The sequence below is a fragment of the Streptomyces sp. bgisy027 genome, assembly GCF_057710365.1.
The window spans coordinates 1-43,444 of record NZ_JBYIVZ010000076.1; the positions used below are offsets into that span (position 1 = coordinate 1).

The following is a 43,444-nucleotide window of genomic DNA, read 5'->3' on the forward strand; positions in this document are numbered from 1 at the left end:
AGGAAAGTATTGGCGGACGGGGGCAGTTGTGACCGAGAGCACAGGGGAGCGGGTGCCGCGGGGTGCCGATCCGGCGAACGCCTGCCCCGTCGCGCCCGTCGTCGACATCGTCTTCAGCCGCTGGACCACTCCGATCCTGTGGGCACTTCACGAGTACGGCCGTCAGCGCTTCGTCGAACTGGAGCGCTGCATCGGCACCATCACGCCGAAGGTGCTGACCCAGCGGCTGCGGCAGCTGGAGCGCGACGGGCTGGTCGTGCGCACGTACCACGCCGAGGTCCCGCCGCGGGTCGAGTACGAGATCAGCGAACTGGGCCGCAGCCTCGCGCCGTTGTTCGCCGCGCTGTCGGAGTGGTCCGTGCACCTGGACGCGGTCGAGCGGGCCCGGGTGGCCTACGACGCGCGGGAGGACCGGCGCGCGTCCGGGGTGGGTGGGTCCTGCTGAATCCTGCCTGGGCTGGGTGGGTGGGTCCTGCTGAATCCTGGCTGGGCTGGGCGGGTGGGTCCTGCTGAACCCCGGCGGCTCGGCGGGCGGGACCCGCTGACCCCGGCTGCGCTCAGCCCTTGTCCTGCTCGCGCATCTCGTCGATGTAGGTCTGTGCCAGCCCCGTCGTCCGTGTGAACCAGTCCGTGAGCACCGCGACCTCGTCGGCGGAGTAGCTCGCGAAGAGCTCGTTGAGGCGGGTGTAGTAGGGGCCGTAGAGGGCCCCGGCCCGGGCGACCGCGGACGGTACGGCGGCCACCCGGACCCGGCGCCGGTCGGCCGGGTCGGGGCGGCGGGTGACGTAGCCGACCCGCTCCAGGCGGTTCCCGGACTGCTGGGGCTGCCGGCTCGCGGGGCGCGGTCGGCGTACGGCCGAGGTGGTTGCCGTGGCCGGCGATCCCGCCGTGGCCGGCGATCCCGTCGTGGCCGGCGATCCCGTCGTGGCCGGCGATCCCGTCGTGGCTGGCGAACCCGCCGTGACCGGCCATCCCGCCGTCGCCGAGGCCGGTCCGGCCGGTCGCTGAAAGGGCGCTGTCAGTGGCACCCCCTAGGCTCGATGAGCGATGGCACAGGCATGGAGATGCAAGGGGCTGCGCTGGTCGGCCGACGGCCCCGAGCTGGCGTGGGACGGCGGTCGGCGCTCGGCGCTGACCTGGGGGAAACGGGTGGCCTTCGGGGTCGCCGAAGGGGGTGTTCGGACATGCGTGGGAGCGCGGGGGCACGCCTGTCCGGTGCGGGCTGCCGTATCGGGGCGCAGCACGGGGGCGCGTTGCGAGGACTGCGCGCGGCTGGACCGGGCGCACTCGGTCGCCGCCGACACGATCGCGGACGACCCGCGGCCCTACCACGTATATCTGGCCTGGTTCGGGCCCGGGATGACCAAGGTCGGCATCACCGCCCTTGAGCGCGGCTCGGCGCGGCTCCTTGAGCAGGGCGCGGTCTGCTTCAGCTGGCTGGGTGCCGGCCCGCTGATGGCGGCACGGCGCACGGAGGAACTGCTGCGGGCGGCACTGCGGGTCCCGGACCGGATTCCGTACGCCGACAAGCGGGCGGTGCGCTCCGGGCTGCCGGCGTCGGTGGCGGAGCGCGTGGCCGAGGTCGGGGACCTGCACGCCCGGGCGGTCGCGCTGGACGCCTGGCCGGAGTCGCTGGTCCGCGAACCCTGCCGACCGGTCGATCACGCCGGGGTGTTCGGGCTCGTGGATCTGCCCGCTGCCGTCGGGGAGGTGACCGAACTCGCCGCGGGCGGTGCGGTGAGCGGACGGCTGGTGGCGGCCGCCGGACCGGACCTGCATGTCGAGGCGGGCGGTGGGGTGGTCGTCGTCGACACTCGGCTGATGACGGGGTGGGACCTGCTGCCGACGGGCGGGGACGGGGAACTGACCGTGCCGGTACGGGAGTTCAAGGATCGGGAGGCGAGCATGCAGGACGGGTTGTTCTGAGGAAGCCCCGGGGAGGAGTGGGGAAAACGCTCGCCGCCAGGGACTTCCCAGGGGTTGCCTGAGAACCTCCTGTGCGTTTCTTAGGAAAATCACAGGTTGCGGAAAGCGTGTTCTAAGAGGGCCCCGACAAGGTGTCCGCCATGACCACGACCTCGCCCCAGGGGCGCACCGAACTGCTGAGGCCGGACGGGAGCCCCGTCCGAGTGCTTGTGGTGGACGACGAGATGTCGATCACCGAACTGCTGTCCATGGCCCTTCGCTACGAGGGCTGGCAGATCCGCAGCGCGGGTGACGGCACGGGTGCCGTCCAGACCGCGCGTGAGTTCCGGCCCGACGCCGTCGTCCTGGACATGATGCTCCCGGACATGGACGGCCTGACCGTCCTCGGGCGGCTGCGCCGCGAACTGCCGGACGTGCCGGTGCTGTTCCTGACGGCCAAGGACGCCGTTGAGGACCGTATCGCCGGGCTCACCGCGGGCGGCGACGACTACGTCACCAAGCCGTTCAGCCTGGAGGAGGTCGTCGCCCGGCTGCGCGGGCTCATCCGGCGTTCCGGCGCCGCCGACCGGCGGTCCGACTCCGTGCTGGTCGTCGGCGACCTGACGCTCGACGAGGACAGCCACGAGGTGTCGCGGGCCGGGGACAACATCCACCTCACCGCCACCGAGTTCGAGCTGCTGCGCTTCCTCATGCGCAATCCGCGGCGCGTCCTCAGCAAGGCCCAGATACTCGACCGGGTCTGGTCGTACGACTTCGGCGGGCAGGCCAACGTCGTCGAGCTGTACATCTCCTATCTGCGCCGGAAGATCGACGCCGGCCGGGAGCCGATGATCCACACCCGGCGCGGAGCCGGCTATCTGATCAAGCCCGCGGTGTCATGAGCGGGCGACGACGACCGCGTACGCAGAAGCGGCAGCGGCGGGCGGGTCAGCCGCGCACCCTGCGGACGCGGCTCGTCGTCGCGTCCGTGGTGCTGATCGCCGTGGTGTGCGCGGTGATCGGCACGGTGACGACGCTTGCGCTGCGCTCGCATCTGTACGACCAGTTGGACGACAAGCTGACCGAGGCCGTCGGCCGGGCGGCCGGCCTCGGCGGACCTCCCGGCGGTGACCCCGCGAAGAACGAGGTGGTCACCAAGGGGCGCGAGCCCTTCAGCCTCGACCAGTTCGTCACGCGCGGCCCGCAGCCGTCCGGCACGGTCGTCGCCAAGGTCGAGAACGGCAGCATCACCGACGCCGCGATCGGCGAGAAGGGCCAGAACACCACCGACTTCAGCGGAATGGTGCCCGGCGACCTCACCGAGTCCCAGATCGAGGCGCTCAACGAGGTCGCCCAGGACGGCAAGAAGCACACCGTCGACCTGGCCTCCCTCGGCGAGTACCGCGTCGAGTACAAGACCGGCGACAACGGCAGCTTCTATGTGGCCATCCCCACCGCGGAACTCAACGGCACCCTCAACACCCTCATCCTCATAGAAGCCAGCGTCACCGCAGCGGCCCTCGTGGCGGCCGGGACCGCCGGTACGGTGATCGTCGGCGTCGCCACCCGCCCCCTGCGCCGCGTGGCCGCCACCGCCACCCGTGTCTCCGAACTCCCCCTGCACACCGGCGAGGTGAACCTCAAGGAGCGGGTGCCCGAGTCGGAGTGCGATCCGCACACCGAGGTCGGGCAGGTCGGTGCCGCGCTCAACCGCATGCTGAACCACGTCCACGGCGCCCTGCACTCCCGCCAGCAGAGCGAGATGCGGGTGCGGCAGTTCGTCGCGGACGCCAGCCATGAACTGCGCACGCCCCTCGCGTCCATCCGCGGGTACGCCGAGCTGACCAGACGCGGCAGGGAGGACGTCGGCCCGGACACCAAGCACGCCCTCGGCCGTATCGAGTCCGAGGCCGGGCGGATGACCCTCCTCGTCGAGGATCTCCTGCTGCTCGCCCGGCTCGACGCGGGCCGCCCCCTCCAGTTCGAGCAGACCGATCTGATCCCGCTCGTCGTGGACACCATCAGCGACGCCCGCGCGGCCGGCATGGACCACAACTGGCGTCTCGACCTGCCCGACGAGCCCGCGCTCGTGTCGGCGGACGCGGCCCGGCTGCAACAGGTCCTCGTCAACCTCCTCGGCAACGCCCGCAACCACACCCCGACCGGCACGACGGTCACAGCGCGTGTTCAACGGCGGGGCCCGTGGCTGTGCGTGGACGTCGAGGACAACGGCCAGGGCATCCCGCCGGATCTGCTGCCGCACGTCTTCGAACGGTTCGCGCGCGGCGACTCCGCGCGCTCCCGCGCCACCGGCTCCACCGGCCTCGGCCTGGCCATCGTGCAGGCCGTGGCCACCGCGCACGGCGGTGCCGTCACCGTCGACAGCGTGCCCGGACGCACCGTCTTCACGGTGCATCTGCCGGCGCTCCCCGTGCCGCCGAGCCCCGAAATGAGCTGGCAACAGCACTCACAGGCACAGCACAGCGTCACCACATGGGTGGAACAGGGCGCCTGACGAAAGTCGGTTCCATGCGAACCGACTCTTCTCCCGGCACCCTGCCGGCGCGGGAGCACCTCCCGGCCGGAGACGCCGGTACGCCTGTCCTGGACGTAGTGATCCCCGTCTTCAACGAGGAGAAGGACCTCCAGCCGTGTGTGCTGAGGCTGCATGATCACCTCAAGCGCACGTTCCCGTACGCGTTCCGCATCACGATCGCGGACAACGCGTCGACGGACACCACCCCCCTGGTGTCGCGGCGGCTGGAGGCGGAGCTCCCGGAGGTCAGGGCGTTCCGGCTGGAGCAGAAGGGCCGCGGCCGGGCGCTGCGGACCGTCTGGTCCGCGTCGGAGGCCCCGATCCTCGCCTACATGGACGTGGACCTGTCCACCGACCTCAACGCCCTGCTGCCGCTGGTGGCGCCGCTGATCTCCGGGCACTCGGACCTGGCGATCGGCTCCCGGCTCAGCCGCAGCTCGCGCGTGGTGCGCGGCGCCAAGCGGGAGTTCATCAGCCGCGGTTACAACCTCATCCTGCGAGGCTCCCTCCAGGCTCGCTTCTCGGACGCCCAGTGCGGCTTCAAGGCGATCCGCCGTGATGTCGCGCAGGTGCTGCTGCCGCTGGTGGAGGACACCGGCTGGTTCTTCGACACCGAGATGCTGGTGCTCGCCGAGCGCGCGGGCCTGCGGATCCACGAGGTGCCGGTCGACTGGGTCGACGACCCGGACTCCACGGTCCACATCGTGAAGACGGCGACGGACGACCTCAAGGGCGTGTGGCGGGTGGGCAGGGCCCTGGCGACCGGCTCGCTGCCGCTGGACCGGCTCGCCCGGCCGTTCGGCGACGACCCCAGGGACCGCGAGATCAAGGACGTACCCAGCGGCCTGGCCCGCCAGCTCGTCGGCTTCTGTGTCGTCGGCGGCCTGTCCACCCTCTTCTACCTGCTGCTCTACAGCGGTTTCCGCGTCTTCGCCGGCTCGCAGACCGCCAACGCGCTCGCGCTGCTGGTCTCCGCGGTCGCCAACACGGCGGCCAACCGGCGCCTCACCTTCGGAGTGCGCGGCCGCGGCGGCGCCGTCCGGCACCAGGCGCAGGGCCTGGTCGTCTTCGGCATCGGACTCGCCCTGACCAGCGGTTCGCTGGCCGCCCTGAACGCGGCCAGCAGCGACCCGGCGCACTCCACCGAACTCGCGGTCCTGATCGCCGCCAACCTCGCGGCGACGGTCCTGCGGTTCCTGCTCTTCCGGGCGTGGGTGTTCCCGGACCGGCGCGACGACGTCGACTCGACGGTCGTGGCCTCGCACGTCCCCGCCCACAACCCGTCCTCGCCGACCTGCTCCACGGCGGGACAGGGCTCCTACGGCCCGCTCCCGCAGCGCCCGACGGGCGCACCCCACCCCACGTACGACACCGATCGGTTCCGCGCCGGTGAAGCCGCGGACGGCAATTGGAGGGACGCCACCATGCGGTTGCAGCCGGTGCGCCCGCACGACACCGACACGAGGGACTACCGATGACCGTCCACTACGACCAGACCGGCTACGACACAGGCGCAAGCCCCGACACCTGGGGCCCGCCGCCCGCGCCCCCGTCCGCCGCGCCGGCTCCCGACGGCGGTGAGCCGAGGCAGCCCTTCGTGCGGCGGCTGTGGCGCGGCCGCCCCGAGGACCCGCGCTGGGCACGCCCGGCCTTCCTCGGCCTCCTGCTCGCGACCCTCCTGCTCTACCTCTGCAACCTGAGCGCCTCCGGCTACGCCAACTCCTTCTACTCGGCGGCCGTCCAGGCCGGCAGCGAGTCCTGGAAGGCCTTCTTCTTCGGCTCGCTGGACGCGGCGAACGCCATCACCGTCGACAAGCCCCCGGCCTCGCTGTGGCCGATGGCCCTGTCGGTCCGCCTGTTCGGCCTCCACTCGTGGGCGATCCTGCTCCCCGAGGTCCTCATGGGCGTCGGGACGGTGGCCGTGGTGTACGCGGCCGTGCGCCGCCGGTTCGGCCCCGCGGCCGGTCTGATCTCGGGCGCGGTGCTCGCCCTCACCCCCGTCGCGGCGCTGATGTTCCGGTTCAACAACCCGGACGCGATGCTGGCCCTGCTGATGGCCGTGGCCTGCTACCTCGTCATCCGGGCCCTGGAGGACGGCCGTACGAAGTGGCTGGTGTGGGCCGGAGTGGCGATCGGCTTCGCGTTCCTCGCCAAGACCCTCCAGGCCTTCCTGATCCTGCCGCCGCTCGCGATCGTGTACGCGGTCTGCGCCCCGGTGCCGGTGAGGAAGCGGATCGGCCAGCTCGCCGCGGGCCTCGCCGCGATCGTGGTCTCCGGCGGCTGGTGGGTCGCGATCGTGGAACTGTGGCCCGCTTCCTCCCGCCCGTACATCGGCGGCTCGCAGAACAACTCCTTCCTTGAACTGACCTTCGGCTACAACGGCCTGGGCCGGCTCAACGGCGACGAGACCGGCAGCGTCGGCGGTGGCGGCGGAGGCGGGAACGGCGGCGGCAACTGGGGCGAGACCGGTTGGGACCGCCTCTTCGGCTCCTCCATCGGCGGCCAGATCTCCTGGCTGATCCCGGCCGCGCTGATCCTGCTGATCGCGGGTCTGGTGGCCACCGGCAAGGCACGCCGTACGTCGGTGACGCGCGGTTCGTTCCTGGTCTGGGGCGGCGCGCTGGTCACGACCATGCTGGTCTTCAGCTACATGCAGGGCATCTTCCACGAGTACTACACGGTGGCCCTCGCCCCCTACATCGCCCCGCTGATCGGCATGGGCGCGGTACTGCTCTGGGAGAAGCGCGACAAGGCGTGGGCGTCGCTGACCCTGGCGGCCGCGATGACGGCCACCGCGGTCTGGGGCTACGTCCTGCTCAACCGCTCCTCGGACTACCTGCCCTGGCTGAAGTGGGTCGTACTGGTCGGCGGACTGGCCGCGGCCCTGGGCCTGGTCTTCGCCTCGCAGCTCGGACGTCGACTGACCATGGGCGTCGTCGGGCTGGGCCTCGTGGCCGCGCTGGCCGGCCCGGCCGCGTACACCCTCACCACGGTGAACGAGGGCCACACCGGCTCGATCGTCACCGCCGGTCCCGCGGTCGCGGGCGGCCGGGGCGGTCCCGGCGGCGGAGGCGGCATGGGCGGCGGCCCCGGCGGGGGCGGCATGCCCGGCCAGAACCAGCAGGGGCAGCAAGGCGGGCAGGGGCAGAACCAGCAGGGCGGCAACGGCTTCCCCGGTGGCGGCGGCTTCGGCGGCGGCATGCCGGGTCAGCAGAACGGCAACGGCAGCACCCAGGGCCAGAACCAGCAGGGCGGTATGCCCGGCGGCGGTCAGACGGGTGAGGGCGGCCGCATGGGTGGTGGCGGCGCGGGCGGTCTGCTCAACGGCGCAAGCGTCAGCGACGAGGCCAAGGCGCTGCTGGAGAAGAACGCCGGGGACTACAGCTGGGCGGCCGCGGCCATCGGCGCCCAGAACGCCGCGAGCTACCAGCTCTCCACCGGCGAGCCGGTGATGGCGATCGGCGGCTTCAACGGCACCGACCCGTCCCCGACGCTGGCCGAGTTCAAGAAGTACGTGGAGGACGGCAGGATCCACTACTTCATCGGCAGTGGCAGCGGCGGCGGCATGGGCGGCGGCAGCGGCACCTCCTCGCAGATCAGCTCCTGGGTCCAGGAGAACTTCGAGTCGGTGACCGTGGACGGCAGCACCTTCTACGACCTGACGCAGCCGAAGAGCGACGGCTGACGGTCCCGAACGGCACCGACGGTCTCTGCGGGAAGGGGCGGTGGCGCAGGCCACCGCCCCTTCCCGTATCTCCGTTGTACGCCGTACAGGGATTGTTCTACGGTGTAGAACATGACGACGTCCCCCCAGGAACAGGCCCCGGCCCAGCCGCAGTCCGGGGTCCCGGGCGGTCACCCGCAGCGCTGGCTGATCCTCGGTGTCCTCTGCCTCGCGGTGCTGACCGTGGTGCTCGACAACACCGTCCTGAACGTGGCCATCCCCTCGCTCACCCGCGAACTGGGCGCGGCCACCTCCGACATCCAGTGGATGATCAACGCCTACTCACTGGTGCAGTCGGGTCTGCTGCTCACGGCCGGCAGCGCGGCCGACCGCTACGGCCGCAAGAAGATGCTGGCCGCGGGCCTGGCCCTGTTCGGCGTGGGCTCGCTCGTGGCCGGCCTCGCCGACTCCACGGGTCAGTTGATCGCGGCGCGGGCCGGGATGGGCGTCGGCGGCGCGCTGCTGATGACCACCGTCCTCGCGGTGGCGATCCAGATCTTCACGCCGGAGGAGCAGCCGAAGGCGATCGGCATCTGGGCCGCGGTGAACTCGCTGGGCTTCGCGGCCGGACCGCTGCTCGGCGGCTTCATGCTGAACCACTTCTGGTGGGGCGCGATCTTCCTGATCAACATTCCGGTCGCGGTGCTCGCCCTGATCGCCGTGCTGGTGCTCGTCCCCGAGTCGAAGAACCCCCAGGGCGACCGCCCCGACCTGCTGGGCGCGGTGCTCTCCACGATCGGCATGGCCGCCCTGGTGTACGCGATCATCTCCGGGCCGGAGCACGGCTGGAGGTCGGGCCGGGTCCTGCTGACGGCGGGGACGGCCGTCGTCGTGCTGGCCGCCTTCGCGTACTGGGAGAGCCGGATCCCCTACCCCATGATCGACATGCACTTCTTCCGGAACCGGCGGTTCACGGGCGCGGTCTCGGGCGGTGTGCTGATCACGTTCGGCATGGGCGGGTCGCTCTTCCTGCTCACCCAGCACATGCAGTTCGTGCTCGGCTACGAGCCGCTGGAGGCCGGGCTGCGGACGGCGCCGCTCGCCCTGATGATCGTGGCGCTGAACTTCACCGGGGTGGCGGCGAAGTGGGCGGCCCGGCTGGGCACCCCGCTCGCCATCGGCCTCGGCATGGCGGTGATGGCGGCGGGCCTGGCCGCCATCGCCACGATGGCCTCCGGCGGCTACGCCGGGACGCTGCTGGGGCTGGTGCTGATCGGCGGGGGCGCGGCCGTGGCGAGTCCGGCGATGTCCCACGCGATCATGAGTGCGATTCCGCCGGAGAAGGCCGGGGTCGGCGGTGGGATCAACGGCACGGTGGCGGAGTTCGGCACCGGCCTGGGGGTCGCCGTACTGGGGGCGCTGCTCAACTCGCGGTTCGCGGCGCTGATTCCGGTGGCGGCGACGTCCTTGCCGGCGGCGCTCGCGGCTGCCGGGTCGGCCGAGGAGAAGGCGGAGATCACGGACGCGTTCTCCGCAGGGCTGGAGACCAGTCTGCTGGTGGGGGGATTGGCTGTGCTGTTGGGGGGATTGGTCGCGGGTGCTTTGCTGCGGCGGGCCGAAAGGGGAGATTCCGCCTGAGGGCTCGGGGCATACCGTTGTCGGGCGACTGCGGGCCCGATCGGGCTGGTCGCGCAGTTCCCCGCGCCCTTTCGGGGCGCCGCCGATTGCATGTCTAGGAAGGTGCGCGATGGCCAGGGCAGCCCGGGAGTCCGCTCGGACCAGTGTGTGGCTGGAGGGCAAGGAGCGTCGCGGCGGTCGCGGTGGGCAGCCCTCCGGGCTCGACCGGGACCGGATCACCGAGGCGACGGTACGGCTGCTCGACGCCGAGGGGCTGGCGAAGTTCTCCATGCGGCGGCTGGCGGCCGAGCTGAACGTGACCGCGATGTCCGTCTACTGGTACGTCGACACCAAGGACGACCTCCTCGAACTCGCCCTCGACGCCGCCTTCGGCGAACTCGACCTGCCCGATGCCGAGACCGACGAGGACTGGCGGGACCAACTGCGCGCGCTGGCCCGCGCCTACCGCGGTCTGCTGGTGCGCCACCCGTGGCTGTCGCCGCTGATCGGCACCTACGTCAACATCGGCCCGAACAGCCTCGCCTTCTCCCGCCTGGTGCAGCGCATCGTCCGCAGGACCGGCCTGCCCGCGCACGGCCTGGTCGCCGCCATCTCCGCGGTCTTCCAGTTCGTGTACGGGTTCGGCACCATCGAGGGCCACTTCATCGCCCGCAGCACGGCGTTCGGCATGACCCCGGACGACTACTTCCACCACGCCATGAGCAACGTGTCCCAGTCCCCGGAGGCCGCCGACATCGTCCAGGAGTCCGCGGAACTCATGGAGGCCCGGGGCGGCGACACGGTCGAGGAAATGTGGGAACGGGACTTCGAGTTCGCCCTGGACCTGCTGGTGGCGGGCATCGAGGCGATGGTGGCGCGCAGCGCACCCCCCGGAGGGCGCGCAGCGCGTTCAGGGGCGCGGGGAACTGCGCGACCAGCCACCACGGACCAGCGGCCACAAGACGACCCACGCCCCCCGAGCCCCTAGGCGTCGCCCTCAACCAGCCGCGCGGGAAACCCACCCGTGGCCACCGGCCCCCACTTCTGAGGCGTCACCCGAATGATCGACTTCCCCTGCTTCACCATCGCCGCCCGGTACTCGTCCCAGTCCGGATGCTCCCCGGCGATGTTCCGGTAGTACTCGACGAGCGGCTCGACCGACTCCGGCGTGTCGATGACCTCCGCGGTCCCGTCGACCTGCACCCACGGCCCGTTCCAGTCGTCGCTGATGACAAGGACGCTGACCCGCTCGTCCCGCTTCGCGTTGCGCGTCTTGGCCCGCTCGGGATAGGTGGACATCACGATCCGCCCCGAGTCGTCGACCCCGCAGGTCAACGGCGAGGCCTGCGGGCTGCCGTCGGCCCGCCGGGTCAGCAGGACGGCGCGATGCCGGGGCCGTACGAAGTCGAGCAGCTCTTCGCGCGAGACGCGGGTGTTGGTCGCGATGTTCGGTGCCATGGGACGCAGCCTAGGGGCCGACGGGCCCGTTCAGCCTGACCCTGCCGTGGTTACGCTTGCGGCGGTGTCTCCCCCTGCACCGCCTGGATGTCCAGCTCCACCTTCAGCGTCGTACCGACGGCGGCGACGCCCGCCTGCACGACCTGGTTGTAGTTCATGGCGAAGTCGTCCCGGTGCAGTTCCGTCGTGGCGCGGAACGCGGCCCGCGTCCCGCCCCACGGGTCGGCGCCCGTGCCGAGGTAGGCCAGGTCCAGGTCGACCGGCCGTACGACACCGTGCATGGTCAGTTCGCCGTGCACGGTCCAGCGGTCGGTGCCCGCGGCGGCCGCAAGACCCGTCGACCGGTAGGTGATCTCGGGATACCTCTCGACGTCCAGGAAGTCCGGCGACTTCAGGTGCCCGTCGCGCATGCCGTTGCCCGTGTCGATCGAGTCGGCCCGGATCACCGCCTGAACGCGGGACTTGGCGATGTCGTCAGGCGCGATCTCGACGGCGCCGGAGAACCGCGTGAACCGGCCGTGCACGCTGGAGATGCCCAGGTGCCGGGCGACGGCGGCCACGCTGGAGTGCGCCGGGTCGACGGTCCACGGTCCCGGCGGCGGCAGCTCCGTGCCGCCCTGGCGGGCCAGGGTCACCGTGCCGACCTCGGCGCGGCCGCTCGCGGTGACGATCGCGCTCGCGGCGGCGGGCGCGTAGCCGACCGCGGTGACGATGACGGTGTACGCCCCCGGGGCCAGCGGGTTCGCGTCCCGTACGGCCCCTTCCGCGTCCGCCTCCAGGCGCAGCACCTGCGTCCCGGTCATGTCCGTCACCGTGACGACCGCGTGCGACACGGCCCACCCGTCCCGGGTACGGATCCTCGCGGTCAGTCCCATCTCACGTACTCCTCAGAAGGTCTCAAAAGGAACCGGCCCGCGGCGGCGACGCACCTCCGCTCGGAGCGCGCCGCCCGCCACGGGCCGGAGTCCGACTACTCGCCTGGGTGGGCGAGTTCGATGTCGTGGTCGTCGGTGCCGGGGCCGGTCACCGTCAGGGCGGTCGCCACCGGCGGGTAGCCCGTCGCGATCACCGTGTACTCGCCGCCGTCCAGGTCGGTGAAGGCGTACGCCCCGTCCGTCCCGGTGGTGGCGGTGCCCACGACGTTGCCTGCCGCGTCGACCAGGGTCACGCGGGCGTCGGCCAGCGGTCCGTGCGGTGCCCGTACGACGCCCTGGACCTGCGCGCCGGCCTCCAGGTCGACCTCGATCCGGGTGACCCCGGTGCCGCCGACCTCGACGGGCAGGGCGCGCGGCCGGTAGCCGGCGGCGTTCACCGCGACGGTCACGGGACCCGGCACCAGCTCGGCGAAGCCGAACTCGCCCTGCTCACCGGTGGCGGCGGTGGCCAGCAGGTCCCCGCGCACATCGGTCACGATCACCATCGCGTCCTTCACCGGCAGCGCGCTCTGCGAGGTGCGCACGACGCCGCTCAGGCCGCTGGTGCCGCTGAGCAGGATGTCGTAGGCCACCGGCTCGCCGCCGCTGACGACGATCGTGGAGGCCTGCGGCTGGAAGCCGTCGGCGGAGGCGATCAGGACGTACGATCCCGCGCCCGGCGCGTCGATGGCGTACGAACCGTCGGCCTGCGCGACCGAGCGGCCCAGCTGCCGGCCGGACAGCGAGATCAGCGTGACGGCCGCCTGCGGCACCGGCGCGCTCTCGGCGCCCCGCACGAAGCCGCGGACCGGGACACCGCCGGACGACGCACCGCCGGTCTCCCCGGCAGGGGCCACCGTGGCCACCGCGGCGAGCCGCCGGGTGCCCTCGGGGCCGGTCGCCGTCTCGGAAGCGGCCACGGAAGCGGCCACGGCCCAGCTCGGCACCCGCTCCTCCGCCGGGGCGGCCGGTGCCTCGGTCGGCTCCGGGCTGTCGGCCTCGGCGGCCTGCGCCATGGCGCCCTTGGTCTTCAACGGGACCTCCTTGATGAACAGGGCGAACAGGAGGGCGAGGAAGGCGACCGGCGCGGCGTACAGGAAGACGTCGGCGACGCCGTGGCCGTACGCGCTCTCGATGACCGTGCGCACCGGGCCGGGCAGCGCGTCGAGGTCGGGGATCTCACCGTGGCCGGAGGAGCCCTGCACGCCGAGCTTGCTGAGGCCCTCCTCGGCGTAGTGGGTGATCCGGTGGCTGAGGACCGCGCCCAGCGCGGAGACGCCCATGGCGCCGCCGAGGGAGCGGAAGAAGTTCACGACCGAGCTCGCCGCACCCAGGTCGGTCGGAGCGACCTGGTTCTGGGTGGCGAGGACCAGGTTCTGCATCATCATGCCGACGCCGAGACCCAGCAGGGCCATGAAGATCGCGACGTGCCAGTACTCGGTGTCGTGGCGGATCGTGCCGAGCAGCCCGAGGCCCGCCGTGACCAGCACACCGCCGGCCAGCAGCCAGGCCTTCCAGCGGCCGGTGCGGGTGATGACCTGGCCGGAGACGGTCGAGGAGACGAACAGGCCGACGATCATCGGGATGGTCAGCACGCCCGACATGGTCGGCGACTCGCCCCGCGCCAGCTGGAAGTACTGGCTGAAGAAGATCGTTCCCGAGAACATCGCGATGCCGACGAACAGGGAGGCCAGCGAGGCCAGCGTGATGGTGCGGTTGCGGAACAGGCGCAGCGGGACGATCGGCTCGCTCGCCTTCGTCTCCACCAGGATGAAGATCAGCAGCAGCGCGAGCGCGCCACCGGTCATCGCGCCGGTCTGCCAGGACAGCCAGTCGTACTTGTCACCGGCGAAGGTCACCCAGACCAGCAGCAGGCAGACCGCGGCCGTGATGAAGAAGGCGCCGGCCCAGTCGACCTTGACCTTCCGCTTGACGACGGGGAGGTGCAGGGTGCGCTGGAGCACGATCAGGGCGATGACCGCGAAGGGCACGCCCACGTAGAAGCACCAGCGCCAGCCGAGCCAGTCGGTGTCGGTGATGACGCCGCCGATCAGCGGACCACCGACCATCGCGGTGGCGAAGGTGGCGCCGAGGTAGCCGTTGTAGCGGCCGCGCTCACGCGGCGAGATCATCGCCGCCAGGATGATCTGGGCCAGCGAGGACAGACCGCCCATGCCGATGCCCTGCACCGCGCGGAACGCGATCAGCATCCCGGCGTTCTGCGAGAGACCGGCCAGCGCGGATCCGGCCACGAAGACGACCAGGGCCAGCTGTATGAGGAGCTTCTTGGAGAAGAGGTCGGCGAGCTTGCCCCACAGGGGTGTGGACGCGGTCATCGCCAGCAGCGACGCGGTGACCACCCAGGTGTAGGCGCTCTGGCCGCCGCCGAGGTCCTTGATGATGTCGGGCAGAGCGTTGGAGACGATCGTCGACGACAGGATCGCGACGAACATGCCGAGCAGCAGCCCGGTCAGCGCCTCCATGATCTGCCGGTGCGACATCGGAGCGCCGGCCGGCCCTCCTGAGTGCTTGGCGTGCGCCCGCACACCGGCTGGTGTGGTCGTTGCCATGGGGTTCCTTTTCCTACTGGGTGATCGCGGGTGTACGGGTGGGGAGTTCGGGTTGGTCGGGCACCGGCGGCCGGTGCACGGACCGGCAGTCGTCGAAGCTCGCCCGCAGCCGGGTCATCAGCCGGGTCAGCAGGGTGATCTCCTCGTCGCTCCAGTCGCCGAGCCGCTCGGCGAGCAGCTGCGTGGTCAGCCGGGACATCTCCTGGACGCGGTCCTCGCCCGCCGGGGTGAGGTGCAGAATGCGGCTGCGTTTGTCCGCCGGGTCGGGGGAGCGCTCGATCCAGCCGCGCTCGGCCACATGGGCGACATGGCGGCTGGTGACCGACATGTCCACGGCCAGCAGCTCGGCGAGCTTGCTCATGCGCATGTCCCCGTGGCGGCTCAGCAACGTCAGTACGGCGGCGGAGCCGGACGGGCAGTCGGACGGCAGGATCCGTCCCATCTCCCTCTTCACGGCGCCGAAGGCGCTGAACTGACGGACCAGCTCCTCGTACTGCGCCTGCTCGGCCATCACACCTCCGTTGGTTGTTGCTTAGGGCAACCATAGAAGCGTTTGGTTGCTACAGGCAAATAAATGAGGGCAGGTGCGGTACAAAAACTTGGCAAAGGCAAGTATTGCGACCGTAAATGTGCAGGTGGGGCGGGTTCTGTGGCCCCCTGTGCAGAGGCCGGGCCCCCACTTGGGCCGCACGGGCGGATTCGCTAGGGTCTCAGGCCATGGCTAACACCCAGGGCCCCCAGGGCAACCACGACCCCGCAGGCAGCACCCAGATGTTCCGCGCGTTCGTCGACGAGGGCCCCCAGGGCGGTCGGCGGCAGCAGGCTTCCTCGGGTCCGCGCATCGGCATGATCATCGGCGTCGTCGCCGCGGTCGTGATCGTGGCGGCGGTGGCCTGGCTGGCGCTCAAGTAGTCGTCGCCGGCACCGGTTCAATTCCACTGGACGGAGACGTCCCGCGTCTCGATGTGCATGCCGAGCGGCACGCGCCAGGCGTCGACGCACACCGTCCAGGTCTTCTCCTTGCGCTCCCCGGCCCCGATCGGCGCCGGGAGCTCCTGGGACGACTCGATCGTCGCCCAGTCGATGCCGAGCGCGCCGATGATGTGGGTGCCGAAGGTCACGGTGCCCGAACGCACGGCCGTGCCGCCCGAGTTGCGCAGATCGAGGGTCAACTTCTCGCACCACCGCCGGTCCGTGGGCTTGCGCACCGGGTCGCCCACGGACAGCTCCGCGGGCGAGGGAGGCGCCGAGGGCGCCGGGCCGTCGCCCGAGCTGCCGGACGTACCGTCGCCTGAGCCGCCGCCCGAGCCGCCGGACGTGGTGGCCGAGCCCCCGCCCGAGCCGCCGGACGTGGTGGCCGAGCCCCCGCCCGAGCCCCCGCCCGAGCCCCCGGACGAACCGCCGCCCGTGGTGTCCGAGTCGGCCGGTGTGTCCGCGGGGTCCTGAGTGCCGCTCGGGGGCCGGGCGGGACTGTCCGTCCCTGCCTGTCCGGTCCCCGCGGCCCATGTCGGCCCCTGACTCCCCTCCGAGTCAGGGGAGTTGTCGGAGCCGGCCCCAGCGCCGCCGCTCCCGCCCGTGCCGCCGTCCGCGGCGCCGCCGCTCTCCGGTCCGTCGAGCGGCACCAGCGTCACCTCGCCCGTCGGCGCGGCGGCCTTGCCGGAGACGCGGGGTGGGCCTCCGGCCGCTCCCGTGGCGACGTAGCCGTCGTCGCCCCCGCCGCCTCCGCACGCGGCCGGCGTCACGCCCAGGCAGACGACGGCCGCCGACGCGCCGATCAGGGCGCACCGACGGCCATGTGTCGAGGTCGTCCAAATCCGCCGAAGCATCGGGCCATGGTGGCTGACGCTCCGTCAAATATGAAGGGGTCAGTCGGAGATGAGCCCCTCGCGCAGCTGGGCCAGGGTCCGGGTCAGCAGCCGGGAGACGTGCATCTGGGAGATGCCGACCTCCTCGCCGATCTGTGACTGGGTCATGTTGGCGAAGAAGCGCAGCATGATGATCCGCCGCTCACGGGGCGGCAGCTTGGCCAGCAGCGGCTTGAGGGACTCGCGGTACTCGACGCCCTCCAGGGCGCTGTCCTCGTAGCCGAGCCGGTCCGCGAGCGAGCCCTCGCCGCCGTCGTCCTCCGGGGCCGGTGAGTCCAGCGAGGAGGCCGTGTAGGCGTTGCCGACCGCGAGGCCGTCGACGACGTCCTCCTCGGACACGCCCAGGACGGTGGCCAGTTCGGTGACCGTCGGGGAGCGGTCCAGTTTCTGGGAGAGCTCGTCGCTGGCCTTGGTGAGAGCCAGGCGCAGCTCCTGGAGCCGCCTGGGCACCCGCACCGACCAGGACGTGTCGCGGAAGAACCGCTTGATCTCGCCGACCACGGTCGGCATCGCGAACGTCGGGAACTCCACGCCCCGTTCGCAGTCGAAGCGGTCGATCGCCTTGATCAGGCCGATGGTTCCGACCTGGACGATGTCCTCCATCGGCTCGTTGCGCGAGCGGAAGCGGGCCGCCGCGTAGCGCACGAGTGGGAGGTTCAGCTCGATCAGCGTGTCCCGGACGTACGCACGTTCGGGGCTGTTCTCGTCCAGTGCGGCGAGCCGCAGGAACAGGGAGCGGGACAGGGTGCGGGTGTCGATGTCCGCCGTGGCCGGAACGGCCGGCAGATCAGCAGCCGGAGCGGCTGGGAGATCGGCGGCCGGAAGGGCCTCCAAGGCCGGTACATCGTCGAGCGCGGCGTCGGGCGCGGACTCGCTCTTCGTGAGCGTGAGCACCTTCGAGCTGCCCTGGTCTGCGGACATGCCACCCCCTTTGGGTCGCGGGACGGTCGTGGCGAACGCTCCGAACGAGGAACGCCAGCCTTCACCTGAATACCGGAGCCGAAGCCACGGCAAACGCGCTTCCCGAAGAATGTCACATGTCGGCAACACGCTGTAGTGACATGTCGACATGTGAGACTTGAATCCGCCCTGGATAAAGGGGGTCTGACGGTATTTCGGGCCAGAACTGTCGGGATCCGCCCTGGTGAGCGATTCAGCCGCGACGGTGACCGATCGATCCTCTATACGGTTACGCGTCGATCCGGTTCGCCGAACGCAGCCGCTGGAAGCTACGCGCGAGTAGCCTCGACACGTGCATCTGGGACACCCCGAGTTCCGCACTGATTTGCGACTGGGTGAGGTTGCTGTAGTACCGCAGAAGAAGGATTCTCTGCTCGCGCTCGGGGAGTTGCACCAGCAGATGCCGTACGAGGTCCCGGTGCTCCACGCCGTCCAGGGCCGGGTCCTCGTAGCCGAGCCGGTCCAGCAGTCCGGGCAGCCCGTCGCCCTCCTGGGCGGCCTCCAGCGAGGTGGCGTGGTACGACCGTCCGGCCTCGATGCAGGACAGCACCTCGTCCTCGGTGATGCGCAGCCGCTCGGCGATCTCGGCGGTCGTGGGGGTGCGCCCGAAGCTCGTGGTGAGGTCCTCGGTCGCGCTGTTGACCTGGACCCACAGCTCGTGCAGCCGGCGCGGCACGTGCACCGTGCGGACGTTGTCCCGGAAGTACCGCTTGATCTCGCCGACCACGGTCGGCATCGCGAACGTCGGGAACTGCACGCCGCGGTCGGGGTCGAAGCGGTCGATGGCGTTGATGAGTCCGATGGTGCCGACCTGGATCACGTCCTCCATCGGCTCGTTGCGGGAGCGGAAACGGGCGGCCGCGTAGCGCACGAGCGGGAGGTTCGCCTCGATGAGCGCCCCGCGCACGCGGTTGTGCTCCGGCGTGCCCGGCGTCAGCTCCTTGAGTTCCCCGAAGAGGACCTGGGTGAGTGCCCGGGTGTCCGCACCCCTGCTGCGGGGCGGCGGGGACGCGGCGGTGTCCTCCTGGGTCGGGGCTTGAGGCGCAGTACTGGCCGGCACGGTCAACTCCACCTCGTGATCCATCAACTCATCCGTCAAAAGCGGTCATAGCATCACAAGACAGTTCATTGTGTTCAAGTACCGCATAATCCCGTGTTGAGAATGGAAGGCTGCGCAGGACACGCGAAAACCCCCCGCCGTTCCGGCGGAGGGCTTCGCGTGGATCGAGGGGCGGCGCGGTTCGGGAGGCGGGCGGCGCGGCTTGGGAGGCGGGTGGTGCGGCTCGGGAGGGGGGTGGCGCGGTTCGGGAGGGGGGTGGCGCGGCTCAGAATTCGTAGTCGGTGATCACCCAGGTGGCGAACTCCCTCCACAGGGCGACGCCCGCCTGGTGCTCGGGGTGCTCGGCGTAGACGCGCAGTGCGGCCGTGTCCTCGAAGGCGGAGTTGATGGCGAAGTCGTAGGCGATGGGGCGGTCGCTGAAGTTCCAGCCCAGCTCCCAGTGGCGCAGCTCGGGGATCTTGCCCTTCAGCGAGCGGAAGGCCTCGACGCCCGCCACGACCCGCGGGTCGTCGCGCTCGACGCCCTCGTTCAGCTTGAACAGGACGAGGTGGCGGATCATGAGTCTCCTCCGTTGGCGATCCAGGTCATGAAGTCGCCGATGGCCTTCGCGGCGTCCGAAATGCCTTCGAACCCTACCTGGACGTAGTCGGCAGCCTGTTCCGGGTCCGTGATGATCACGTAGAGCGCGAAGACCGCGAGCACATAGACGGCGATCTTCTTCGAATTCACCGCCATCGCGGCCTCCCCTGTGGCTGGTGTGCCTGCCATGCCTGCCGTGTCGATTGAGTCGAAAGAGCCGAAAGAGCCTCGGGTTACCGGCGGTGAGTGTAGCCTTCGCCCCTCCCGGGAGATCAACAGCACGGGTCCCGGTCCGGCTGGGTGCTGCTGGACCGGCTACTCGCGGGGCGTGAGGGCGGTCGCGCCCACCCGGGCCTCGAAGCACTCGCGTTCGCCGTCGGGCGACGCGGGCCGGAAACAGGCCCGGACGGTGCTGCCGGGACCGACCTCGGTCATCTCGGTGTAGACGAAGGTCGCCGCGTCGTCCTTGTTCCTGATGCGCACGCTGTGGGTCGGGCCGCCCGCCGTGACGTCCAGCCGGTCTCCGATCTCCGTTCCCCAGGTCCGGGCCCAGCTCGCGCCGCACTTCTTGCTGTGCCGCAGCTCGACGTGGGCGCCGGTGGCCGTGCGGTGCGAGGCGAGGGTGTCGGGGCCGATCCCGCAGATCAGGCGCATCGGGTCCCGCCCCTCGCAGGCTGCCCCGTGGCACTGGGGTGCGATGGAGAACGGGATGGACGCCGGCGGTGGCTCCTCGTCCCGGGCCGCCGAGTCCGGCAGCAGGAGGAACAGCAGGGCCGCGGCACCACCGACGATCACGGTGTACGCCGAGGCCAGCATCACCAGCAGCCTGCTCCCGCCGAGCCGCCGCCGGGTTCCGGCGGGCGGCGGTGCCTGGTGAGGCGGCGGCGGAGCGGAGTCGTCCGTGGGAGGGGCGGGTGCGGCGCCCACCGCCCGTCCGCTCCAGTGCGACTCGGCGATCTCCCACAGGGCCAGCAGTCGCCCGTCCGGTTCCTTCGCCAGCCGGCACAGTTCCCGTACGGCCTGGCGAGGAGGCAGGCTCTTGCCGTTGAGGTACCGCTCCCACGAGGACTTGCTGTACGCCGTTCGCTCCGCCAGCGCTGCCAGGCTCAGCCCCGCACCGGCCCGCAGCTCCCGCAGCGCCGCGACCAGCCGGGTGTGTTCCGGGGTCACTTCGGATCCGCCTCCCGCAGGGCCTGCCAGGTGGGCGGGTCGATGACGCCGTTCACGATCAGCCCGTTCTGCTTCTGCATGCGCTCGACCGCGCGCCGCGTCTTCGGGCCGAAGACGCCGTCGATCTCCCCCGGTGCGGTACCCGCCCGGTGCAGCAGGCACTGCGCCTCGGCCACTTCGAGCCCCACCTGGGTGTTGGACAGGAGGATGTCCGTGGTCCGGCTCAGTCCCGCGTACCAGCGGCCCTCACGCCGCTCCAGCCGACAGGTGTAGACGACCGGCACCAGGGACTCCGACACGGTGGCCGGGGCCGTCGCGACAGCGTCCGAGCGGTCGCGCGCGAGCTGGGCACGGGCCTCGGTGAGCCGCACGGCCAGCAGGAGCGCCGCGGAGACGGACAGCACCGTGACCACGGCCCCCGCCGTGACCGCGAGGCGCAGGTGACGCCGGTACGGCTGCTCCTGCGTGGGTGTGTGGGCCGGCGTCGCGGTGAGGTCCTCGGGAGCGTCGGTGGTGGCCGTCCGTCCCTCAGCCCAGCGCTGGGCGGCGATCTCGTGCAGCGCCAGCAGCCGGGTCGGATCGTCCTCGCCGACGCGGGCCATCGCCTCGACGGCCTCCCGGGGCGGCAGAGACCTGCCGTTCAGATAGCGCTGCCACGACTTCGCGCTGTACCCGGTCCTCGCGGCCAGTTGCCGCGTGCTCAGTTCGCTGCGGTCCTTCAGCCTGCGCAGGCGCACGATCAACTGGTGGACGTGTGGATGCAGTTCTGCGGGCAGTTCCTTCCAGCGCGACACGCTTCCCCCACTCGCGTCGGGGGCCGCGGTCCCGGCCCCCGTGTCCCGGGTTCATTCTGCATCAGCTGTCACGTGAAGCCCGCCCCGCCGTCATCCCGCCCCGGTGCGGAATCGGCCACACCGCTTATGTCCCAGTCCCGCCGCAGGGACTCGACGGGTGGCATCTCAGCAGGTCAGCGCACGGGACGTCCCGGGACGAGGTCACTTCCGCGCCACCTGTGGCCCAACATCACGCCGAACCCGCAGTCTCGTTGCGGAGCCGGCCGCCGCGGCCGGCTCCGCTCATGCCACCTCACCAGGAGTGCTTCCATGAAGCTGAACAGAAAGACGGCGGCGGCCCTGCTCACCGTCGGACTCGCCGCGACCTCGACCACCCTGACGGCCCCGTCCGCCTCCGCGAGCAGCATGCACGGCTGCTCGTACCCGCAAGTGTGTCTGTACGACGGCTCCTACCAGAACGGCACCAAGTTCAGCTGGTACCAGGACACCTCCTACCAGGCCATCATCGGCGGAGGGAACCGGGTGGACGCGGTGGTCAACACCCGTAACGACGACTCCGTCTGGCTGATCGACCAGGGCGCCTCCCCGGACGCCTACCTCTGCATCCCGCGGAACACGGCCGTCAACCTCGGCAACTACGCCCACCCCAACGGCACCACCTGGGCGAACGACGCCGACGCCATCAAGATCTGGGGCGACCCCGACGACGGCAGGTGCAGCGGCACCTATCAGGTACAGCAGGGTCGCATCAAGGACGGCTGGCGTCCCTGACCCAGACACGACGAGGCGTCGCTCCCACGGGCGCCGTCTCTGGGTGAGTGGCTATACGGCCTTGCCGCCCAGAAGTCCGACGATGGCCCCGAAGCCCAGGTTGGCGATGGTCGCGCAGGTGTCCATCGCCGACTTGGCGGCATCCGTGGGCTTGGGGATGAAGATCGCGATGTAGAGGTTCGCTGCCAGGGCTCCGACCGTTATGACGACCACGGCTATGAAGACCATCTTGAAGTGGGAGGTGACGGTCGTGACCGCAGCGGTGTCCACCTGGGCGGCATCGGCTCCGAGGCCTTCCGCGGGTCCGGCGATCCCTTCAGTCACGGGACGCTCCCCCCAGCGGCCTGTCCGGCTCACCCTTGGTCGCCGCGTCGTCCTGGGCCGCACGTAAGTGCTGGATGAGCGCCTGGATCGCTTCCGGACTGAGCTGGGAGCCGCTCAGCTCGGCCCTTTTGCCGTCGACCTCCACGATCACGGACGTCTCGCGCGGCCTGCGGAAGATCGACGCCAGGAGTCCGCGCAGGTGATCACTGAGGATCGCGGCCAAGCCGCCGGCCGCCACCCCCACGAGCGTCGCGATCAGTTCTGGATCCATGGTCCCCCCGCCGCCTGCCTGCGCTCAGATTGTGCCCTGCCGGAGGCCTGCCTGCCGGCCGATCGACGGATTCCGGGCGGCGTGGGGCTGCGGCTGGGCCGCGGACCGAGACGCAGACGCAGACGCACGAAGGGTCCGGCTCGATGAGCCGGACCCTTCGTCCATCAGCGGTAGCGGAGGGATTTGAACCCTCGGTGACTTGCGCCACACTCGCTTTCGAGGCGAGCTCCTTCGGCCGCTCGGACACGCTACCGAGGGAGACCTTACAGCACGCCGGGCCCTGCTCCGAAATCGGTATTCGTACGCCGGACCCGGCTCAGCGGCCGCGGAAGAAGTCCGTGAGCCGGCGGGCGCACTCCTCGGCGAGCACGCCCTCGATCACCTCGGGCCGGTGGTTGAGTCTGCGGTCGCGCACGACGTCCCAGAGCGAGCCGGCCGCGCCCGCCTTCTCGTCCCGGGCGCCGTAGACGACCCGGTCCACCCGGGACTGCACGATCGCGCCGGCGCACATCGTGCAGGGCTCCAGCGTGACCACGAGCGTGCAGCCGGTCAGCCGCCACTCGCCGAGTTCCGCGGCGGCCCTGCGGATCGCCAGCACCTCGGCGTGGGCGGTCGGATCGCCGGTCGCCTCGCGCTCGTTGTGGCCGGCGCCCAGCACGGTCGTGCCGTCGGCGCCCAGCACGACGGCGCCGACGGGGACGTCCCCGCCCCGGACGGCCTGTTCGGCCTCGTCCAGGGCGAGTCGCATCGCCGCCCGCCAGGGGTCGCGTACGGGGTCGAACGAGGTCAGCGGACGGTCTCCAGGACCTCCGAGGCGCCCAGTGCCTCGGCGATCGTGCTGAGGGCGTCCTCGGCGTCCAGGGACTTCAGCTCCTTCTCGCCGACGCCGAGGTCGTCGAGGATCTCGCTGTCGCCGACGGGGCTGTGCGGCACGGCGTCGGCGCCGCTGCCGTCCTCGTCGTCCTCGGAGTCGCCGTCGGGCTCCTCCGTGCCGTCGAGGTCCAGGGAGTCGAGGTCGGCGTCGTCGTCGCCGGGCTCCCTTCCGAGCAGTTCGTCGGTGAGCAGGATCTCGCCGTAACTGCTGCGGGCGGCTGCTGCGGCGTCCGAGACGTAGATACGGGGGTCGTCCTCGCCGTCGATGCGGACGACGCCGAACCAGGCGTCCTCCTGCTCGATCAGCACCAGCACCGTGTCGTCCTCGGGAGAGGCTTCACGGGCCAGGTCGGCCAGATCCGACAAGGTCTCCACATCGTCGAGCTCTGTGTCGCTCGCTTCCCACCCGTCTTCGGTGCGCGCGAGCAGTGCGGCGAAGTACACCGTGACTCTCCCACTGGTCATAGGCGTGCCGGTCGGGGTTCCCCCCGGCGGAGGTTGCGGTGGGGCGGCTTCGGGACCGAGCCCCACCACTCGGAATCGTGGCAGAAACAAGGCGTTCAGGGGACGTCTTCGGCTCCCTGTGTCCGGCAGTTTCGATCGCGCGGGCCCGAGGGGTTCCGCGAGCAGGTCCGCGAGGGACTCACCAGCGCACTCGTTGCCGCCACGTGCGGATCGTACGCGGCTTTTCCCGGTGCCCACGCACGCCAACCGCCCAACCGGCCGGAGACCAGCCGATCTTCCCGCGCGACTCGCCCTACCAGCGGAACGTGCGCATGCGCAGGGCGTGCCGCAGCCGGGCCGCCTTGGCGCGGCGCGGCTGGACGCGGTCCCGCAGCTCCCGGGCCTCGGCGAGTTCCCGCAGGAACTGGGCCCGGCGTCGCCGGCGCGCGGCGTCGCTCTCGTCCGGCGCGTCCTGGGTGGGACGCTCCGGGGATTCAGGATCAGGCATCGGCTCACCACCCCCGCTACGTCCCTCCCACTTTCCCCCCGATGGGCGGTTTGATGCCAGCGCACGGGTGATGCCGCGGCCCGTGGCTTGCCGTGTGAGGGGACGCCGGGCATACCCGGCCCGGTTAATGTTGTGGACATGCGTCTCCACGTCGTCGACCACCCTCTGGTCGCCCACAAGCTCACCACGCTGCGCGACCGGCGCACCGACTCCGCGACCTTCCGTCGGCTGGCCGACGAACTGGTCACCCTGCTCGCCTACGAGGCCACGCGGGACGTGCGTACCGAAGCGGTCGACATCACGACCCCGGTCACCGACACCACCGGTGTCAAGCTGTCCTACCCGCGCCCGCTGGTCGTGCCGATCCTGCGCGCCGGGCTCGGCATGCTGGACGGCATGGTCCGGCTGCTGCCGACCGCCGAGGTGGGCTTCCTGGGCATGATCCGCAACGAGCAGACGCTCCAGGCGTCCACCTACGCCTCGCGGATGCCGGAGGACCTCTCCGGGCGTCAGGTGTACGTGCTGGACCCGATGCTGGCCACCGGCGGCACGCTGGTCGCGGCGATCCAGGAGCTCATCAAGCGCGGCGCGGACGACGTGACCGCGGTGGTGCTGCTCGCCGCGCCCGAGGGCGTGGAGCTGATGGAGCGGGAGCTGGCGGGGACGCCGGTGACCGTGGTGACGGCCGCCGTGGACGACCATCTCAACGAGCACGGGTACATCGTGCCTGGGCTGGGTGACGCGGGGGATCGTCTTTACGGGGCGGCCGAGTAGGGGGCGGGAACGCCTTTTCGTCGTACGGGGTGCGGTCGCGTGGCGACTGCGGGTCTGGTGCGGCTGGTCGCGCCCACGCGGCGGAGCCGCACATCGACACACCGCACATCGACACACCGCACATCGACACACCGCACATCGACACAGCCCCGCGCCCCTTTTGGGACGCTTCTAGCAGCCCTTCTTCGAAGTCGAGGGCGTCGGCTTCGGGTTGGACAGGGCGGTCAGGGCCTTCTCGGCGTCCGGCTTCTTCGTGAGTTCCTTGAAGCGGTCGCCGATGATCAGGTCCACGGCGGCGCCCTTACGGGTGGCGTCGGTGCGGCGTTCGGCCCCGGTCAGCTGGGTGGCCAGCACCGGCAGTGAGGTGTTCAGGGACGCGGCCGGGCCGAGCAGGATGCCGGTGCCCTTCACCTTCTTGTCGTAGTCCTTCGTCGCGTTGCCCACGTCGCCGATCTTGAACCCGCGCTTCTTCAGCTCGTCGGCGGTCTGCTTGGCGAGCCCGCTGCGGGTCGTGGCGTTGAGCACGTTGACGGTGATGCCGGACGGCTTCGGCAGCGGCGCCCTCGCCGCGGGCGAGGGCGCCGCCCCGGTCCCGCAGTCGGACTTGGGGCCGGCCGCCGAGGCCTCTCCGCCGCCGCCCGTGAAGACGTCGATGAGCTGGAGCGTGCCCCAGCCGGCCACGCCGAGCGCGGTGACGGAGGCGACGGCGAGCACGACGAACCTGCCGCGCCGACGACGGCGCCGCAGCCGTGGGTACTTGTCCCCCTTGATGCGGTACTGGCCGCCCATGCCGGGGGGAGTCAGCATGCTCATGGGCGCAGCGTAGTGCGCCCGGGCGGCAATGCCTACTAGATGATCATTCGATGCCGCGCGGACCTACCCGAAAGGGGCAACGCGGGACGCCCGGGCGTGTCAGCCCGGGGTCAGTCCAGTTCCAGGACTCTCGCGTGCAGCACCTGGCGCTGCTGGAGCGCCGCGCGCACCGCGCGGTGCAGGCCGTCCTCCAGATACAGGTCGCCCTGCCACTTCACGACGTGCGCGAAGAGGTCGCCGTAGAACGTCGAGTCCTCGGCCAGCAGGGTTTCCAGATCGAGCTGACCCTTGGTCGTCACGAGCTGATCGAGGCGGACCGGGCGCGGCGCGACGTCCGCCCACTGCCGGGTGCTTTCCCGGCCGTGGTCGGGGTACGGCCGGCCGTTTCCGATGCGCTTGAAGATCACACGGAAAGCCTACCGGTCAAGACGTTCCGGGCGCAGCCATGGCGCCGTAGTGCGACGCTGGAAAAGATGTGGCAAACCGGGAGGAAACGGCAAACGTCAAGGGAATGACGGCCGGATCGGAAGCCGGAACGGACCCGTACGGAAGCCGAGGTGGCAACCGGGTCGGGTCGAACACAGTGCCGGATCGTGGCCGGACGTCGTGTCGGGCCGGAGCCGGCCGCCCGTCCGAGGGCGGGGAGCGCGCGGAGGGCTGACATGAGCGAGCGCAAGACCACGCCCAAGGCCGGGACAGGCGCCGGGACCGCGCCGCGGGCCGCCGCTCCCGAGGTGTCGGCACGTGCCGCCGCCCTGCCTCGGGAGGCTCTGGAGATCGCCGCCGGATACGCCTTCACCGGGCCCGCCCTGCACCTGGGCGCCCTGCTCTGGGAGGGCGGCTGCCTGCCGGACGCGCAGATCCGGGTGCCGTTGCCCATGCTCAACCGGCACGGCCTGGTCGCGGGCGCGACCGGCACCGGCAAGACCAAGACGCTCCAGCTGATCGCCGAGCAGCTGTCGGCGCAGGGTGTGCCGGTGTTCCTGGCGGACGTGAAGGGCGACCTCTCCGGGGTCGCGGCGCCGGGCCGGCCGGGCGACAAGGTCGGCGCGCGGGCCGCCGAGGTCCAGCAGCGGTGGTCGGCGAAGGGATGTCCTGCCGAGTTCTACGCCCTGGGCGGCGTCGGCCACGGCATCCCCGTGCGCGCCACGATCACCAGCTTCGGTCCGGTGCTGCTCTCCAAGGTTCTGCGGCTGAACCCGACCCAGGAGCAGTCCCTCGGGCTGATCTTCCACTACGCCGACACCAAGGGCCTGGAGCTGGTCGACCTCAAGGACCTCAGGGCCGTCGTCGCCTTCCTGACCTCGGACGAGGGCAAGGGCGAACTGAAGGGCATCGGCGGGCTGTCGCCCGCCACCGCCGGGGTGATCCTGCGCTCCCTCACCGCCTTCGAGGCGCAGGGCATGGCCGACTTCTTCGGTGAGCCGGAGTTCGACACGGGCGAGCTGCTGCGGACCGCGGCGGACGGGCGGGGCGTGGTGTCGGTGCTCGAACTGGCCGCCGTGCAGGACAGGCCGCAGCTGTTCTCGACGTTCCTGATGTGGCTGCTGGCCGACCTCTTCCACGATCTGCCCGAGGTCGGGGACGCCGAGCGGCCGAAGCTGGTGTTCTTCTTCGACGAGGCGCATCTGCTGTTCGACGACGCGTCCGAGGCGTTCCTGGACGCGATCACGCAGACCGTGCGGCTGGTGCGCTCGAAAGGGGTCGGCGTCTTCTTCGTGACACAGACGCCGAAGGACGTGCCCGCCGACGTGCTCGGCCAGCTCGGCAACCGGATCCAGCACGCGCTGCGCGCCTTCACACCGGACGATCAGAAGGCGCTGAAGGCCGCGGTGAAGACGTTCCCCAACTCGGCGTACGACCTGGAGGAACTCCTGACCGGTCTCGGCACCGGCGAGGCCGTGGTGACGGTCCTGAGCGAGAAGGGCGCCCCGACGCCGGTCGCCGCGACCCGGCTGCGGGCCCCGGAGTCGCTGATGGGGCCGCTCGACGCCGGCGAGCTGGAGCGGGCCGTGACGTCGTCCGCGCTGTACGGGCGGTATGCACAGGCTGTGGACAGGGAGTCGGCGTACGAGCGGCTCCGGGCCTCGCGCGGGGGCAAGGGGCCCGACGAGATCCGCGGCGGGAAGGGGCCCGACGAGATCCGTGGGGGCAAGGGCCCGGACGAGATCCGCGAGGCGGTCGCCGGGGGCGGTGAGCCCAGGGCCCGGCAGCAGAAGGAACAGCCCTCCGTCGTCGAGCAGGTTGTCGGGAGCGGCATGTTCAAGTCCCTGGCCCGGTCGATCGGTACGCAGATCGGACGCGAGATCACCCGATCGGTCTTCGGCACGGCCCGCCGCGGGCGGCGGTAGATCCGGGTGGGTTTGGTGGGGTGGGGCGTGGAGGGGGCCTGAGCGGGTTTGGGGGGTGGGGCAGGGGGGTTGGTCTGGGCGGGCTTGATGGGGTGGGCTGCGAGGTTGGTCCGGTCGGGTTTGGTGGGGTGGGCTGCGGGGTTGGTCTGGGCGGGCCCGGTGGGGTGGGTCGCGGGCGGTTGGTCCGGGCGGGCTTGATGGGGTGAGGCGTGGGGGGTTGGTGCGGGCGGGCCCGGTGGGGTGGGTCGGGGGCGGTTGGTCCGGGCGGGCCCGGTGCGGCGTGCTGGAGGCGGTAAGGCCGGGCGGTCTCGGGTTCGGCGGGGAGCGGACTGGTGGATCCCGCCGGTTCGAGTGCGGCGCGGCGGAGGCGGTGACCCGGAGAAGTCCGCCTCCGCCGCGGCCGCGTCAGCCGCGCTCCCGGTCCTTCTGGGGTAGCTGCGGCTTGTCCTTCTTCGCCTGCGGTTTCGGCGCGTTGCGTGCGGCCTCGGCGCGCAGCAGGGCGCGCAGGACCGCGTAGTGGTCGGTGGGCATGACTGTGCTCCTTGCGTCGTACTGAGTGACCTCGTCGCGAGGTCTGTCAGCAGCGCAGGACCACGGTGCGCACGATGTGCGGTACGTACGGCGGCCGGGACGGCGCGCAGCGCCGGGTGCCCGCCGGGGTGCCGGTGGCCGGCTCCGGCGGCGGGCCCGGTCGCTGCCATACGAAGATGCGCCGCTCGGCGCGGGCCACGGGCCGCAGGGCCGTGTCGAGGACGTCCTGCTCGGCGATCTCGGCCGTGGCCACCGGGGGCAGGGCGTGCGCCTGCGCGTGGGCGCCCGGTACCAGGAGCGCGAGCAGCAGCACGAGAACCCGCAGCCAGGTGAGGCGGCTGCGCGAGCGGCATCGTGCGGTACTCACGGAAGGTCATCTCCCCGGATGCCGTACGGCGTTCATCCCGTTCGGCGGGAGAACCGCCCGCACGGCGTACGGGGCAGGGGTGGGTGTCACTGTGCGTGTCACAGTTCGCGCGGCACCTGGCGGGCCGTCTTCCGCAGCCGCAGCGCGGTGACCAGCTCGACCAGGCCGACCGCCACCAGCCAGCAGCCGCCGAGCACCATCAGCACGGTGATGGACTCGACCGGCGAGACGATCAGCACGATGCCGGCGAGGAAGGTGACGACGCCGAGGAGGATCTGCCAGCCGCGGGCCGGTACGGAGCTGTCGGACGCGGCGGCCAGGCACTGGGTGAGGCCGCGGAAGAGCCAGCCGATCCCGATCCACAGCGCCAGCAGCAGGATCGACTGCATCGCGCCGCGGAAGCAGAACAGGCCGAGGAGGACCGACACGGTGCCGCTGACGAAGGCCAGCACGCGCAGCGAGGTCGTGCGGTGGGTGCCGAAGGCGGCGACCAGTTGGAAGACGCCGCTGATCAGGAGGTAGAGGCCGAAGAGGACACCGGCGACCCGCAGCGAGGCGTCCGGCCACACCAGGACGAAGACGCCCAGGACCAGGGAGGCGACGCCGGTGACCAGGACGACCTGCCAGGCGGCGCGGGACAGGGCGTGCAGCGGACCCTCGAAGGGCGGCTCGGGCTCGTGTGGGGTCGCGGGGCCCGGGGGGCCGGCCGGATGGCCGGAGTGGACCCGGCGGTCGTCGTAGTCCCGGCCCCAAGGGGAGCCGCTCGGCGCCTCGGTCATGCTCCATGCTGCGAACGACACACCATGGCCCGCCATTCGGGACGGGCCAGTTGGCTGATGTGGGTGTCTGCCTGTGCTGGGGCGGTGTCGGGCGGGGGTGGGGCCGTGCTGTTCGGGGCGGGCGGGTCGGTTGACGTCGGCGCACGCCTGGGGGATGCCGTCGGGGGCGGGGCCGCGGTGTTCGGGACGGGCCAGTTGGCTGATGCGGGTGTCTGCCTGTGCTGGGGCGGTGTCGGGCGGGGGTGGGGCCGTGCTGTTCGGGGCGGGCCGGTCGGTTGACGTCGGCGCACGCCTGGGGGACGCCGTCGGGGACCGGGCCGCTGTGCCCGCCGGCAGGGGCTCGGCCGGTCGGCTGACGCCCGCCCCCGTCCCCGCACCCGTCCCCGCAGGGACGCTACTGGCGGGACGCCTTCGCTGCCTTGGCCGCAGCCTTCATCTCCTGCTTGTGCGCGCGCACCTTGGTCAGTGACTCGGGACCGGTGATGTCGGCGACGGAGCGGAAGGACTCCGCCTCGCCGTAGGCGCCCGCGGCCTCCTGCCAGCCCGTCGGGTGCACGCCCAGCTGCTTGCCCAGCAGCGCCAGGAAGATCTGGGCCTTCTGCCTGCCGAACCCGGGCAGGTCCTCCAGCCGGCGCAGCAGCTCGCGCCCGTCGTCGACGCCCTTCCAGACGAGCTCGGCGTCGCCGTCGTAGCGCTCGACGAGGTACTGGCACAGCTGCTGGATCCGCTTGGCCATGGAGCCCGGGTAGCGGTGCACGGCCGGCTTCTCGGACAGCAGGGCCACGAAGGCGTCCGGGTCCTGGGCGGCGATGTCGTGCGCGTCCAGGTCGTCCGCGCCCAGCCGGTCCGCGATCGTGCGGGGCCCCTTGAACGCCCACTCCATCGGAACCTGCTGGTCCAGCAGCATGCCGACGAGCGCGGCGAGCGCGCTGCGGCCGAGGAGTTCGTCGGCCTCGGGGTCCTGGGCGAGATGCAGGGTGACGTCCATGCCCCCGATGATGCCGCGCGCGCCGCCCGGACGCGCGCGGGGGGAGGCCGGTCCGGCACGGGCGCATCAAGGGGTGTACGCCCGTGCCGGGATCAGGGACGCCAGTACCCCAGTGCGTTCACCCGCTGCTTGGGCAGGCCGAGCTCCTTGCGGACGTAGGAGGTGAGGGCACGGGTGGTCGCCGTGTCGCAGGCGATCCAGACGTACGGGTCCGGTGTGTCGGCGAGCAGGCCGGGCAGGTTCTCCTTCACCTGCGCGACCAGGTGGGCCCCGGCCTCGCGCCGCGGCAGGGTCCGTACGTCGTGGCGGGACTCCTCGGCGCGGAAGGGCAGGCCGTCGCGCTCGCCCTCGAACCACACCGTGGCCGGGGCCGCGTCCAGGGCGTCGAGCAGGGAGTTGAGGGCCGGCAGGGAGGCCGTGTCGGCGACGGCGAAGACATGGGAGGGAGCCGGTTCGGGTGGGGTGAAACCGGTGCCGTGGACGGTCGCCTCGATGGTGTCGCCGGGCTTCGCCGTACGCGCCCAGTCGCTGGCGACCCCTTCGTGCAGGGCGAACTCCAGGCTGAAGGTGCCGGCCCCGGGATCCGGGTCGACGAGGGTGTAGGCGCGCTGATGGGGCTTGCCCGCGTTGTCGAACCACAGCCGGACCCACATGGTGGGGTGGACGCCGGTGGCCGCCAGCATGCCGCCGTCCGTGAGGTGGACGCGGCGGTAGTGCTCGGTGACGTCCTCGGCGCCCGTCACCGTGAACACGAAGTCCTTCGCGCGCAGCAGCTTCAGGACCGCGCCCTCCCAGCCGTGCCCCTGCCCCATGGCTTCTTCACCCTTCAAGTACCATTCCCGCACCAATAACTTAGGGAAGCCTAACCTAAAGCAAAGGAGGGGCACAGGTGACCGGCGAGATCTTCCGCGATGCCTGGGGCATTCCGCATCTCCGGGCCGACGGGGCGAATGAACTCGCCCGGGTGCAGGGCCGTGTCACCGCCCTCGACCGGGCCTGGCAGCTGGAGGTCGAACGGCACCGGGCACGGGGCACCTCCGCCTCCTTCCTCGGTGCCGAGGCCCTGCCCTGGGACCGGTTCGTCAGACGGGCCCGCCTCGACGACACGGCGAGACGCTGTTTCGCCGAACTGGAGAGACGGGACCCGGAGACGGCGCGGTGGGTGCGGGCGTACGTCGACGGCGTCAACGAGGGAATGGAAGAAGGCGCCCGCCGCACTCCCGAGTTCGCCAAGACCGGCCTGGCTCCCGGGCGTTGGGAGCCCTGGACCCCGCTCGGCGTCTGGCTCGGCATCCACATCCTGTTCGCGGGCTTCCCGGCCAAGCTCTGGCGCGAGCAGGTGCTGCGGCACCTCGGCGCCGACGCGGTCGGGCTGTTCGCCGCCGACGGGCCGCGCACCTCGGGCAGCAACGGCTGGCTGGTGAGCGGCGAGCGGACCGTCACCGGGCACGCGATCATCGCCGGTGACCCGCACCGCTTCATCGAGGACCCCGGCGTCTACCAGCAGATCCATCTCTCCTGCCCCGAGTTCGACGTCATCGGCCTCGCCGTCCCCGGCATCCCCGGCATCGCCCACTTCGGCCACACCGGCACGGTCGCCTGGGCCATCACCAACGCCATGGCGGACTACCAGGACCTGTACCGGGAGCGGCTGCGGCGCACCGGGGCGGGCATCGAGGCGCTGGACCCGGACGGGGTGTGGCGCCGGGCCGTGCGGCACACGGAGGTCGTGGAGGTCGCGGGGGAGGACCCGGTCGAGGTCGAGGTGATCGAGACGGCCCGGGGGCCGGTGGTGATCGGAGGGCCGGAGGGGCTGCCCGACGGCTCGCAGGAGGACTTGCGCGACGGTTTGCCGGACGGCTTGCGGGAAGGTTTCCCCGGCGAGTTCTCCGACGACGCCCCGCCCCTCGCCATGGCCCTGCGCCATCCGCCCCGCGTCACCGGCGACCTCGGCTTCGGCGCACTGCTCCCCTTGCTGCGCGCCCGCCGCGTCGCCGACGTCGACCGGGCCGTCGACCTGTGGGTGGAGCCCGTCAACGTCGTCCAGGCCGCCGACACCGAGGGCGGGCTGCTGCACCGCGTCGCCGGGAAGGTGCCGGTGCGCTCCGCGGCCAACGGCATCCGGCCGGTGCCGGCCTGGGAGCCCGGCCATGAATGGGACGGGTGGCACGAGACGCCGCGCGGCGGGCTCACCGACGGCGTCGCCGCGATGGCCAACCAGCGCGGGGTGGCCGCACCGCTGGGTGTGGAGTTCGCCGCACCCCATCGCGCCGACCGCATCACGGCCCTGCTGGGGGAGAAGGAGCGCTGGTCGGCCGCCGACATGCCGGCCATCCACATGGACACCCGGCTGGCCTCGGCGGAACCGCTGCTGGACCTGGTGCGCGCCCTCGACGCCCTCGGCCCCGAGGCGGAGCGGATCCGCCGGACCCTGCTGGACTGGGACCGCCGTATGGACGCGGACAGCGAGGGCGCGGCCCTGTACGCGGCGGTGCGCGGTGCCGTCGTACGGCGGCTCGCCGCGCACCCGGCGTTCGCCGCGCTGGCCGCCCCGCCCGCCTACCCCGAGGTCCTGCTGCCCTGGCTGGCCCTCCTCCCGCGCGTCGGCTTCGCCCTCGAACACCTGCTGCGCGCCGAGGAGTTGTACGGCATCGATCGCGCCGGGGCCGTGCGGGAAGCCGTCGAGGAGGTGGCCGCCGGGCCGCCCTCCGGTGGCTGGGGCGACACCCACCGCCTGGCCCCCTGGCGGGCGCTGACCGACACGTCGTACGACGAACCCCGTCTCTCCGGCGACCACGACTGCGTGCTGTGCACCTCCGCCGTGCCCGGCCTCACCGACCTGGCCGCGCGCGGGCCCGCCGCCCGCTACGTCTGGGACCTGGCCGACCGCGAGGCCGGCAGCTGGCTGGTGCCGCTCGGCGCCTGGGGCATCCCCGGCTCGCCCCACCACCGCGACCAGCTCCCGCTGTGGGTACGGGGAGACCTGGTCCCCGTCGTCACCGATTTCACCGAGTTCGAGAAGGAAGCCGATGTCTGAGCCGTCCACGACGATCCCCGAGGCCGCCGCCCGACCCGTCCACGAGCAGACCGTCGCCGGCTTCGGCAGTGTCCGGATCCGCCCCCTCGACCCGCACGCCGACGCCGCGGCCGTCCACGGCTGGACCGGCGCGGAGCGCGCCTCCTTCTGGGGCATGAACGGCCTGACCAGGGACCAGGTGTCCGAGATCTACGCCCACATGGCCGGCCTCGACACGCACCACGCCTTCCTGATCCTGTGCGACGACGTCCCGGTCGCGCTCCTGCAGACCTACGAGCCGGAGGCGGACCGGGTCGGCGAGTGCTACGAGGTCCTCCCCGGGGACATCGGCGTCCACCTGCTGCTCGCCCCCGCCGGTCCCGAGGGGGCGCGGCCCGGCTGGACCTCCGTACTGCTGGGCGTGGTCGCGGCGTACGTCTTCGGCACCCTGGGCCGCCGGCGCGTCGTCGTCGACCCGGACGTCCGCAACGAGAAGGCCGTCGCCCGGTTCCTCAAGCAGGGCTTCGAGGCCGGGCCCGTGGTCGTGCTGCCGGAGGTCGACATCCCGGACGTGTACATCCCGGCGAAGGAAGCCCAACTCGCCTTCCTCACCCGGGAGGTAGCGTTCGGGGCGTGACCCCGGAAGAACTCGTCGCGCACTACAGCCTGGAGCCGATCCCGCGTGAGGGCGGGCTGTTCCGGCGGACCTGGGCGGGCCCCGAGCTGTCCGACGGACGGCCGCAGGGCACCGCGATCGTCGTCCTGCTCACCACGGACGACTACTCCGCCCTGCACCGCCTGCCGTCGGACGAGGTGTGGCACTTCTACCTGGGCGATCCCCTGGAGATGCTGCTCCTCGCTCCCGACGGCACGTCCCGCACCGCCGTGCTCGGCCCCGGCATACAGCGCGGCGAGCACATCCAGCTCACGGTCCCGGCGGGCACCTGGATGGGGGCGCGGGTGGCGGCCGGTGGTTCGTGGACCTTCTTCGGCTGCACGATGGCCCCCGGTTTCACCTACGAGGGCTACGAGCACGGCGACCTGGCGGACCTGACGGCGCGCTATCCCGCCGAAGCGGACCGGATCGCGGGACTGTGCCGCCCATGAGCGGACTCCTCGAAGGACAGGTGGCGCTGGTCACGGGCGCGGGTGGCGGTATCGGGCGGGGGATCGCGGCGCGGTTCGCCGAGGAGGGGGCGGGGGTCGTCCTGCACTGCCGTACGGCGGTGGAGGCGGCGGGGGAGATGGCGTCCCGGATCCGGGAATCGGGCGGCCGGGCTGTCGTCCTGCGGGCCGATCTGACGGACGAGGACGCGTGCCGACGGGTGGTGCGGGAGGCTGTGGACTGGGGCGGCGGGCGACTGACGGCGCTGGTCAACAACGCGGGGGTGCAGCTGACGGGTGAACTGCCCGGGATGGCGCTGGCGGAGTGGCAGGCGGTCGTGGACACCAACCTGTCGAGCGTGTTCGCGTGTACGCAGGCGGCGGTGGAGGTCATGCGGGAGCAGGGCGGGGGCGGCTCGGTGACCCACATCGCCTCCATCGAGGCCAGCCGCCCGGAGCCGCTGCACGCGCACTACGCCGCGGCGAAGGCGGCGGTGGTGATGCATGCCCGTGCGGCGGCGTTGGAGTACGGCCCCTTCGGCATCCGCGTGAACTCCGTCTCGCCTGGTCTGGTCCACCGGGAGGGACTGGAAGAGGCGTGGCCGGAGGGGGTGCGGAGGTGGCAGGCGGCGGCGCCGGCCGGGCGGCTGGGGCGGCCGGAGGACGTGGGGGACGCGTGCGTGTTCCTGGCGTCGGGACTGGCGTCGTGGGTGACGGGGCACGAGCTGGTGGTGGATGGCGGGGTGTCGGCGCGGCCGGGGTGGTGACCGGAGCCGGGTTTCTGAGAGATCGCCGAGAGGAGATCTTCCCGGGGGTCATCGGAGGGGACACGACTGGTCGGGCATCGACCGGTTCGGGGAGCACGTCACAACGGCCAGCGACAGGTACCCGGGGCGTTCGAGGTAGAAGCCGTACGACGCGTCGGCTCCCGTGGCGAGTCGTACGGCGGCGGAGTCGGCCAGTCGGCGCAGACGACTGGTGTCACGGTCATGCTCGTACGCGAATCGATGCGCGTGCTCCGTCAGCCGTTCCCCGAGCCAGGCCGCCGCTTCCTTCGCCTCGTCCCACGTGCCGCGAACGAGCGAGCGCGGCTTGACGAGCCAGTACGCCGTCTCCAGGGGTGGCAGATTCGCGGTTGAGAACTCTGCTGCCACTTCGCGATAGCGGTGGAGCAGGCGTTCTGCTGTGGGGTCGTTGGGGGCGGGCGGGGGCGGGGGCTCCGGATGCGGAGGTCGTCGTAGGGCCTCGTTGTCGAAGCGCTCTTTGGGGCCGACCCATAGATAGCCGTGGTAGTGCACCTGTCGTTCCCGTTCGAGCAGTGCCAGCCGGGCCGGATACAGGGGTGGGGGATGCATCCGGCCCGACTGGTGGAGGGGGATGGTCAGACGTTCAGACCGAAGCGCGCAGGGTCGACGCCGGCCGCGTCCAGCTCCGCGGTGGTGAAGCGGAGCGGCTGTGCGTCGGGCCGCTTGCTGTCGCCGAGGGCCCAGGCGTCTTGGCCGATCCGGGCAAGGGTCACGCACCCCTCGGTACAGGGGCCGCCGCATGCCTTCACGAACGAAGCCCCATCGACGTCGAGCGCGTACAGATCACTTCCGTTCAGCATCACTGCACCTTCCTGCTCAGCTGATCGCGGCCATGGCTGACCGCCGCCGCCCAGGGCGGGCGGGAGTTCATGGGAATGAGGCACGCCTCAGTGGCTGGAGCGTGTGTCGGCGAAGGGGCCTGAGCCCGGGGCCTCGCTTACGATGTGTGGGCCGCAGCGTGGTGCCTGCGCAGCTCCACGTTCACGTCGGACACGGCGCTGTAGTCACCGTTGGAGCGGGCGTTCTGTCTGGCAACCACCAGTGGCAGACACGCGGCACAGCCGGGTGCGGCGGAGGGCTCGGCGGGTGGCTCGGTGAGGCCGTGATCCCGCGGCTCCAGTGTCTCCATGCGCTGCCTCCACGGCCGATCGGCTTCCGGTACAGCGAAGGTACGGAGACGGCGAGTTGTCTCTCCACGAACTTGCACAGGCTTGCGCGGCGATCACCCGAGGGCGTCGATGGCGGCGGTGATGAGTGACCTGGCCCGCGTGCCGTGGACGGCGATCGCGGACAGTTCGGTGAATGCCTTGGCATACTCCGCGATCTCGCCGGGTTGGGTGACGGTCAGGTGCGCGGAGACAAGTTCCACATTCACCTGTGCATCGTCGTACATGGTGAACGACTCGACGGGCCATCCAGCACCGCGTGGTGTCCCGAGAGGGATGACGCCCAGGCTGACGGCGGGGAGTGAGGCGACGGAGATCAGGTGGCCGAGAGCTCCGGCCATGGTGTTGTGGTCGCCTATGACGGTGCGCAGTACCCATTCCTCGACGAGCATGGCGAACCGGTGGTCGCCGGTGTGCAGGATGCGCTGACGCTCCATGCGGACAGCCACGGCGGCGTCGATGTCGTCGGGGACGTCGCGGAGGTGAGCCACGGTACTCAGAACGGCGCGGGTGTAGGCGGGGGTCTGCAGCAGACCGGGCAGCACCCAGGACTGATAGACGCGGAATCGGCGCGTGCGCTCGAAGAGTGGTGCCACTGACTGTTGGACGCGCCGAAGCCCCGCCCGCTCCATACGCCGCCACTGGACGTAGGCGCCCTCTATGCCACGTGCCGTGGCGATCAGATCGGCGGTCTGGTCCTGGACCCCGCATAGGGTCGTGTACGTCCGGAGGTCCGCGTCGGACGGTGACGTGTGCCCGTTCTCAAGTCGCGAGCACTTCGACTCGTGCCAGTCGGCACGCCTGGCCAGCTCTCGCGCCGTAAGGCCGGCATCCGCGCGGATCTCGCGAAGACGCCGGCCGAGGGCCTGCCGTGCCTGCTGGACACTGGATGAAGTCACACTCGGGATTGTGGATCAGGTGAGCCGGTAGTCCTCGTGCGGCACTGCCAGGGCCCAGACGGCCTCGAAGGCATCGGCACACAGCTTCACAACGCTGGGATCGTCGGTGAACTCCTCATCGTCCGGAGCAAGTTCGCCATCACCGGCGAAGTGGTTGAAGACGACCGAGCTGTCGTCGAAGAGCCAGAAGTCGTTGCCGGGCAGCGCCAGCGCGGATGCCTGACGGCGCGGCAACCAGCGCACATGCTCGCCCGCCTCCACGTTGGGGCCGGTCAGGTGGTACTCGAACCGGATGTAGTCCGATACGGGCTCCGATACGATCCGGGCCCGGCGTACCGCGACCCCCTGGGCCACGAGGTCGGCAACGAGCCGTAGCCATGGCCGACGCGCCGGATCACTCTCCGCGGGATCATTGCGGACGCCGTTCTGCCAGGCGCCGAATCGGGGGTCCGAGCGCATGTACTCGTCGCGCATCTCCAGATGGACGGCGGAGCGGGTGCAGCGCCGCAACCGGTCCTCAAGAGTCGGCACGGCCACCTTCTTTCACCTCCGGGAAGAACTGCACCATGCGCTTCGGGATCTCGATCACGTCCTCGTGGCCCGGAAGATCCAGCTGCGAACGCCGGGCCTCGTCGTCCACCCTCCAGCCTTGCACCAGGTACGTGTCCTTCTCGTCGTCGAGATAGACGGTGGGCGACTTGCCTTCCGGGCTCTCGGGATCCTGGCCGAGTTTGATCAGAGCCATCGCTTCCTCCGCCGTTGTTGGGGGTCTGTGCTCGATCTTGTGGCCAACGACAAGCAGACGACAGGAACTTGCGAGAACTTGCGGGCGAACTACTATTTCGCGGCAATCGCGGGTGTGTGGAAGCTCGCCCACGCGGCGGGCCGGATGCTGAGGTGCGGGCCGGTCGGGCTCTTGGAGTCGCGTATGTGGATCGTGGTGGGGGTGCCGGCTATTTCGACGCAGTTGGAGGCGTCGGGGCTGTAGCTGGACTTCTTCCAGTGAAGTTCGGACACGGTTACCTCAGTCGGTATGGGCGATGCGGTGGATCAGGTCACGGGACTCTGTGGGTTTGAGGGCGTTCGCCTCCATGCGGTCGAGAACGAGATGGTGACCAACAGCTACCTGCACACAAACGGGCCCGCGTCCCTGCGCCTTACCGCCCTCGCCGGCGGACGGCTGCGCGTCGGGGTCTGGGACAGCGACCCCCGCATTCCGGCCCCCTTCGGCCGGCCGCCCCGTGACCGTGTCCCGATCGCCCCGGTACATGCCGACCGGGGACGCGGACTCAGGCTCGTGGCGGAGTACGCCGACTCCTGGGGCGGAGTCTCCCTCGGTGGCGGCACCCTCGACCGCCGGGCCGGGAAGCTGCTGTGGTTCGAGACGGGCGGGTGAGGGCGGGGCCCGCCCGATACCCAGCCGTCATCCCCTCCCCCTTGAGCCCGAGCGACTCCACGTGCGTACATACCCCCGAGGCCTCAAGTCCGACTACGGAGATGTGACACAAGTGGGGTGCGATGACCGACGACGAGCCCGCCGCCGGCTCACCGAGCGGCGACGACTTCAAAGGCTGGTGCTGCTGGGCACCCTGCTGGTCCTGCTCGTCCTCAACGGCACAGGTCCCGCGTCCGCGCACGCGGCTCTCCGCGCCACCGACCCCGAGGACGGAAGCGTCCTCAAGTCGGCCCCGCGTGACATCACCCTGACGTTCACGGAGTCCGTCGGCCTCCTGGAGGACTCCTTCCGCGTCCTGGACCCGGACGGCCGCCGCCTGCGCACGGGAGAGCCCGAGCACGCGCGGGGCGGCGCCGAAACGGCCCGTGTGACGCTCCCCGCGAAGCTGGCCGAGGGCACGTACACCGTCGCCTGGCGGGTGGTGTCGGCGGACAGCCACCCCGTCTCCGGCGCGTTCACCTTCTCCGTCGGCAAGCCGTCCCTCACCACGGCCACCGTCGGCACCGGCCCCACCGAGGACCCGGCGACCAAGAGCCTCTACAACATCGCCCGCTACCTGGCCTACCTCGCCGTGGCCCTGCTCATCGGCACGGCGACGTTCATGGCGGTCTGCCGCCCGCCGGAGGCTCCCGTCCTGCACCGGCTGCTGAAGGCCGGCTGGTGGACCCTGCTGGGCGCCACCCTCGCCCTGCTGGCGCTGCGTGCCCCGTACGAGACGGGCGAGGGCCCGCTGGGCGCCCTGAGCACGGACGCCGTCACCCGCACGCTGACCGGCCGGCCGGGCGAGGTACTGCTGGCCCGGCTCGCGCTCCTCGCGGTGGCCGCCGTCTATCTCCTACGGCTGACCCGGCGCGGCAAGCCGTACGGCTGGACCGGCGCCGCCCTCGCCGTAGGGCTCGCCGTCACCTGGGCCGCCGGCGAGCACGCCTCCGCGGGCATCCAGGTGCCGGTGGCGATGACGTCCACGGCGCTGCACCTGCTGGCCACGGCGGTCTGGATGGGGGGCCTGGCGGCGCTGCTCCTCACCCTGTACCGCGCCCGCCCGACTCCGGCCTCCGTGACCCGCTTCTCCCGCCTCGCCTTCGCCTCCGTGATCGTCCTGGTCGTCACCGGCGTCTACCAGTCCTGGCGCGGACTCGGCTCCTGGGACGCGCTCACCGGCACGACGTACGGCAGGCTCCTGACGCTGAAGCTGGCCGCGGTCGTCCTGCTCCTCGGCGCGGCGGCCGTGTCCCGCCGCTGGACGGCACGGATGGCGACGGCCGGCGCGGCGGCGGAGCCGATCGCAGGTGAGAAGGTCTCCGAGGCGGTCGTACGCGAGAAGGTCTCGGAGGCGGTCGGACTTGAGAAGGTCTCGGAGGCGGTCGTACGCGAGAAGGTCTCCGAGGCGGTCGGACTTGAGAAGGTCCCCGAGGCGGTCGTACGCGAGAAGGTCCCCGAGGCGGTCGTACGCGAGAAGGTCCCCGAGACGGTCGTACGCGAGAAGGTCCCCGAGACGGTAGGAGGCCCTTCGCTGCCGGAGCCGCCGGCTTCTCCGGAGCCCGGCGAGGCTCCCCAGTCGTCCACCCCCTCCACCCCGCCGCCCGCCTCTCCGGAGCCCGGCGAGGCTCCGCAGTCGTCCACCCCCTCCACCCCCTCCAACCCCTCCAACCCCTCCACCCCGCCGCCCGCCCCGGCGGATCCGGAGTCCTTCACCCCGCCGGACGGCGAGACCGCGCAGCGTCGCGCCCTGCGCCGCTCCGTGCTCGCCGAAGTCGCCGTCGGCGCGGCCGTCCTGGCCGTCACCACGCTCGTCACCAGCACGCTGCCCGGCCGCGCGCAGGCCGAGGCGGCGGCCGCGCCGCCCGCCGTGGTCGGTGCCTCCGTCACCGACGTCCCCTTCGATGTGGGCACGCCCGGCGGTCGCGGCAAGGTACAGGTCACCATCGACCCGGGCCGGGTCGGCGACAACTCCATCGAGGCCCTCGTCTACGGGCCGGACGGTGGTGTGGCCGTCGTCCCCGAGCTGCGGATCTCCTTCACGCTGCCGGCCAAGGACATCGGCCCGATCAACGCCGAAGTCACCGACAAGGGCGGTTACTGGGCCAACAGCTTCCTCAACCTCCCCCTCGCCGGGAAGTGGCAGATGAAGGTCACCGTCCGGACGTCGGAGGTCGACCAGGTGAGCGTGACCCGGCCCGTGCTGGTGCGCTAGGACGCGCTAGGACCTCTCCGGTCCGGCGGTCCGGCGGTCCGGCGGTCCGGCGGTCCGCGCACAGCCCGCTTGTGCCCGGCCGCGCCGTGAACGTTCCCGGATTCGATCACCGCAACCCCGAGCGCAGGGTTCGAGATCTCAGTCACGTTTCCGAAACGTCGATCGTCATCTCTTGACGCATGACCAGACATACGGCTGTTATTGCGCCACCGTGTTCGGTCAAGTTGATTTCTGATCGATTGCGACGGACTTCAACACGTCCACCCTCACGATCGAACCCTGCCATCAGGAGCCGTAGATGCAGCACTTCTCCCCCTCCGGTCTCTCACTGCCCTCACCGAGTCGCCGCACCATGCTGCGCGGCATAGGCGGCGCCGCCGTTCTCGGCGCGGGCATCCCGCTGCTGAGCGCCTGCGGCGGCAGCGGCACGGCGAGCGACCCGAAGACCGTCACCCTCGGCTCCAAGGCGTCCGACGCCGTGCCGAAGAAGGCGTTCGCGGACATCTACGCGGCCTACAAGAAGAAGTCCGGCATCACGGTCGACGTGAACACCAAGGACTCCAACACCTTCCAGGAGCAGATCAACTCCTACCTCCAGGGCACGCCGGACGACGTGTTCACCTGGTTCGCCGGCTACCGGATGCAGTTCTTCGCGGCCAAGGGACTGGCCACGCCGATCGACGACGTGTGGAAGACCATCGGGGGCAACTTCCCCGACGCGATGCACAAGCTCAGCAAGGGCGAGGACGGCAAGTACTACTTCGTGCCGCTGTACACGTACCCGTGGGCGGTCTTCTACCGGAAGAGCGTCTTCCGGGAGAACGGCTACGAAGTCCCCACCACCTGGGACGACTTCGTCGCGCTGTGCAAGCAGATGCAGAAGGACAAGCTGGTCCCGATCGCCTTCGGCGACAAGGACGCCTGGCCCGCGCTCGGCACCTTCGACCAGATCAACTTCCGCCAGAACGGCTACGACTTCCACGTCGAGCTGATGGCGGGCAAGGCCTCCTGGACCGACGCCAAGGTGCGCAAGGTCTTCGACCTGTGGACCGAGATCCTCCCGTACCACCAGGAGGGCGCCACAGGCCGCACCTGGCAGGACGCGGCCCAGACGCTGGCCTCCAAGAAGGCCGGCATGTATCTGCTCGGGACCTTCGTGGCCCAGCAGTTCACCGACAAGGCCGCCCTGGAGGATCTCGACTTCTTCGCCTTCCCCGAGATCGATCCGGCGTACGGGCAGGACACCGTCGAGGCGCCGACCGACGGCTTCATGATGAGCAAGAGCCCGAAGAACAAGTCCGAGGCCGTGAAGCTGCTGCAGTACTTGGGCACCACCGAGGCCGAGGACATCTACCTCAAGTCCGACCCCAGCGTGGTCCACGCCGCCACCGACGCCGACACCTCCTCGTACACCGCCCTGCAGAAGAAGGCGTACGACATGATCGCCGGCGCCAAGTCCCTGACCCAGTTCATGGACCGGGACTCCCGCCCCGACTTCACCTCCACGGTGATGCAGCCCGCGCTGCAGAAGTTCGTCCGTGACCCCAAGAGCGTCGACAGCCTGCTGTCCTCGATCGAGCGCCAGAAGAAGACGATCTTCGCGTCCGGCTGATCGACATGACCACACAGACCACCAAGGAGATCCCGGAGGCGGCCGCCGTGCCGCCTCCGGGCGCTGCCCCCGCGAAGAAGGTGTCCCAGGGACACCGCCGACTGCTGACCCGCCGCGACCGGCTCACCCTCGGTCTGATGGCGGGCCTGCCGACGATCCTGCACATCGCCCTCGTGTGGGTGACGGCCCTCGCCTCCGTGGCGCTGGCCTTCACCACCTGGGACGGCATCGGCTTCGACTCGATCAAGTGGGTCGGCCTGGAGAACTTCAGGGAACTGTTCTCCAACAACCCGCAGTTCTGGCCC

50 protein-coding genes, 1 tRNA gene and 2 pseudogenes are annotated in these 43,444 nt (G+C 71.2%); 21 read left to right on the top strand and 32 right to left on the bottom strand.

Going from position 1 to position 43,444, the window contains the following annotated elements; genetic code table 11:
* Window positions 1-28: 28 nt before the first annotated feature.
* The gene (locus AC3ETA_RS44090) at window positions 29-445 is read left to right on the top strand and encodes a winged helix-turn-helix transcriptional regulator (RefSeq protein ID WP_432198516.1); all 417 of its coding nucleotides are present in this window, start codon (window positions 29-31) and stop codon (window positions 443-445) included.
* 112 nt (window positions 446-557) lie between these two features.
* Here the strand turns inward: AC3ETA_RS44090 and AC3ETA_RS44095 are convergent.
* A pseudogene (locus AC3ETA_RS44095) lies at window positions 558-809 on the bottom strand (MarR family transcriptional regulator); the annotation flags it as partial.
* Window positions 810-870: 61 nt separating this feature from the next.
* Here AC3ETA_RS44095 and AC3ETA_RS44100 point away from each other — a divergent pair.
* From AC3ETA_RS44100 to AC3ETA_RS44135, 8 genes are all read left to right on the top strand, one after another.
* Window positions 871-1,008: a hypothetical protein gene (locus AC3ETA_RS44100; protein ID WP_432198558.1), complete on the top strand. Its 138-nt coding sequence runs from the start codon at window positions 871-873 to the stop codon at window positions 1,006-1,008.
* 39 nt (window positions 1,009-1,047) lie between these two features.
* Entirely contained in the window at window positions 1,048-1,926 is an 879-nt protein-coding gene (locus AC3ETA_RS44105; RefSeq protein ID WP_432198517.1) for a DUF2797 domain-containing protein, read from the top strand.
* Window positions 1,927-2,066: 140 nt separating this feature from the next.
* On the top strand, window positions 2,067-2,807 hold the full coding sequence (locus AC3ETA_RS44110) for a response regulator transcription factor (protein WP_030956349.1): 741 nt from the start codon (window positions 2,067-2,069) through the stop codon (window positions 2,805-2,807).
* Window positions 2,804-4,420 (top strand): ATP-binding protein, encoded by a 1,617-nt coding sequence (locus AC3ETA_RS44115; RefSeq protein ID WP_432198518.1) that lies wholly within the window; start codon window positions 2,804-2,806, stop codon window positions 4,418-4,420. The genes AC3ETA_RS44110 and AC3ETA_RS44115 overlap by 4 nt, the downstream gene beginning before the upstream one ends.
* 14 nt (window positions 4,421-4,434) lie before the next feature.
* A complete protein-coding gene (locus tag AC3ETA_RS44120; RefSeq protein WP_432198519.1) occupies window positions 4,435-5,919 on the top strand; it encodes a bifunctional glycosyltransferase family 2/GtrA family protein in 1,485 nt (494 codons plus the stop codon).
* Window positions 5,916-8,126 (top strand): ArnT family glycosyltransferase, encoded by a 2,211-nt coding sequence (locus AC3ETA_RS44125; protein ID WP_432198520.1) that lies wholly within the window; start codon window positions 5,916-5,918, stop codon window positions 8,124-8,126. The genes AC3ETA_RS44120 and AC3ETA_RS44125 overlap by 4 nt, the downstream gene beginning before the upstream one ends.
* 111 nt (window positions 8,127-8,237) lie before the next feature.
* Entirely contained in the window at window positions 8,238-9,743 is a 1,506-nt protein-coding gene (locus tag AC3ETA_RS44130) for an MFS transporter (protein ID WP_432198521.1), read from the top strand.
* A 109-nt stretch (window positions 9,744-9,852) separates the two neighbouring features.
* Window positions 9,853-10,710 carry a TetR/AcrR family transcriptional regulator gene (locus AC3ETA_RS44135; protein ID WP_432198522.1) on the top strand — a complete coding sequence of 286 codons (858 nt, stop codon included), beginning with the start codon at window positions 9,853-9,855 and terminating at the stop codon, window positions 10,708-10,710.
* Here AC3ETA_RS44135 and AC3ETA_RS44140 read toward each other — a convergent pair.
* From AC3ETA_RS44140 to AC3ETA_RS44155, 4 genes are all read right to left on the bottom strand, one after another.
* Window positions 10,707-11,180, bottom strand: coding sequence for a PPOX class F420-dependent oxidoreductase (locus AC3ETA_RS44140; RefSeq protein ID WP_432198523.1), 474 nt, complete (start codon window positions 11,178-11,180; stop codon window positions 10,707-10,709). The genes AC3ETA_RS44135 and AC3ETA_RS44140 overlap by 4 nt on opposite strands.
* Window positions 11,181-11,230: 50 nt before the next feature.
* A complete protein-coding gene (locus AC3ETA_RS44145) occupies window positions 11,231-12,055 on the bottom strand; it encodes a YceI family protein (RefSeq protein WP_432198524.1) in 825 nt (274 codons plus the stop codon).
* A gap of 95 nt (window positions 12,056-12,150) precedes the next feature.
* Window positions 12,151-14,595, bottom strand: a complete 2,445-nt coding sequence (locus AC3ETA_RS44150; RefSeq protein WP_488187671.1) for an MFS transporter — start codon at window positions 14,593-14,595, stop codon at window positions 12,151-12,153.
* 82 nt (window positions 14,596-14,677) lie between these two features.
* Window positions 14,678-15,175 carry a MarR family winged helix-turn-helix transcriptional regulator gene (locus AC3ETA_RS44155; protein WP_432198526.1) on the bottom strand — a complete coding sequence of 166 codons (498 nt, stop codon included), beginning with the start codon at window positions 15,173-15,175 and terminating at the stop codon, window positions 14,678-14,680.
* Window positions 15,176-15,381: 206 nt separating this feature from the next.
* Here AC3ETA_RS44155 and AC3ETA_RS44160 point away from each other — a divergent pair, with 206 nt between their 5' ends.
* A complete protein-coding gene (locus tag AC3ETA_RS44160; protein WP_380849452.1) occupies window positions 15,382-15,576 on the top strand; it encodes a hypothetical protein in 195 nt (64 codons plus the stop codon).
* Between the two features lie 17 nt (window positions 15,577-15,593).
* Here the strand turns inward: AC3ETA_RS44160 and AC3ETA_RS44165 are convergent, their stop codons facing one another.
* From AC3ETA_RS44165 to AC3ETA_RS44195, 7 genes are all read right to left on the bottom strand, one after another.
* Window positions 15,594-16,490, bottom strand: coding sequence for a hypothetical protein (locus AC3ETA_RS44165; RefSeq protein WP_432198527.1), 897 nt, complete (start codon window positions 16,488-16,490; stop codon window positions 15,594-15,596).
* Window positions 16,491-16,529: 39 nt separating this feature from the next.
* A complete protein-coding gene (locus AC3ETA_RS44170; RefSeq protein ID WP_030952814.1) occupies window positions 16,530-17,450 on the bottom strand; it encodes an RNA polymerase sigma factor SigF in 921 nt (306 codons plus the stop codon).
* Window positions 17,451-17,718: 268 nt separating this feature from the next.
* The gene (locus tag AC3ETA_RS44175) at window positions 17,719-18,573 is read right to left on the bottom strand and encodes an RNA polymerase sigma factor SigF (RefSeq protein ID WP_432198528.1); all 855 of its coding nucleotides are present in this window, start codon (window positions 18,571-18,573) and stop codon (window positions 17,719-17,721) included.
* 241 nt (window positions 18,574-18,814) lie between these two features.
* Entirely contained in the window at window positions 18,815-19,108 is a 294-nt protein-coding gene (locus AC3ETA_RS44180) for a Dabb family protein (RefSeq protein ID WP_432198529.1), read from the bottom strand.
* The gene (locus tag AC3ETA_RS44185) at window positions 19,105-19,284 is read right to left on the bottom strand and encodes a hypothetical protein (RefSeq protein WP_432198553.1); all 180 of its coding nucleotides are present in this window, start codon (window positions 19,282-19,284) and stop codon (window positions 19,105-19,107) included. Before AC3ETA_RS44185 ends, AC3ETA_RS44180 begins: the two co-directional genes overlap by 4 nt.
* Window positions 19,285-19,443: 159 nt before the next feature.
* On the bottom strand, window positions 19,444-20,298 hold the full coding sequence (locus AC3ETA_RS44190) for a helix-turn-helix domain-containing protein (RefSeq protein WP_432198530.1): 855 nt from the start codon (window positions 20,296-20,298) through the stop codon (window positions 19,444-19,446).
* Window positions 20,295-21,092: a peptidoglycan-binding protein gene (locus tag AC3ETA_RS44195; RefSeq protein WP_432198531.1), complete on the bottom strand. Its 798-nt coding sequence runs from the start codon at window positions 21,090-21,092 to the stop codon at window positions 20,295-20,297. The genes AC3ETA_RS44190 and AC3ETA_RS44195 overlap by 4 nt, the downstream gene beginning before the upstream one ends.
* 309 nt (window positions 21,093-21,401) lie before the next feature.
* On the opposite strand from AC3ETA_RS44195, the gene AC3ETA_RS44200 reads away from it, so the two are divergent.
* Window positions 21,402-21,863: a hypothetical protein gene (locus AC3ETA_RS44200; protein WP_432198532.1), complete on the top strand. Its 462-nt coding sequence runs from the start codon at window positions 21,402-21,404 to the stop codon at window positions 21,861-21,863.
* 51 nt (window positions 21,864-21,914) lie between these two features.
* On the opposite strand, the gene AC3ETA_RS44205 is transcribed toward AC3ETA_RS44200, so the two are convergent.
* The 6 genes from AC3ETA_RS44205 to AC3ETA_RS44230 form a co-directional block, all read right to left on the bottom strand.
* Complete coding sequence (locus AC3ETA_RS44205) at window positions 21,915-22,187, bottom strand: hypothetical protein (RefSeq protein WP_432198533.1); 273 nt, start codon at window positions 22,185-22,187, stop codon at window positions 21,915-21,917.
* Window positions 22,180-22,458, bottom strand: coding sequence for a hypothetical protein (locus tag AC3ETA_RS44210; protein WP_432198534.1), 279 nt, complete (start codon window positions 22,456-22,458; stop codon window positions 22,180-22,182). The genes AC3ETA_RS44205 and AC3ETA_RS44210 overlap by 8 nt, the downstream gene beginning before the upstream one ends.
* Before the next feature lie 168 nt (window positions 22,459-22,626).
* Window positions 22,627-22,711: transfer RNA gene (locus AC3ETA_RS44215), tRNA-Ser, on the bottom strand.
* 63 nt (window positions 22,712-22,774) lie between these two features.
* Window positions 22,775-23,206, bottom strand: a complete 432-nt coding sequence (gene tadA, locus AC3ETA_RS44220) for a tRNA adenosine(34) deaminase TadA (RefSeq protein ID WP_432198535.1) — start codon at window positions 23,204-23,206, stop codon at window positions 22,775-22,777.
* A gap of 38 nt (window positions 23,207-23,244) precedes the next feature.
* The gene (locus AC3ETA_RS44225) at window positions 23,245-23,775 is read right to left on the bottom strand and encodes a tRNA adenosine deaminase-associated protein (protein WP_107905078.1); all 531 of its coding nucleotides are present in this window, start codon (window positions 23,773-23,775) and stop codon (window positions 23,245-23,247) included.
* 313 nt (window positions 23,776-24,088) lie between these two features.
* Complete coding sequence (locus AC3ETA_RS44230) at window positions 24,089-24,283, bottom strand: hypothetical protein (RefSeq protein ID WP_030952803.1); 195 nt, start codon at window positions 24,281-24,283, stop codon at window positions 24,089-24,091.
* Between the two features lie 138 nt (window positions 24,284-24,421).
* On the opposite strand from AC3ETA_RS44230, the gene upp reads away from it, so the two are divergent.
* Window positions 24,422-25,057 carry a uracil phosphoribosyltransferase gene (upp, locus tag AC3ETA_RS44235; protein ID WP_432198536.1) on the top strand — a complete coding sequence of 212 codons (636 nt, stop codon included), beginning with the start codon at window positions 24,422-24,424 and terminating at the stop codon, window positions 25,055-25,057.
* Window positions 25,058-25,228: 171 nt separating this feature from the next.
* Here upp and AC3ETA_RS44240 read toward each other — a convergent pair whose 3' ends face one another.
* Together AC3ETA_RS44240 and AC3ETA_RS44245 are read right to left on the bottom strand one after the other, a co-directional pair.
* Window positions 25,229-25,846 carry a LytR C-terminal domain-containing protein gene (locus tag AC3ETA_RS44240; protein ID WP_432198554.1) on the bottom strand — a complete coding sequence of 206 codons (618 nt, stop codon included), beginning with the start codon at window positions 25,844-25,846 and terminating at the stop codon, window positions 25,229-25,231.
* Window positions 25,847-25,980: 134 nt separating this feature from the next.
* Entirely contained in the window at window positions 25,981-26,277 is a 297-nt protein-coding gene (locus AC3ETA_RS44245; protein WP_003999914.1) for a type II toxin-antitoxin system VapB family antitoxin, read from the bottom strand.
* A 255-nt stretch (window positions 26,278-26,532) separates the two neighbouring features.
* Between AC3ETA_RS44245 and AC3ETA_RS44250 the strand changes: the two genes are divergently transcribed.
* Window positions 26,533-28,221, top strand: a complete 1,689-nt coding sequence (locus AC3ETA_RS44250; protein ID WP_432198537.1) for a helicase HerA-like domain-containing protein — start codon at window positions 26,533-26,535, stop codon at window positions 28,219-28,221.
* A 405-nt stretch (window positions 28,222-28,626) separates the two neighbouring features.
* Here AC3ETA_RS44250 and AC3ETA_RS44255 read toward each other — a convergent pair whose 3' ends face one another.
* The 5 genes from AC3ETA_RS44255 to AC3ETA_RS44275 form a co-directional block, all read right to left on the bottom strand.
* Window positions 28,627-28,752, bottom strand: coding sequence for a hypothetical protein (locus tag AC3ETA_RS44255; RefSeq protein ID WP_432198538.1), 126 nt, complete (start codon window positions 28,750-28,752; stop codon window positions 28,627-28,629).
* A 46-nt stretch (window positions 28,753-28,798) separates the two neighbouring features.
* Window positions 28,799-29,119 carry a hypothetical protein gene (locus AC3ETA_RS44260; protein ID WP_432198539.1) on the bottom strand — a complete coding sequence of 107 codons (321 nt, stop codon included), beginning with the start codon at window positions 29,117-29,119 and terminating at the stop codon, window positions 28,799-28,801.
* Between the two features lie 98 nt (window positions 29,120-29,217).
* On the bottom strand, window positions 29,218-29,898 hold the full coding sequence (locus tag AC3ETA_RS44265) for an HdeD family acid-resistance protein (RefSeq protein ID WP_432198540.1): 681 nt from the start codon (window positions 29,896-29,898) through the stop codon (window positions 29,218-29,220).
* 394 nt (window positions 29,899-30,292) lie between these two features.
* Complete coding sequence (locus AC3ETA_RS44270) at window positions 30,293-30,886, bottom strand: HhH-GPD-type base excision DNA repair protein (RefSeq protein ID WP_432198541.1); 594 nt, start codon at window positions 30,884-30,886, stop codon at window positions 30,293-30,295.
* 92 nt (window positions 30,887-30,978) lie between these two features.
* Window positions 30,979-31,698 carry a siderophore-interacting protein gene (locus AC3ETA_RS44275; protein ID WP_432198542.1) on the bottom strand — a complete coding sequence of 240 codons (720 nt, stop codon included), beginning with the start codon at window positions 31,696-31,698 and terminating at the stop codon, window positions 30,979-30,981.
* Window positions 31,699-31,775: 77 nt separating this feature from the next.
* Here AC3ETA_RS44275 and AC3ETA_RS44280 point away from each other — a divergent pair, with 77 nt between their 5' ends.
* Genes AC3ETA_RS44280 through AC3ETA_RS44295 form a run of 4 tightly spaced genes read left to right on the top strand, consistent with a single transcriptional unit; the run spans window position 31,776 to window position 35,773 of the window.
* Window positions 31,776-33,923 (top strand): penicillin acylase family protein, encoded by a 2,148-nt coding sequence (locus AC3ETA_RS44280; protein WP_432198543.1) that lies wholly within the window; start codon window positions 31,776-31,778, stop codon window positions 33,921-33,923.
* A complete protein-coding gene (locus AC3ETA_RS44285; RefSeq protein WP_432198544.1) occupies window positions 33,916-34,539 on the top strand; it encodes a GNAT family N-acetyltransferase in 624 nt (207 codons plus the stop codon). Before AC3ETA_RS44280 ends, AC3ETA_RS44285 begins: the two co-directional genes overlap by 8 nt.
* Complete coding sequence (locus AC3ETA_RS44290; protein ID WP_107905093.1) at window positions 34,536-35,009, top strand: cupin domain-containing protein; 474 nt, start codon at window positions 34,536-34,538, stop codon at window positions 35,007-35,009. Before AC3ETA_RS44285 ends, AC3ETA_RS44290 begins: the two co-directional genes overlap by 4 nt.
* Window positions 35,006-35,773 (top strand): SDR family NAD(P)-dependent oxidoreductase, encoded by a 768-nt coding sequence (locus tag AC3ETA_RS44295; RefSeq protein ID WP_432198545.1) that lies wholly within the window; start codon window positions 35,006-35,008, stop codon window positions 35,771-35,773. The genes AC3ETA_RS44290 and AC3ETA_RS44295 overlap by 4 nt, the downstream gene beginning before the upstream one ends.
* A gap of 48 nt (window positions 35,774-35,821) precedes the next feature.
* Here the strand turns inward: AC3ETA_RS44295 and AC3ETA_RS44300 are convergent, their stop codons facing one another.
* From AC3ETA_RS44300 to AC3ETA_RS44330, 7 genes are all read right to left on the bottom strand, one after another.
* Window positions 35,822-36,304 carry a hypothetical protein gene (locus AC3ETA_RS44300; RefSeq protein WP_432198555.1) on the bottom strand — a complete coding sequence of 161 codons (483 nt, stop codon included), beginning with the start codon at window positions 36,302-36,304 and terminating at the stop codon, window positions 35,822-35,824.
* An 83-nt stretch (window positions 36,305-36,387) separates the two neighbouring features.
* The gene (locus tag AC3ETA_RS44305; protein WP_432198546.1) at window positions 36,388-36,612 is read right to left on the bottom strand and encodes a DUF397 domain-containing protein; all 225 of its coding nucleotides are present in this window, start codon (window positions 36,610-36,612) and stop codon (window positions 36,388-36,390) included.
* Between the two features lie 137 nt (window positions 36,613-36,749).
* Window positions 36,750-36,941, bottom strand: coding sequence for a hypothetical protein (locus tag AC3ETA_RS44310; RefSeq protein WP_432198547.1), 192 nt, complete (start codon window positions 36,939-36,941; stop codon window positions 36,750-36,752).
* A gap of 93 nt (window positions 36,942-37,034) precedes the next feature.
* Window positions 37,035-37,886 (bottom strand): helix-turn-helix domain-containing protein, encoded by an 852-nt coding sequence (locus AC3ETA_RS44315; protein ID WP_432198556.1) that lies wholly within the window; start codon window positions 37,884-37,886, stop codon window positions 37,035-37,037.
* A 6-nt stretch (window positions 37,887-37,892) separates the two neighbouring features.
* Complete coding sequence (locus tag AC3ETA_RS44320) at window positions 37,893-38,408, bottom strand: DUF6879 family protein (protein WP_432198548.1); 516 nt, start codon at window positions 38,406-38,408, stop codon at window positions 37,893-37,895.
* Window positions 38,395-38,622 (bottom strand): hypothetical protein, encoded by a 228-nt coding sequence (locus tag AC3ETA_RS44325; protein ID WP_432198549.1) that lies wholly within the window; start codon window positions 38,620-38,622, stop codon window positions 38,395-38,397. The genes AC3ETA_RS44320 and AC3ETA_RS44325 overlap by 14 nt, the downstream gene beginning before the upstream one ends.
* A gap of 92 nt (window positions 38,623-38,714) precedes the next feature.
* The gene (locus AC3ETA_RS44330; RefSeq protein WP_432198550.1) at window positions 38,715-38,894 is read right to left on the bottom strand and encodes a DUF397 domain-containing protein; all 180 of its coding nucleotides are present in this window, start codon (window positions 38,892-38,894) and stop codon (window positions 38,715-38,717) included.
* 91 nt (window positions 38,895-38,985) lie between these two features.
* On the opposite strand from AC3ETA_RS44330, the gene AC3ETA_RS44335 reads away from it, so the two are divergent.
* The 4 genes and pseudogenes from AC3ETA_RS44335 to AC3ETA_RS44350 all read left to right on the top strand — a co-directional run.
* Window positions 38,986-39,273: an ATP-binding protein gene (locus AC3ETA_RS44335; protein ID WP_432198551.1), complete on the top strand. Its 288-nt coding sequence runs from the start codon at window positions 38,986-38,988 to the stop codon at window positions 39,271-39,273.
* Window positions 39,274-39,451: 178 nt separating this feature from the next.
* The gene (locus AC3ETA_RS44340; protein ID WP_432198557.1) at window positions 39,452-41,527 is read left to right on the top strand and encodes a copper resistance CopC/CopD family protein; all 2,076 of its coding nucleotides are present in this window, start codon (window positions 39,452-39,454) and stop codon (window positions 41,525-41,527) included.
* Window positions 41,528-41,825: 298 nt separating this feature from the next.
* Window positions 41,826-43,139, top strand: coding sequence for an ABC transporter substrate-binding protein (locus AC3ETA_RS44345; protein ID WP_432198552.1), 1,314 nt, complete (start codon window positions 41,826-41,828; stop codon window positions 43,137-43,139).
* A 5-nt stretch (window positions 43,140-43,144) separates the two neighbouring features.
* Window positions 43,145-43,444, top strand: a pseudogene (locus AC3ETA_RS44350) (sugar ABC transporter permease); the annotation flags it as partial.

What these genes read in the sequence shown, in the direction of transcription:
- AC3ETA_RS44105 (WP_432198517.1), top strand. Translation starts at nt 1,048, where the DNA reads ATGGCACAGGCATGGAGATGCAAGGGGCTGCGCTGGTCGGCCGACGGC.
- AC3ETA_RS44110 (WP_030956349.1), top strand. Translation starts at nt 2,067, where the DNA reads ATGACCACGACCTCGCCCCAGGGGCGCACCGAACTGCTGAGGCCGGAC.
- AC3ETA_RS44115 (WP_432198518.1), top strand. Translation starts at nt 2,804, where the DNA reads ATGAGCGGGCGACGACGACCGCGTACGCAGAAGCGGCAGCGGCGGGCG.
- AC3ETA_RS44120 (WP_432198519.1), top strand. Translation starts at nt 4,435, where the DNA reads ATGCGAACCGACTCTTCTCCCGGCACCCTGCCGGCGCGGGAGCACCTC.
- AC3ETA_RS44125 (WP_432198520.1), top strand. Translation starts at nt 5,916, where the DNA reads ATGACCGTCCACTACGACCAGACCGGCTACGACACAGGCGCAAGCCCC.
- AC3ETA_RS44130 (WP_432198521.1), top strand. Translation starts at nt 8,238, where the DNA reads ATGACGACGTCCCCCCAGGAACAGGCCCCGGCCCAGCCGCAGTCCGGG.
- AC3ETA_RS44135 (WP_432198522.1), top strand. Translation starts at nt 9,853, where the DNA reads ATGGCCAGGGCAGCCCGGGAGTCCGCTCGGACCAGTGTGTGGCTGGAG.
- AC3ETA_RS44140 (WP_432198523.1), bottom strand. Translation starts at nt 11,180, where the DNA reads ATGGCACCGAACATCGCGACCAACACCCGCGTCTCGCGCGAAGAGCTG.
- AC3ETA_RS44145 (WP_432198524.1), bottom strand. Translation starts at nt 12,055, where the DNA reads ATGGGACTGACCGCGAGGATCCGTACCCGGGACGGGTGGGCCGTGTCG.
- AC3ETA_RS44150 (WP_488187671.1), bottom strand. Translation starts at nt 14,595, where the DNA reads ATGTCGCACCGGCAGATCATGGAGGCGCTGACCGGGCTGCTGCTCGGC.
- AC3ETA_RS44155 (WP_432198526.1), bottom strand. Translation starts at nt 15,175, where the DNA reads ATGGCCGAGCAGGCGCAGTACGAGGAGCTGGTCCGTCAGTTCAGCGCC.
- AC3ETA_RS44160 (WP_380849452.1), top strand. Translation starts at nt 15,382, where the DNA reads ATGGCTAACACCCAGGGCCCCCAGGGCAACCACGACCCCGCAGGCAGC.
- AC3ETA_RS44165 (WP_432198527.1), bottom strand. Translation starts at nt 16,490, where the DNA reads ATGCTTCGGCGGATTTGGACGACCTCGACACATGGCCGTCGGTGCGCC.
- AC3ETA_RS44170 (WP_030952814.1), bottom strand. Translation starts at nt 17,450, where the DNA reads ATGTCCGCAGACCAGGGCAGCTCGAAGGTGCTCACGCTCACGAAGAGC.
- AC3ETA_RS44175 (WP_432198528.1), bottom strand. Translation starts at nt 18,573, where the DNA reads ATGGATCACGAGGTGGAGTTGACCGTGCCGGCCAGTACTGCGCCTCAA.
- AC3ETA_RS44180 (WP_432198529.1), bottom strand. Translation starts at nt 19,108, where the DNA reads ATGATCCGCCACCTCGTCCTGTTCAAGCTGAACGAGGGCGTCGAGCGC.
- AC3ETA_RS44185 (WP_432198553.1), bottom strand. Translation starts at nt 19,284, where the DNA reads ATGGCGGTGAATTCGAAGAAGATCGCCGTCTATGTGCTCGCGGTCTTC.
- AC3ETA_RS44200 (WP_432198532.1), top strand. Translation starts at nt 21,402, where the DNA reads ATGAAGCTGAACAGAAAGACGGCGGCGGCCCTGCTCACCGTCGGACTC.
- AC3ETA_RS44210 (WP_432198534.1), bottom strand. Translation starts at nt 22,458, where the DNA reads ATGGATCCAGAACTGATCGCGACGCTCGTGGGGGTGGCGGCCGGCGGC.
- tadA (WP_432198535.1), bottom strand. Translation starts at nt 23,206, where the DNA reads ATGCGACTCGCCCTGGACGAGGCCGAACAGGCCGTCCGGGGCGGGGAC.
- AC3ETA_RS44230 (WP_030952803.1), bottom strand. Translation starts at nt 24,283, where the DNA reads ATGCCTGATCCTGAATCCCCGGAGCGTCCCACCCAGGACGCGCCGGAC.
- upp (WP_432198536.1), top strand. Translation starts at nt 24,422, where the DNA reads ATGCGTCTCCACGTCGTCGACCACCCTCTGGTCGCCCACAAGCTCACC.
- AC3ETA_RS44240 (WP_432198554.1), bottom strand. Translation starts at nt 25,846, where the DNA reads ATGGGCGGCCAGTACCGCATCAAGGGGGACAAGTACCCACGGCTGCGG.
- AC3ETA_RS44250 (WP_432198537.1), top strand. Translation starts at nt 26,533, where the DNA reads ATGAGCGAGCGCAAGACCACGCCCAAGGCCGGGACAGGCGCCGGGACC.
- AC3ETA_RS44255 (WP_432198538.1), bottom strand. Translation starts at nt 28,752, where the DNA reads ATGCCCACCGACCACTACGCGGTCCTGCGCGCCCTGCTGCGCGCCGAG.
- AC3ETA_RS44265 (WP_432198540.1), bottom strand. Translation starts at nt 29,898, where the DNA reads ATGACCGAGGCGCCGAGCGGCTCCCCTTGGGGCCGGGACTACGACGAC.
- AC3ETA_RS44270 (WP_432198541.1), bottom strand. Translation starts at nt 30,886, where the DNA reads ATGGACGTCACCCTGCATCTCGCCCAGGACCCCGAGGCCGACGAACTC.
- AC3ETA_RS44275 (WP_432198542.1), bottom strand. Translation starts at nt 31,698, where the DNA reads ATGGGGCAGGGGCACGGCTGGGAGGGCGCGGTCCTGAAGCTGCTGCGC.
- AC3ETA_RS44285 (WP_432198544.1), top strand. Translation starts at nt 33,916, where the DNA reads ATGTCTGAGCCGTCCACGACGATCCCCGAGGCCGCCGCCCGACCCGTC.
- AC3ETA_RS44295 (WP_432198545.1), top strand. Translation starts at nt 35,006, where the DNA reads ATGAGCGGACTCCTCGAAGGACAGGTGGCGCTGGTCACGGGCGCGGGT.
- AC3ETA_RS44305 (WP_432198546.1), bottom strand. Translation starts at nt 36,612, where the DNA reads ATGCTGAACGGAAGTGATCTGTACGCGCTCGACGTCGATGGGGCTTCG.
- AC3ETA_RS44310 (WP_432198547.1), bottom strand. Translation starts at nt 36,941, where the DNA reads ATGGAGACACTGGAGCCGCGGGATCACGGCCTCACCGAGCCACCCGCC.
- AC3ETA_RS44325 (WP_432198549.1), bottom strand. Translation starts at nt 38,622, where the DNA reads ATGGCTCTGATCAAACTCGGCCAGGATCCCGAGAGCCCGGAAGGCAAG.
- AC3ETA_RS44335 (WP_432198551.1), top strand. Translation starts at nt 38,986, where the DNA reads ATGGTGACCAACAGCTACCTGCACACAAACGGGCCCGCGTCCCTGCGC.
- AC3ETA_RS44345 (WP_432198552.1), top strand. Translation starts at nt 41,826, where the DNA reads ATGCAGCACTTCTCCCCCTCCGGTCTCTCACTGCCCTCACCGAGTCGC.